This window comes from Paenibacillus gorillae (assembly GCF_000513275.1).
In the GTDB taxonomy this organism is placed as follows: domain Bacteria; phylum Bacillota; class Bacilli; order Paenibacillales; family Paenibacillaceae; genus Pristimantibacillus; species Pristimantibacillus gorillae.
Genome location: NZ_CBVJ010000118.1, coordinates 57672 through 105601, shown reverse-complemented (window position 1 = coordinate 105601; position 47930 = coordinate 57672). Strand labels below are relative to the sequence as shown.

Annotated in this window: 39 protein-coding genes, 1 pseudogene and 1 riboswitch (1 of these 41 only partly in view); of the genes and pseudogenes, 29 read left to right on the top strand and 11 right to left on the bottom strand. The window is 45.2% G+C overall.

Translation table 11 applies throughout. The features are described 5' to 3' along the window. Positions 1-59 precede the first annotated feature (59 nt). A complete protein-coding gene (locus TY10_RS31850) occupies positions 60-428 on the bottom strand; it encodes a collagen-like protein (protein WP_238327924.1) in 369 nt (122 codons plus the stop codon). A gap of 231 nt (positions 429-659) precedes the next feature. Here TY10_RS31850 and TY10_RS22790 point away from each other — a divergent pair, with 231 nt between their 5' ends. The 15 genes and pseudogenes from TY10_RS22790 (at position 660) to TY10_RS22725 (ending at position 16613) form a co-directional block, all read left to right on the top strand. Continuing rightward, on the top strand, positions 660-1022 hold the full coding sequence (locus TY10_RS22790) for a hypothetical protein (protein ID WP_042168696.1): 363 nt from the start codon (positions 660-662) through the stop codon (positions 1020-1022). Positions 1023-1253: 231 nt separating this feature from the next. Further along, positions 1254-2957: a molecular chaperone HscC gene (locus TY10_RS22785; RefSeq protein WP_042168693.1), complete on the top strand. Its 1704-nt coding sequence runs from the start codon at positions 1254-1256 to the stop codon at positions 2955-2957. Between the two features lie 26 nt (positions 2958-2983). Next, on the top strand, positions 2984-4078 hold the full coding sequence (locus TY10_RS22780; RefSeq protein WP_042168691.1) for a J domain-containing protein: 1095 nt from the start codon (positions 2984-2986) through the stop codon (positions 4076-4078). A gap of 645 nt (positions 4079-4723) precedes the next feature. Continuing rightward, entirely contained in the window at positions 4724-5317 is a 594-nt protein-coding gene (locus TY10_RS22775) for a TerD family protein (RefSeq protein ID WP_042168689.1), read from the top strand. A 26-nt stretch (positions 5318-5343) separates the two neighbouring features. Then, a complete protein-coding gene (locus TY10_RS22770) occupies positions 5344-5925 on the top strand; it encodes a TerD family protein (RefSeq protein WP_042168687.1) in 582 nt (193 codons plus the stop codon). Positions 5926-6079: 154 nt separating this feature from the next. Then, positions 6080-6658: a TerD family protein gene (locus TY10_RS22765; protein ID WP_042168684.1), complete on the top strand. Its 579-nt coding sequence runs from the start codon at positions 6080-6082 to the stop codon at positions 6656-6658. Between the two features lie 70 nt (positions 6659-6728). After that, complete coding sequence (locus TY10_RS22760; RefSeq protein WP_042168683.1) at positions 6729-7997, top strand: TerD family protein; 1269 nt, start codon at positions 6729-6731, stop codon at positions 7995-7997. A 24-nt stretch (positions 7998-8021) separates the two neighbouring features. Further along, positions 8022-8828, top strand: a complete 807-nt coding sequence (locus TY10_RS22755) for a TerC family protein (protein WP_042168682.1) — start codon at positions 8022-8024, stop codon at positions 8826-8828. 88 nt (positions 8829-8916) lie between these two features. Continuing rightward, positions 8917-10122, top strand: a complete 1206-nt coding sequence (locus TY10_RS22750; protein WP_238327921.1) for an HpcH/HpaI aldolase/citrate lyase family protein — start codon at positions 8917-8919, stop codon at positions 10120-10122. After that, positions 10064-11365: pseudogene (locus tag TY10_RS31845) on the top strand (phosphoribosyltransferase family protein); the annotation flags it as partial. The gene TY10_RS22750 and the pseudogene TY10_RS31845, both read left to right, overlap by 59 nt. A gap of 27 nt (positions 11366-11392) precedes the next feature. Next, the gene (locus tag TY10_RS31840; RefSeq protein WP_420329426.1) at positions 11393-12547 is read left to right on the top strand and encodes a cysteine protease StiP family protein; all 1155 of its coding nucleotides are present in this window, start codon (positions 11393-11395) and stop codon (positions 12545-12547) included. Continuing rightward, a complete protein-coding gene (locus TY10_RS22740; RefSeq protein ID WP_042168676.1) occupies positions 12544-13341 on the top strand; it encodes an HAD family hydrolase in 798 nt (265 codons plus the stop codon). The genes TY10_RS31840 and TY10_RS22740 overlap by 4 nt, the downstream gene beginning before the upstream one ends. A gap of 53 nt (positions 13342-13394) precedes the next feature. Next, positions 13395-14411 (top strand): ATP-grasp domain-containing protein, encoded by a 1017-nt coding sequence (locus tag TY10_RS22735; RefSeq protein ID WP_042168673.1) that lies wholly within the window; start codon positions 13395-13397, stop codon positions 14409-14411. A gap of 326 nt (positions 14412-14737) precedes the next feature. Further along, a complete protein-coding gene (locus tag TY10_RS22730) occupies positions 14738-15421 on the top strand; it encodes a hypothetical protein (protein WP_042168670.1) in 684 nt (227 codons plus the stop codon). Between the two features lie 97 nt (positions 15422-15518). Continuing rightward, positions 15519-16613: a toxic anion resistance protein gene (locus tag TY10_RS22725; protein ID WP_042168667.1), complete on the top strand. Its 1095-nt coding sequence runs from the start codon at positions 15519-15521 to the stop codon at positions 16611-16613. A gap of 433 nt (positions 16614-17046) precedes the next feature. Here the strand turns inward: TY10_RS22725 and TY10_RS22720 are convergent, their stop codons facing one another. Then, on the bottom strand, positions 17047-17901 hold the full coding sequence (locus TY10_RS22720) for a DNA-primase RepB domain-containing protein (RefSeq protein WP_042168664.1): 855 nt from the start codon (positions 17899-17901) through the stop codon (positions 17047-17049). A gap of 434 nt (positions 17902-18335) precedes the next feature. Continuing rightward, a riboswitch (cobalamin riboswitch) is annotated at positions 18336-18528 on the top strand. A 94-nt stretch (positions 18529-18622) separates the two neighbouring features. On the opposite strand from TY10_RS22720, the gene TY10_RS22715 reads away from it, so the two are divergent. The 9 genes from TY10_RS22715 to TY10_RS22670 all read left to right on the top strand — a co-directional run bounded on the left by TY10_RS22715 (position 18623) and on the right by TY10_RS22670 (position 35291). Continuing rightward, positions 18623-21451, top strand: coding sequence for a DUF4430 domain-containing protein (locus tag TY10_RS22715; RefSeq protein ID WP_155986025.1), 2829 nt, complete (start codon positions 18623-18625; stop codon positions 21449-21451). Next, positions 21432-24473: an S-layer homology domain-containing protein gene (locus TY10_RS29160; RefSeq protein ID WP_052350720.1), complete on the top strand. Its 3042-nt coding sequence runs from the start codon at positions 21432-21434 to the stop codon at positions 24471-24473. Before TY10_RS22715 ends, TY10_RS29160 begins: the two co-directional genes overlap by 20 nt. A gap of 233 nt (positions 24474-24706) precedes the next feature. Then, positions 24707-25360, top strand: coding sequence for a 2OG-Fe(II) oxygenase (locus tag TY10_RS22705; RefSeq protein WP_042168658.1), 654 nt, complete (start codon positions 24707-24709; stop codon positions 25358-25360). Positions 25361-25786: 426 nt separating this feature from the next. Beyond that, on the top strand, positions 25787-28924 hold the full coding sequence (locus TY10_RS22700) for a discoidin domain-containing protein (RefSeq protein WP_420329425.1): 3138 nt from the start codon (positions 25787-25789) through the stop codon (positions 28922-28924). A 162-nt stretch (positions 28925-29086) separates the two neighbouring features. Beyond that, a complete protein-coding gene (locus tag TY10_RS29155; protein ID WP_081735440.1) occupies positions 29087-30259 on the top strand; it encodes an S-layer homology domain-containing protein in 1173 nt (390 codons plus the stop codon). Positions 30260-30641: 382 nt separating this feature from the next. Next, positions 30642-31334, top strand: a complete 693-nt coding sequence (locus TY10_RS22685) for a response regulator transcription factor (protein WP_042168652.1) — start codon at positions 30642-30644, stop codon at positions 31332-31334. Next, positions 31312-33540, top strand: a complete 2229-nt coding sequence (locus tag TY10_RS22680; protein WP_042168649.1) for a sensor histidine kinase — start codon at positions 31312-31314, stop codon at positions 33538-33540. Before TY10_RS22685 ends, TY10_RS22680 begins: the two co-directional genes overlap by 23 nt. A 330-nt stretch (positions 33541-33870) precedes the next feature. Continuing rightward, positions 33871-34773: a glycine betaine ABC transporter substrate-binding protein gene (locus TY10_RS22675; RefSeq protein WP_042168646.1), complete on the top strand. Its 903-nt coding sequence runs from the start codon at positions 33871-33873 to the stop codon at positions 34771-34773. A 194-nt stretch (positions 34774-34967) separates the two neighbouring features. Next, complete coding sequence (locus TY10_RS22670; RefSeq protein WP_042168643.1) at positions 34968-35291, top strand: hypothetical protein; 324 nt, start codon at positions 34968-34970, stop codon at positions 35289-35291. Between the two features lie 71 nt (positions 35292-35362). Here the strand turns inward: TY10_RS22670 and TY10_RS22665 are convergent, their stop codons facing one another. Next, positions 35363-35980 (bottom strand): TetR/AcrR family transcriptional regulator, encoded by a 618-nt coding sequence (locus TY10_RS22665; RefSeq protein WP_042168641.1) that lies wholly within the window; start codon positions 35978-35980, stop codon positions 35363-35365. Between the two features lie 192 nt (positions 35981-36172). On the opposite strand from TY10_RS22665, the gene TY10_RS22660 reads away from it, so the two are divergent. Continuing rightward, positions 36173-37729, top strand: a complete 1557-nt coding sequence (locus tag TY10_RS22660) for an MDR family MFS transporter (protein WP_042168638.1) — start codon at positions 36173-36175, stop codon at positions 37727-37729. 19 nt (positions 37730-37748) lie between these two features. On the opposite strand, the gene TY10_RS22655 is transcribed toward TY10_RS22660, so the two are convergent. The 6 genes from TY10_RS22655 to TY10_RS22635 all read right to left on the bottom strand — a co-directional run bounded on the left by TY10_RS22655 (position 37749) and on the right by TY10_RS22635 (position 41217). Then, positions 37749-38516, bottom strand: coding sequence for an ABC transporter permease (locus TY10_RS22655; RefSeq protein ID WP_042168635.1), 768 nt, complete (start codon positions 38514-38516; stop codon positions 37749-37751). A 32-nt stretch (positions 38517-38548) separates the two neighbouring features. Continuing rightward, positions 38549-39250, bottom strand: a complete 702-nt coding sequence (locus tag TY10_RS22650) for an ABC transporter ATP-binding protein (RefSeq protein ID WP_042168632.1) — start codon at positions 39248-39250, stop codon at positions 38549-38551. An 83-nt stretch (positions 39251-39333) separates the two neighbouring features. Then, complete coding sequence (locus tag TY10_RS22645) at positions 39334-39861, bottom strand: PadR family transcriptional regulator (protein WP_042168629.1); 528 nt, start codon at positions 39859-39861, stop codon at positions 39334-39336. 219 nt (positions 39862-40080) lie between these two features. Continuing rightward, positions 40081-40524, bottom strand: a complete 444-nt coding sequence (locus tag TY10_RS22640) for a hypothetical protein (RefSeq protein WP_042168625.1) — start codon at positions 40522-40524, stop codon at positions 40081-40083. A gap of 15 nt (positions 40525-40539) precedes the next feature. Next, the gene (locus tag TY10_RS31110; protein WP_202903220.1) at positions 40540-40722 is read right to left on the bottom strand and encodes an SEC-C metal-binding domain-containing protein; all 183 of its coding nucleotides are present in this window, start codon (positions 40720-40722) and stop codon (positions 40540-40542) included. A 267-nt stretch (positions 40723-40989) separates the two neighbouring features. After that, on the bottom strand, positions 40990-41217 hold the full coding sequence (locus tag TY10_RS22635; RefSeq protein WP_042168622.1) for a glycine zipper domain-containing protein: 228 nt from the start codon (positions 41215-41217) through the stop codon (positions 40990-40992). A 223-nt stretch (positions 41218-41440) separates the two neighbouring features. Here TY10_RS22635 and TY10_RS22630 point away from each other — a divergent pair, with 223 nt between their 5' ends. From TY10_RS22630 to TY10_RS22615, 4 genes are all read left to right on the top strand, one after another. Then, a complete protein-coding gene (locus TY10_RS22630; RefSeq protein WP_238327918.1) occupies positions 41441-43456 on the top strand; it encodes an AraC family transcriptional regulator in 2016 nt (671 codons plus the stop codon). After that, positions 43443-44501, top strand: a complete 1059-nt coding sequence (locus TY10_RS22625) for a FecCD family ABC transporter permease (RefSeq protein ID WP_081735439.1) — start codon at positions 43443-43445, stop codon at positions 44499-44501. The genes TY10_RS22630 and TY10_RS22625 overlap by 14 nt, the downstream gene beginning before the upstream one ends. Next, positions 44498-45505 (top strand): FecCD family ABC transporter permease, encoded by a 1008-nt coding sequence (locus tag TY10_RS22620; protein ID WP_042168617.1) that lies wholly within the window; start codon positions 44498-44500, stop codon positions 45503-45505. Before TY10_RS22625 ends, TY10_RS22620 begins: the two co-directional genes overlap by 4 nt. 93 nt (positions 45506-45598) lie before the next feature. Further along, the gene (locus tag TY10_RS22615; RefSeq protein ID WP_042168614.1) at positions 45599-47116 is read left to right on the top strand and encodes an MDR family MFS transporter; all 1518 of its coding nucleotides are present in this window, start codon (positions 45599-45601) and stop codon (positions 47114-47116) included. A 108-nt stretch (positions 47117-47224) separates the two neighbouring features. Here TY10_RS22615 and TY10_RS22610 read toward each other — a convergent pair whose 3' ends face one another. Beyond that, entirely contained in the window at positions 47225-47632 is a 408-nt protein-coding gene (locus TY10_RS22610) for a DUF6855 family protein (RefSeq protein WP_042168612.1), read from the bottom strand. A gap of 249 nt (positions 47633-47881) precedes the next feature. After that, positions 47882-47930, bottom strand: the 3' portion of a protein-coding gene (locus TY10_RS22605) for a YfbR-like 5'-deoxynucleotidase (protein ID WP_042168609.1). The gene runs 581 nt beyond the window's last position; only the last 49 of its 630 coding nucleotides appear in the window; the start codon falls outside the window, past its right edge; it ends in the stop codon at positions 47882-47884.

Sequence of the window (47930 nt, the reverse complement as noted above, 5' to 3'; positions counted from 1 at the left end):
CCTATGAACACACGGAAAAAGCTCTGTTCCTGATGGAACGGAGCTTTTTTTGTGTTCATTTAGAAACATTGGAATTGTTGAATCGACTGCAGACTCAACCCGGTATAAATCCAAAACCTGCCGTTCCACTGGAACCCCGCAACCGAGGTGCGCCCTACGAAAATCGGGTAAAACCAGAATTGATTTCGATTCACGAGCCAAACGTACGTATTCCGAAATAAACAGCCAGCAATCGCTCTGGGGTCGACAGCAAATGGCGTAACCGCAGGCTGCTGAGGGGTGAAGGCCGGAGGCGGCGAGCTTGGTCCCATGGCGCCCGGCTGTCCTGGAGGCCCTGGAGGCCCTGATGGTCCAGGCTGTCCGGGTTGCCCTGGAAATCCGGGGAAGCCAGGGAATCCTGGGGGACCTGAAGGCGGAAAAAATGACATGATCTTGTCACTCCTTAATGGATGGGCTAAAGCATTGTATGTAGGAGCGGAGAAAAGGGAATGGGCGTTTATACCATAATGCGAATTGCGTACGAATATTCTGTTATGGGCTTTATTTTGTGCGCTCCCATTAACAGCAGAACCCCCAACCACATGAGGTTGGGGGTTTGTTATAATTAACCATATGATTGCTGGTGACTATATTAACTTTACATTGGATGGTGAATTCAAATGAGAGAAAAGTTTTGGTTAGTGGTCCAATATCCTTTGAAGAGTGCAAAAGGCAGCCAACGTGATCACTGGTTAAAAGATAAAGTAATGGAATATTTGGATCTGTCTCTAGCAGATGCTAACTTAGGCAGAGTTGATGGCTTTGACATGGGGAAATGTATTTCCGACGCCAATAAATATGCACTTAATATATTTTGTATCGTTTCTGAAGAAGAACCGGCTATAACCTTAGTAAAAAGAGTTTTAAGAGAAAGCAGGCTTGACTATACTCGCATTAAAATTGCTACAATGCCCTATGGAGAAGAAGGAGCATATACGCTGAAATATTCTTATAAGAAGGGCGTTAGTGATTTTTCGTTATAGCATGAGTTATCTTTTCGGATAGGGGTTTGACTCCCCTCGCCTCCAGGAACTCAAACTTAACAACCTATAAGGTCAGTTTTTGGTTTGTATAGGCAATTATCGTCCAATCGACATGAACTTTTATTTTCCGACATTATTGAACAATATTTCCAATCTGTTTATATTAGTATAAAGATCGCTTAATTTTCCTATAAAGTTCAATTCAAATATTTAGTAGAGAGAAGGAGTTTTGTGGCACTAGTCGGTATTGATTTAGGTACTTCGAACAGTTTGATCGCTTATTGGACCGAGGATGGTCCGAAGCTCATTCCGAATGCGTTGGGAGACACATTGACTCCCTCCGTCGTTAGCTTAGATGATAATGGTGAGATCATCGTCGGGCAAATTGCCAAGGAGCGTCTCATAACGCATCCTCAAGTGACGGTAGCTTCGTTCAAAAGATTCATGGGCACGGAGAAGCAATATCATCTCAAGAACTATGTCTTTTCAGCTGCAGAACTTTCGTCATTTGTATTGCGGTCGCTGAAGGCAGATGCGGAAGCCTTTCTTGGGGAGGCAGTGACCGAAGCAGTCATAAGCGTTCCCGCTTATTTTAACGACGTGCAGCGTAAAGCGACGAAATATGCTGCTGAGATTGCTGGCTTCAAAGTAGAGCGGCTCATTAGCGAACCTACGGCGGCAGCTCTTTCCTATGGATTGCACGAAAAAAAGGACAATACGCAGTTTTTGATTTTCGACCTTGGCGGAGGAACGTTTGACGTATCGATTCTTGAATATTTTGAAGGCATCATGGAAGTCAAATCGGTCGCAGGCGATAACTTTCTGGGCGGCGAGGATTTCACCGAACTGCTTGCCAGCTACTTTATCGAGAATAGTGGAATCGAATTTGACAGCTTGGATAGCAAAGCCAAGTCGGTTATTTTTAGTCAAGCCGAGCTTTGCAAGAGGCAGCTTGGCGCAGGTACGACAGGGAAGATGCGGTATGAAACGCCAGAGCAAACCTATGAAGTGGATATCAGCTACCCGCTGTTTGAGAAAATCGCCGCTTCATTAATCATACGGCTAAGGAATCCGATTGAAAGAGCGCTAAGCGATGCCTCAATGACAACCAAAGATTTGGATACAGTTATTCTAATTGGCGGTGCTACCCGGATGCAGCTGATCAAGTCGGTGGTAGGCAAAATGTTTGGGCTCTTCCCATTCTCAAACATTCACCCTGACGAAGCTGTTGCGCTGGGTGCTGCGATTCAAGCGGCGCTGAAAAAACGAGATCATGCGCTAAAAGAGATGATTTTAACGGATGTATGCCCCTATACGCTGGGTATCGAAATCATCAAAAGAATTGGACACCCGGAGCGTTATGAAGCGGGGTACTTCTCTCCGATTATTGAACGAAATAACCCAATTCCAATCAGCAGAGTCGAACGATTTAACACTGTAAGTGATTATCAAGAAACGATTCTTGTAGAAATATACCAGGGAGAGAGTATGCGTGTAGCCAACAACTTGTTATTAGGCGAAATGAAAATAGCGGTCCCGCCTCTGAAAAAAGGGGTGGCTTATATTGATGTGCGGTTCACCTATGATATTAACGGTATTTTGGAAGTAGAGGTCACTTCGGTATTATCCGGGGCAACTGAAACGCTTGTGATTGAAAAAAATGCGGAAAAGATGTCACCAGAAGCGATAGCCGCACGGCTCAGTGCATTGAAGGACATTAAAATTCACCCTCGCGATCGGTCTGAAAACAGGCTGCTTCTAGCGAGAGCTGAACGGTTGTACGAGGAATCCATCGGCGTCAAGCGAGAGATCATTGCGGAACATTTGGCGAAGTTCGATGGCGTTCTTGCAGAGCAAAATCCGCGAGAAATTACTCGGGCAGTGAAGGAATTCAATGCATTTTTGGATGATATTGAACAATTCCGCGGTTACTAAGCAGCTAAGATAAGGGTGAGAGAAGAATGGAATGCTGGGCAGTACTGGGAATTAATCAAACGGCAGATACAGCAGTAATTAGAAAAGCTTACAAGCAGCAGCTGCTCATCTGCCATCCTGAGGATGATCCTGCAGGCTATCAGAGGGTTCGAAAAGCGTATACAGCAGCAATGAATGCAGCGAAACTCCTAACTAAGGCAGGCGGTGATGAAATAGAGACTGAAGTGAATACGCAAGCTGAAGCAAGTACAGCTGAAGCTGCTGCGGACGCGGATATTCGAGAATTCCGTCGACTGTTCGCGGCCGAAAGCGTGGACTTTCAAGAAGATGATTCATCGCATGATGGAGGACATAGATTCGAGAAACACCTCTCCGTAAAACACAATTTTTTTGCCGAGCAAGAGCAAGTTCTGGATAAGAAGAAAGCGGAAAATGATTTTATGGCTCGTTTGGAGCATCTGATTAACAACCAAGGGAAAAGAAATGACCCAGAGGCATGGAAGACGTTGCTCAGTGACGATGTGTTATGGGATATCCCTTCGAAGTCGAGAATCGACGACCGTATGTTGCGATTGTTCTCGAAACAGTACAGTGGACTGAGCGATAATATTTGGGTAATCATCGAGTCTCACACAGGGCTGTTTGATAAAATCAATAGAAAAATCGATGACTACCCCGCGAGTTTTGTGGACACATACGCATTAGCGACTCAAAACGTAGCTCCGCCCCGCAGTCTGAAAAAAGCAAAAATATCAGCAGAGCAAATCGTAAAGAAGCCGGACATCAGTGGGTGGAGATATTGTTTTAGAATTCCGGTTGCTTGGATTGTACTGATGGTCATTGGGAATGTTTTCGTGATCCCCGTGTATATTCTCTCGGTATTAGTACGGTTCGTCCTATTTGTGTTCAGACGGAACTGGAAAATTATTATGTGGGAATATACATTTACCTATATCAATCGTTGGGGCAAATGTTATGATTTCAAATATATTGATATTATTAAAGTCGCACAACATTCAGATGATGTAGTGATCGTGTATCTCAAGGGAAAGCGAATTATAGTCAAGACTAACAAGAATGTAAATGCCCCTTATCTGCTCGCTAGATTAAGCCGATATTGAAGATACAATTAATATGTGACAAGACTAGTATGCGCCAATAGTCTCCATCATGAGAAGCCCGACCTCACGCGGTCGGGCTTTGTTATGTATTGAGAAAGTAGACATTTACTAGACATTGGTTTTACAAGCTATCGGTTTCATTGGATATAAGCAGACAAAATCTCTGCTAACGGGGTAAGGGGCTTCGTCTGCATTTTTTAATTTTTGTCGAGGTACAGTGACAGAAAAAACAAACCATTTATGAGGAGTAAAATAGCGAAGATTAGACCGGTTTTATTTCTTTTTATAAAGTCCATGCGAACACCTCGGGAGTGTGTATTTACTATATTATAATTATCTCGCTTATGAACAGATTTTTCCACCTTTTTTTTGGAAAAAAGAATCAGTCTGCTCATTTTTTATGTAGAAATTTGTAATTTAACCGGCAATCTAGAAGAGACGGCTGTCCCGATTTCGCCTTACGTACTGGGCTGCTGTACCTATATTGTTTTTGAGTAAAGAAGAGGATATTTTCAGATTTTGTAGAATTATAGTAGAGAATTCATTTTTTTGGAACCTGCGTGTCGAATGAGCGTATTGTTGGTTAGATCGTGCATCATCATAATGAAATATTTGCAACGATTATGGAAAGGGGGTGCAAATCGAATGACTATTTCTCTCGTCAAAGGTCAGAAGGTAGACCTTACTAAGGGGAATGCTGGTCTAAGTAAGGTGATTGTCGGCTTAGGTTGGGACCCTGTAGCAGTAAAGAGCGGATTTTTCGGAATGAAGAAAGCAGCGAATATTGACTGTGACGCTTCGGCATTGCTGCTCGATGCAAATGGCAGACTAGGCGGGGAAAAAAGTCTCGTTTGTTTCTATAATAAGCAGAGCGGCGACGGATCGGTCTATCATACGGGTGACAACATTACGGGTGAAGGCGATGGCGATGATGAACAAATTATCGTACAGCTTGACCGTGTTCCGGCTTCTATACATAGAATTCTTGTCGTAGTCAACATTTATGAATGTGAGTCCAGACGTCAGGATTTCGGAATGATTCAATCTGCATTTATCCGCATCGTTAACCCTATTAACAACCAAGAACTGATTCGGTTTAATTTAACGGATAGTTACGCGGGCAAGACGGCGCTAATTGTCGGCGAGCTTTACAGGAACAATGGGGAATGGAAGTTTAACGCAATCGGAGAAGGCGCTCATGCTGCCCATATCGATGTTCTAGCACGTCAATACCAATAATTCTATTGAGAAAAGAGGGCATTCAAATGGCAATTAACTTATCTAAAGGTCAAAAAGTCGATCTTACGAAATCAAACCCGGGTCTAACAAAAATCACAGTAGGTCTAGGCTGGGATACGAATAAATACGACGGCGGAAACGACTTTGACCTTGATGCTTCTGTATTTTGCTTGAACGCTCAAGGTAAAGTAGGCTCCGATTCTGACTTTATCTTCTACAATAATCCAAAGAACAGTAACGGTTCCGTAGTTCATACGGGCGACAATCGCACGGGTGATGGCGATGGGGATGATGAGCAAGTACAAGTTGACCTTTCGGCAGTTCCTGCAGATACGGATAAAATTGCATTCAGCATTACGATCCATGAAGCGCAAGCACGCAGCCAAAATTTCGGACAAGTTTCCAATGCCTTCGTTCGCATTGTTGACGAGCAAAGCGGCACAGAGCTTATCCGTTACGATCTGGGTGAAGACTTCTCAATTGAAACTGCAGTTGTTGTAGGCGAGCTTTACCGTCATTCCGGCGAGTGGAAATTCAGCGCAATCGGCAGCGGCTTCCAAGATGGTCTTGGCGGATTGGCGCGCAACTACGGCCTTTCTACAAATTAATAATTGACAATTACCCGTAAAGGGTCGCCGACGGCGGCCCTTTTTTTTGAAAAAATCATCACGATTCGACGCCGCGGAAAGCAGCGTTTAAAAAGGCTAGCCGGGCTCTGCGATTACCGTCCAAACCTGGCAGGTGCTAAGGAGGAGTAACACGATGTCTATTAATCTCTCAAAGGGACAACGGATTGATCTAACCAAAACCAACCCCGGACTTACAAAGATTGTGCTAGGTCTTGGTTGGGATACAAACAAATATTCCGGCGGAGGTGAAATCGATCTCGATGCCAGCGCATTTCTGCTGCATCAGGATGGCAAAGCCAAAGACGAGAAAGATTTTGTTTTCTACAATGCTTTGATCGCTTATAACGGAGCGGTTGAGCATACGGGCGATAACCGCACGGGAGAAGGTGACGGGGACGACGAACAAATTAAAATCGATTTTTCGAAAGTTCCTGCTCACATTCAGCGGGTCGGGATTACGGTTACAATTCATGACTCGGAATCTAAGCACCAGAATTTCGGACAAGTATCCAATGCTTTTGTCCGCCTAGTAGACGAGATTACAGGCAGAGAAGTGCTCCGTTATGATCTTGGGGAAGAATTTTCTATTGAGACAGCGATTGTTTTTTGCGAGCTTTACCGTCAGGGATCGGACTGGAAGTTCCAGGCTGTAGGTTCGGGCTTCTCAGGCGGGCTTGCCGCGCTTTGCCGAAATTACGGATTAACCGTGTAATACAGCAGAAGATTAGGGTGTAGCTGGCTTCCAGCCGCCCTAGTCTAATTTATAGAAAGGCGGTTTACACATGGTGCTTGCATTAATGAAAGGCCAGAAGGCGGATATTACCAAAAACAATCCATCCTTCAATAATCTTATTATCGGCATGGGATGGAGCAGTGGAGCAGGCATTGATGTTGATTTTTCGGCCTTTTTATTACGTTCAAACGGCAAAGTTTCCGGGGACTCGGATTTGATTTTTTATAGCAATCCAAGTGATGCTAGCGGGGCGATTACGTTAGTAGGAGAGAATAAACGAAATTTGGCAGGAAGATTAGACCAAGAACAAGTGGCAATTCGTATTGACAAGGTGCCTCAAGCGATTGATCGTATCTCTTTTACGTTAACTATTTATGACGGCGAAGCGAAGAGACAAAGTTTTTCTAGCGTGAATGACGCGTATATTCGTGTTGTTGACGAAAACACAGGCCGTGAGATATTACGGTATGACATCGAAAAAAACTTCTCTATCGAAACAGCGATTGTCGTAGGAGATTTATATAGATATAATGGCGAATGGAAATTTAGCGCTATTGGATCAGGCTATTCTGGCGGGCTAGCCGCGCTGTGTGGTAGCTTTGGCATCGAGGTTAAGGCCGATGCGCCTACCCCGCCGCCTACACCTGTAAATACCCCGATTATTCCGCCTAAGCCGCCCGAGCCTATTAAAACTGAGCCCAAAGCAGCACCTGTAAACCTCAGTAAAATTTCCCTTAGTAAGCGGGGAGACGTCATCAACTTAGAGAAGAGGACTGGAGCACTCGGTGAAATTGTAGTGAACTTGAACTGGAGCCAAAAGAAAGGCTCTCCTGGATTTTTTGGCATTTCAAGTGCCGGTGTTGATCTCGATGTTGGCTGTCTCTACGAATTGAAGAATGGGATGAAGGGTACAGTACAGCCCCTTGGCAATAGCTTCGGAGACTTCTTGCGAGAGCCGTACATTTCCCTGGATGGAGATGATCGCACGGGTTCGGTGAAAACAGGCGAGAATCTGCGAATAAACGGCAACAAAGTATCGGAAATTAAGAGAATTGTCATTTACGCGTATATTTATAAAGGAGCAACAAATTGGGCGGATGCAGCAGGCGTCGTGACGATTAAGCAAACTGGCGGCCCGGACATTGAAGTCTGCATGGACGAGCATAACAATCGTAAAAGAATGTGCGCGATTGCCATGATTGAGAATGTAAGCGATCAAACCTTCAGTATTCAGCGCCTTGTACAATATTTCTCAGGGCATGAAGATCTCGATAAGGCTTATCGCTGGGGTCTAAGCTGGAGGGCAGGAAGCAAATGATGCTTATTGCGGAGGTTATCATAGATGGTTGATTTTATTCACAACGTCATATCCAATTTCGGTAGCTTTTTTCACTGGGACAACTTGTCAGAAGTGTTTACGAACCCAACTAACTGGGGTATCATTGCAACGCTCGTGCTGTTAGAAGGCTTGCTGTCAGCCGATAACGCGCTCGTTTTAGCGGTAATGGTTAAACATTTGCCGAAGGAGCAGCAGAAGCGCGCGTTGTTCTACGGGATTATTGGAGCCTATATTTTCCGGTTTATTGCCATTGGTGTGGGTGTTTATCTTGTTCAGATTACGTGGATAAAAGTCGCCGGCGGTTTATATCTGTTGTGGATTGCTTTAAGTCATCTCTTCCATCTTGAATTCAAACTTGCGCGTGTTGGAAATGTTCCTTTGATTCCTTACATTGGCAGGAAGGGCAACGACGATGATAAAGAAGTCCAAAACAAGGGTTATGGCTTCTGGCGCACGGTGCTCGCTGTTGAAATTATGGATATTGCATTCAGTATCGATAGTGTACTAGCTGCATTTGGCGTGAGCGAAGAGGTATGGGTATTGTTCCTTGGCGGTATTCTTGGCGTTCTTATGATGCGCGGCATTGCCCAAGTATTCCTTAAGCTGATCGATAAATTTCCAGAGCTTGAGAAAGCAGCTTTTATTCTCATCATTATCATCGGTTTAAAAATGATCGGTGGTGCGTACGGCTTGGAAGTTCCCCACAGCTTGTTCTTCGGTTTAATTATCGTTGTGTTTGGAGGCACGCTCATTTATAGCGCTGTGCGCAATAAAAAAGAGAGGCTCCAAAGCCGCGTGATTGACAAATAAGATTTCGATTTGAAATATCCCTCAATGAGTCACGAGGGATATTTTTTCACTCTCAGCTTGGGTTTCACCATTTTTAGGAGGGATGACTTTGAGGTATTTCAACTATCTTACCAATGAAGAAGAGCAGAATTTCTTTTATTCCCTTCCGACTCAGTTCAGTAATTATGCTGACAAAGAAATTATTGCTCACGCGGTTGGTGCTGCGCTTTATATGCCGGCAACCAAGGAAAGCATAGCAGATGATTTGGTAGCCGTAAAACACGAAGGACTCGTGTCTATGGTGATAGACCTTGAAGATGCTGTAGGCGATAACCAGCTGGAGTATGCAGAAGCAACATTGAAAGCAACACTCTTGAAGATTGGTCGCTACACTGCGACAGGATTACTACGTTCGGATGATGTTCCGCTTATTTTTATCAGAGTTCGCTCCTCCGAGCAATTACAGCGGCTGCTCTTTTTTTTCGGAGAAGAAATCGGTTTTGTAACAGGCTTTGTGTTTCCCAAATTCAATGTGGAAACGGGCAGAGAGTATTTGAGACTGCTAGCGGACTACAACAAAGGCAAATCGCAGAGCGGCTCAACACTGTATGGCATGCCTATTTTGGAGAGCGCAGATATTATTTACCGCGAGAAGAGACTGGAGACGCTGCTAGGTATTTCCGCGCTGCTGAACGAATATAAGGAATACGTGCTGAATGTACGAATTGGAGCTACGGACTTTTCAAGTTTATTTGGGCTTCGCAGAAGTCCTGATCTTACCATCTATGATATAGGCGTCATTCGAGATTGTATTGCGGATATTGTTAATGTATTTGGCCGGATGGACAATCAATATGTGATATCGGGCCCGGTTTGGGAATATTTCAAAAGTGATCGGGTCTTTAAGCCACAGCTTCGGCAAACGCCTTTCGAGGAAAGCATGGGGCGGCATGGCAGAATTCTAAGGATGGATTATATCAATAAGTATGTAGACGGACTTATTCGAGAGGTTGCCATGGATAAAGAAAATGGCCTTCTCGGAAAAACGATTATTCACCCTACCCATATCAAGCCGGTGCAGTCGATGTTTGTTGTCACGCATGAGGAGTATATGGATGCTCTGCACATTATTGAGAACGGACAAGGTGATTTGGGCGTGATGAAGAGCCGCTATTCCAACAAAATGAATGAATTCAAGCCGCATATGACTTGGGCCAGAAAAATAATGATCAGATCTAACATATATGGGGTGCTAAATGAAAACCAGAACTTTACCTGCCTTCTTGCAGCAGAACGAGAATCAGCAATCGTTTAACATTATTGGAGATTTAGAGGTTACGATAAAAGTGACAGGGAATGTATACAATCTTCCGTTGGAGCGGCTGTTTCAGATGGCGGCGAGGATCAATAAGAAACGGGGCTTCTTATTCGTTAGCAAGGTGCTGGGCAAGCATATTCCGGTAAGGCCTCATATTTCTTTATTATCAGGTGCGGCGCTTGGTTTATTGTATCAGCAGTTCAGAGAGGAACAGCTTCTCGTTCCGCTTGAGCAACTGCTGCAGGCATTTGAGGAGCCGGATTCCGGAGCTGCCATCTATAAACAAATGAAGAGCAGCAAAATGAGATTGGATGACAAAACGCTCTTTATCGGATTTGCGGAAACAGCGACGGCTCTTGGTCACAGCATGTTTGATATGTTCGAGGGACAAGCATCCTACTTGCATACGACGCGGGAGAGTATTGCGTATATGACCTCCTGTATCGATTTTGAAGAAGAGCATTCGCATGCGACGACACATCGCTGCTATGCCGCAGACTCCTCTTTATTTGAACAAGCGGATACGATTGTTTTGGTAGATGACGAGATGACTACCGGAAAAACAACCATTAATATTATTCGTGATCTGAATGCCAAATATGGCAGGAAGAGCTATGTGGTTGCGAGTCTATTGGACTGGAGGTCAGCCGAGCACATTCAGCGCTTCGCCGACTTGGAGCAGGAGCTCGGTGTAACTATTAACTGTTTGTCGCTTATATCCGGGCAAATCGAAGTGAAAGGCACCCCGGTGGAAAATTCGGATGAATGGATTGAACAGCGCAAGTTGGAGAATGAGACTACGATTGACTTCCTTTATGCCAATCACTGCTTCGAAGGCATGAAGGCTACAGGGGACGAAATTTCTTATTTGCTGAACACCGGCCGATTCGGTCTAACGTCAGAGGGCAGTTTGGCATTGGATGCAGAAATAGATCGCGCTGCAGCTTTTTTGAAGCGTCATAGAACGGGAATAAATGCGCTTTGCATGGGTACAGGCGAGTTTATGTACATTCCGATGCGGGTAGCAGCGAAGCTTGGCTCGGATACCTGGTACCAGTCCAGTACACGCAGCCCAATCCATCCGCATATTCATTCGGATTATGCTGTTCATTCCGCATTCCGTTTTGCCTCTCCTGAGCATGCTGATGTGACGAATTTCATGTATAACATTCCGAGCGGCTATTATGATGAAATGTTTATTTTCTTCGAACGTGAGATTGCAGCGAGCCAATTAGAGGAGCTTAGAGACATACTCAATGGTTTAGGCATACCTCATATCCATATTGTCTACTTCAGTCGTAAGCGGCTGAAAGCTCCTGCACCGATCGGTAGCTATGATTCGGAGGACGTGACTTTTCTGCTCAAGGATTTGAGCCATGTTTCACTGGAGCAGCGCACGGAGGATAGAGAGGCGGCGATGCAAAACGGAGGCCATTACTCTGAAAGCTTGCCATTGGAGTACCAGCCAACGGATGAATATATCCGGCTTTTTGAATTAACATTGAAGGATTCGGCGGCCCGAATAGCTAGAGCTGTTGGTACAGTGTCAGAGATGATCATCAAGAAACATGGATTTGATGTTGTACTGGCATCGCTAGCCCGAGGCGGTACGCCTATAGGGGTTCTGATCAAGCGTTATGTTAAGCAAATGTACGGTGTCGATCTTCCCCATTACAGCCTCTCGATTATAAGAGGCAAAGGGATCGACGAGAATGCTTTGCTTTATATTAATCAGGAACATCCTGCTAAGGCGGTACAGTTCGTGGACGGCTGGACAGGCAAGGGAGCAATTCGCAAGGTTCTGATTGCTGCATGTGAGCGCATGAACGAAAAATATGGTATCCAGTTGAACGACGAGCTGGCTGTGCTTGCGGACCCGGGCCACTGCGCGGGCACATACGGCACAAGAGAAGATTTTCTTATTGCAAGTGCCTGCCTGAACTCTACCGTTTCAGGTCTAATCAGCCGCACCGTTTTGCGAGAAGATCTTATTGGCCAAGATGATTTTCATGGCGCCAAATACTATAAGGAATGGGAGTCGTCCGATTTATCCCGTGTCTTTGTAGACAATATATCTGCTTATTTCGATCAAACGGCGGTTGAAGCAAAGGAAGAAGCATTTCAAATGCAAGCGAACCCTGATCAAATGGAAGTCACTTGGCAGGGCATGCGGGATATCGCTCGTATTCAAAGCGAGTTTGGCATAACCGATGTTAACTTGGTAAAGCCGGGCGTGGGGGAGACGACCAGAGTCCTGCTGCGCAGAGTGCCTTGGAAAATTCTCGTAGATCGCTTGGATAATCCTAATCTGAAGCATATTCTTCTTCTAGCGCAGGAACGCGGTGTGCCAGTTGAAGAATTTCCGGATATGACCTATTCGTGTTGCGGAATTATTAAAGCATTGAAGGGGGAAGCGGAATGATTTTTGCAAGCGATCTGGATCAAACGCTTATTTATTCTGCCAGATCCAAGGGCGAGGCCGTTATAGAGGATATGGTTCCGGTTGAGCTTTATGAGGGCAGGCATATTTCTTATATGACCAAGCCTGCCGTCGAGAAGCTGAAGGAGCTGGCGGGTGTTGCTCGTTTTGTTCCTGTAACGACCCGGATTCCTGAGCAGTTCAACCGGATATTCGGGATCAGGGAGCTGTTCCAGCCCGAGTATGTAATTGTGAGCAACGGCGGAACGATTCTGGTAAACGGGCAAGTTGATCACGAGTGGAACAGCTATGTGCGCGATGCGGTCAAGCGGGATTGTGCCGCGAATACGGAAATTGCCAGCCTATTTGCCAAAATTTCAAGCGACCATTGGGTGAAATCAAACGATCTTTGCGACGACCTGTTTTATTCTATTAAGGTGGAGCGGGAGCATTTGCCGCTTGAAGCGCTTGAGGTGCTGCGCATGGAGCTGGCCGCACACGGGTGGAGCTACTCACTGCAAGGCCGAAAAATCTATTTGGTGCCGGAGAAAGTAAGTAAAGGGGCGGCTATTCAATATGTGAAAGAGAAGCTAGGCGCAAGCTTTATTTATGCCGCTGGTGACAGCTTACTGGACGAAAGCCTGCTGCTGGCTGCTAATTTTGCGCTATCGCCTGCTCATGGTGAATTAGGCCGAACCTATGATACACATCCTCATATTCAATTTACAAAAGCTAGAGGCGCGTATGCATCAGATGAACTGTTAGACACCATTCTGGAGCATACTCGCAGAGCATAAGTGAAAGCACCAAGTACTGCATTATTCTGAATGTTAGGGAGAGGGTAACTGACATGACACGCGTATATATGAATCGTTGGTTTTCGGTAGCTTATCATTACATTAATATGATCCGGAACAACCCGGATGGTGAAACGTTTGAATTTTTCGGTACACATCCTGATATCAATCACATGTCCTTGCTGGCGTCCGATCATATTGGAACGGAGCCAGCCGTATTTGGGCGGGAATATGTCGATTTCTGCGTTGAGTTTTGCAAGAAGAATCGAATCGACATTTTTATCCCGCGCCTGCATATGGAAGAAATATCCCGGTACGTACATCTATTTGACGAGATTGGTACGAAGGTGATGGTCTGCCGTGATATCGAGCTGCTCGATGCGATGATTGAGAAGGATAAGTTCTACGAGGCGGTACGGGATAAGGAGCTTGTTGCGATTCCTGATTACCGGGTGGTCCATACGGCTGAACAATTCAAAGAAGCGTATGAAGAGCTTGTGGCAGCTGGACATAAGGTTTGCTTTAAACCAACAAAGTCGGAGGGAGGCATGGGTTTCCGAATTATAGAAAATGATCGTGATCCGCTTCGGGATCTTTACGGCTATGTGACGCTGAGCACGACGTTTGAGCAGGTTTATCAGACTTTGTCTCTGACCGGGCAATTTGAGACGCTGATGGTTATGGAACTTCTGGAGGGTACAGAATATAGTATCGATTGTGTAGCTACTGCTGAGGGTGAGTTGCTCACTGCGATTCCCCGCCGCAAATCAACAGGGCGCACCTATCTGCTAGAGGAATCTCCGGAGTTGCTGGATATAGCATCAAAAATTGCTGTAGCACTTCGTATTCCCTATGCCTTCAATATTCAAGTCCGTTACTCGAATGGTATCCCAAAACTGCTGGAAATTAATCCGCGCATGTCCGGTGGTCTCTATATTACCTGCCTATCTGGTGTGAATATGCCTTATTTGGCTGTTCAAGCGCTTCAGGGTAAGCAGATTACTCCACCTGTTCCTCAGTTCGGTATTCAAGCGGGTTATGTGGAACAGCCCCTTATTATGAAGCAATAGCTGATTAACGCATGATTTCAGGGAATATTAGCAACGCACAGACTATAACGGATGATGTAGAGGAAGAGGGCGACGCGAGTCCCTTCTTTTTCTTTTTTTAAGAAGCTTGTAGTTTCGTTAACTGTGGATAATCTGCAAGTGATAAGAGAAGCGTTCTAACTGGACTTACACGGGGGAGTTTAAGTAGAGTTGTCTAATGATAGTGAGATTGGTGTGTTTGTATTTTATTGTTTTAAAAATTGACTTAAGTATACTAAAAACGAGATAATTGGATTGTGAGATTAGCATAGACATCGGAATCAGCAAGCTTAAACGGAGGTGCAGCAATGAATAATATGAAAAAAAACTTAGGCATAGCGATTGTCAGTTATATGGCAGCTCTGGTCGTTTATTGGGTTTCTTCTCCCTATATTGCGATCGCCATACCTGCGGCTGGCTTGCTTATAGCACTCTCAATCAAGCAGCGCGGCAGACAGCAGATTCATCCTGATGTCATAGAGCCTCAGCAGCAGCGAGCAGATGTGTCCATGCAATCGTCAACAGGACAGCCTTCGGTATCCAGCTCAGCGGCGCAAGGTGAAGCTCCAACTGCGTCGCCTTCGACGATTCAGGATCCCGAGCTTGCATCTGCGTTAGAGTATATTGGAATTATTGAGGATATGATTTTACTAGAGGGTGAGAAGAACAATCTGGACGATGAAATCGTTCAAAAAGTGCTGGCCCTGCTTGCCCGCCTTAACCGGCTCATTCCGGATTTAGTGGCATTGGGCGATGCAAGCATCAATCATAATATCGTACGTTTGGTTAGAAAAGATTTAAATTCGACCATTAATCCTTTTATTAGACTTAGCGGCGAGGCGAAGAGCAAAAACAGGCGACTTTTGCTTGATGGTATTAAGGATATTAATTCCAAGCTTACTTTCTACACGAAGACCATTGAGCAGAAGGACCTTATGGAACTCCACACGAAAGCAGAATTAATACAACAACGTTACCGTTTGACAGATTAAGATGCCGTCAGGCAAATGACAATTACATAATTCATCTGACTAAGTTATCACCAAAACTTATATACGTGTTACCAACCATCGAAAGGGGAAATGAACCATGTCACAACAGCTAGTACAGATTAGAAACGAAGATCTCCAGAAGCTGGAGCATGAAGTGCAAAGCACGATGCAGAAGGTAGCGGCTACAGATGCGATGAATCTGGACATTCTGATGGATGAGATTACGAAAAAAGGACAAAAGACGCTGGAACGCTCGGGGCAGACGCTTACAATGCTGGAGAGGCCTCTGTCGGATTTAATGTCCGGTAAACGTTCCGAAGTGGCAACTAATATGCTTAAACTGCGCAACGAGGTTGAGGATTTGAGCAGAAGCAAACAATTGACGCTCGTCCAGAAGCTGATGCGAAAAGCGCCTATGAAAAACTACATCTACAAATATCAATCGGCGAAAACGAATGTACAGGTTATTGTGAAGTCGCTGCGCGACGGACGTGACAATCTGGAAGAGAATGTTGTACACATGCGAAACTTAAAGCGTAGCAGCTTGGATAATGTTTATGATTTGCAATTGCTCGTTGAATACGGCAACCGTCTCAAAAAACTGTTCGAGGACGAGATTGTAAAGCCTGAGAACGAGCACCGGAAAACGTATTTAGAGCGCGGTCTCCGGAAAGTCGTAACCAAGCTTCAAACCAATACTGAGATGATTATGCTCTATCAGCAGGCGATTGCAGCAACCGATATTATTAATGACACCAATGATAAACTGATGGATGCGCTGGACAGCTCTATTGACAAGACACAGCATCTGATGTCGGTTTCCGTCTTGATTGCGAGCGCCATAGATGATCAGATGAAAGCGATTGAAGCCGTTAATTCAACGAATGAAATGCTGGGCAATCAATTTGCCGAAAATGCGCGTTTACTGAATGAAACGAGTGATAAGGCAAATCAAGCCTTGACCAAGCCGGCGATGAGTATGGAACTGGTTGAAAGGGCAATGTCGGATTTGTTCTCGGCAATGGATAAATACGAGAACTCGAACCGTCAAATTATTCAAACCGTTTCGCAACAGACGGAGAAAATGACGCAGATCAATCAGCAGGTTGGTCAGCGTCTGGGCATTCAAGCGGGCTCTGGAACAGCTAAGGCTGAGCTTCCGAGCACGGCAATCAAAGGATTTTTAGAGTAATTATATCAATTTTTATGAAATGGACGAGCCCTGAGAGGCTCGTTTTTTTTGTGCGCTGGATGTGTCTAAACATGAAAGAAAGGGAGAATACTGCTCATAAAAGCAGCTAAGGCGGCATAGTTTTTTTGAAAAAAGAGGTGATTATGCTATGATAAGCGGGATGGTCCTTGCAGCCCTGCTCGTGGTTTTAATTGTCGTTGCTAGTTCCGAAAGAGCAGAAGCTATCCTGGAGCAACAGGACGTTTTTTGAAGAGATCGTATTCTTTGTATACAATGATTTTACGCGGCATAGCATTGTGATCTGTAAACCAGGCTTGGAGCAGCACTATTATCCTTGACTGTGGAAAAAGATAAACTTGGTTGAGAGGCGAAGATTCTCGCCCCCACCAATAAATTTAACCCCAACCCCATAAGGTTGGGGTTTTGGCTAATTTTAATTAATAGGTTCTAGTGCTAATGAGCGAATAATTTCCTCTTGGGAAAAAGGTTTCTTTCTGCCCAGCTGCCGAATCCTCACTATAAAGGGGCTCTGGGGATTTTTCATATGAAAAAAGCCAGGTACACGCATGACTCTTGATAGATTGGTTATCATGGGATCGGAACTGAATTTTCTGGCTAAAGCTTTTTGAATAGGCACAAATTTCTGCACGGATCCGCCTTGCAGCACCCAATAGATGTGGTATCCGTTTTTCGTTTCAACAATCATCGTATCTTTAATTTGAGTCTTAAATTTTTTTATAAAAGCATGCTTTAATTTTTTCACCCTCTGTATTTTTCGCAAAGCTAAAAGGTGGTACTTGCCTTGTTTATTTTTTTTAACGGTAATGGATTGAAGCTGTTCCGCAGGATCGGATTGAATGGATTCAATCATCTGTTTGACTTGTTTCTTGGTGTCTAAATGGACTGAAATCTTGTTCAGGTCGACATCGATGAACTGTGCCCTAACTTTTTTGAAATCACTGGACTTTGTTTCCCGATAATTGATTTCCATAAATACGGCATAGCCTCGTTTGTTTTGGGTAAGAACGTGTATCCGTTTATTTCGTTTGGAAAAGAGCGTGAATTGAGGAGCGCGCCTTTCTAGCAGATTTAAAGGTTTATGCAGTGTCATCGCAGGGTGATTAGAAGAAGAACTGAATCTTTTGGTTTTGTTTTTAGGGTCATGAACTAAAATGAAATGCAGCTGTTCAGTTTGTTTGCAGCGTAGTTTTTTTATGAAATGGTATGCGTGACTGGAAAACCTTCGCAAAGTTCTGGAATATCTGATTGAACTTAAATGTTGCGTCATTAACCACATCTCCTATATAGCATGGCATGTATCATACCTTCGGTTCTTTTCTAAACAATCATATTCCGTTAAGCGGATACAAGTGTAAGTGCTAGTACCCATTTTTTTAACATTGAATATGTGATTTGAATATTCAAGGGCGGTTTGTTTGGTTGATATCAAGCTTCCATCAATAATCTCGTAAATCTTCGTCATTAAAGGGACAAGAATTGCATATGTATGGTAGAACATGTGAATGGCCAGCCTTACCGAGTATTCCTATAAAAAATCCTCTATTTTTTTCCTCCTAACGATTGCACTCCATTCTGAAATGGGGTAATCTTCAATGAGCGACTCAGAAGTCTATGGGCATTCACGAGAAGAAGTAGATCAGCAAACACAATTCGTTTTCGCAGGAGTGTTTCGCTGGTAATTGAGGTCTGCAGTATACAACTTCATATACTTAGGTACATGGTGCTGTGTTTACACAGCTGAAAATGGAAGATCAGTGCAAAGCTGACGCGGTCCCGCCACTGTAATGCTGAGTATGCTAACGTGTTTCCACTGTATTTGATACATTTGATACGGGAAGGAGTTAGTCATACGATGAAGCAAAGCCAGGATACATGCCATTTGCTTTTTCTACGATTTCACGAGGATGAAAGGAGAGATGTTTAACTGTATTTATTGGGCCCTTCGTATGTCTTTACGCCCGTTTGTCAAACACCTTTCACGTTGATTAGTGAGAGGTGTTTTTTGTTCTGTCCAAAATAAATCAAATTTAAGGAGATTGATCATGTTACTGCAAAAAGTATGGAAAAAGAGTATGGCATTAGGTTTGACCCTACTAATGATGTTCTCGCTATTCAGCCCGATAGCTGCAATGGCAGCAGGGGGCATTTCAGATGCAGGGGGTACTGGGGGTTATGTAACGGTATCGGTTGAGAAATTCACATTGGGACAAGGTTACTTGATCGAACCCGTCCGTGTTCCATTGCATGAAGGAGACAATGCGGCAGCTGTTATATCAGAGCTCTTGGGGGAAAATCGCTATAAACATGGGGGCAGTATAGAGAGCAGCTTTTATTTGTCTAGCATTTACGACCCGGACGCCGGAGCGGCCGATATCCCTTCCTATATTCTGCAAGCTCTTGGAGGAGCGGGCAATGTTGGGGAGCGAACGGATGAGGATTGGTTAGGCGAATTTGATTATTTTTACCAATCCGGCTGGATGTTCGCTGTTAACCACTCCTTCCCAAATGTTGGATCATCGGATGTTTTGCTTGAAAACGGCGATGTCGTTCGTTGGCAATATACCGTTTACGGACTGGGAAAGGATTTGGGTGGTAATGGCAATCTAATTAATCCTGCTCGAAAAGATGCATTGACTGACAAAGTAGCAGAGATTAACAGCAGCACAGATAAAACAGAAATTCTTGCTGATGAAGATGTTCGCTCAGCGTATGACAACGCTTATAATGCGCTTACAAATATAGAGAGCAGTCAGTCTACTGTAGACTCTGCATTAGAAAATTTGGTTGAAGCGCTGGGCGAGACCCCTGAGCTGAATACAGCTGAATTGGAAGCTTCCATACAAGCAGCTGAATTAAATAAAGCTTCTGTCAAGGTAAGTACTGATGGAACTGATGTTAGCCCAACAGATTATTGGGTTGTTGAAGCGGACCTTAACGCATTGGTACAAGTTATTGTATCAGCTCAGCAGTTAATCGCGGATTCCAATGCTGAGCAAGAAGACGTGGACGCAAAGGTATTGGCACTCAATCAAGCTCAAACTGCCTTTAATGAAGCCAAGAAACAAGGCACATCGGATGAGGAAAATAAGCCTAAGTTTAATATTACATTCACCGTAGCGCCTAAGGCTGCCAAATTAGAGCTCTATAATTCTAAAGATAAGCTCGTGGTTATTGGCGATGGAGAAGAAGGCACCTATAAAGTATATAAGGCTTCTTTGCCTGCTGGCGACTATCGCTATAGGGGGATAGACGCTAGCGGAAACTCTATTGGCGGAGGCAAATTAACGGTAACGACGGAGCCGGATCAAGCATTCTCATTCCGTCAATTAAATCTTAAAGCCAGCAATGCTGGATGGAACGCAGATACCGATTATACGGTAAGAATTGGTCAAGACAGCCCCGGCGATCAGTCTCTTACTTTGGGAAGCAAGACGGCTGCGGGCCAATATCCTGCACTTGTTCTTGCGGGGAAAACATATTTCTATTCATTTGTGCCAAGTGAATCGCGTGAAGCAGAAGGTTATATTACGCTCAGCAACAGTGTGACGGTCACGATTGCAGCTCAAGCACAGGCTGTTACTGGGGCTATTCCATTATCACGAATGATTACGTTTACCGTACCAGAGGAAGCTTCATTATTTGTAGGCCGAAAAATCAAGCATTTTGTTTCATTTGAAAAAGCGGAACCTTTGGAAACGACGATTCTGGACGGTAAGCGGGTATACCGATACAAGCTGGTAGATAACCAGGATTATAACTATCGTGTAAGTCAGACAGGCAAACTGACGAACACGGGGACATTCAGAGCGAATGCTGCAAATGCGGCGATGGCGATTACAGACCAACAACTAAATGTTTTATCACCAAATTCGATTTTGAACCGGGGAACTTATCTAGAAGGAAATATTTATCTCAATATTAATGAACAAAATCACCTGAAGCTGGCAGCACCGGGTGCTGAGTTTAAATTGTTAAGCCTGCGCAGCTGGCAAGCATTAATTGAAGGTATTAATAACTATTTCTTTGAACCTGATTTTCATTACGAGATTATCTCCGGACAAGACGTTATTGAAATTGCTCAAGGCGCACCGGGGAGCTATTCAACAATCCGTGCGAAAGAGAACGGAACCGCGATTGTTAAAGTGACTTATGATGCTCTCAAGGTAAACGGCTCCTCGTACATTACAGGTGCAAATGATGCCTTTAGTGCAATATGGCCGGAAAATGTTGGTCTGTTCGTTGTTACGGTAGGTCAAGGCCAGACAGGTATTGTAACTGGCATCGAGAGCAATAAGGCTCGCAATCAGAAGGCTAATGAAGGCAAAACGGGCAATCAAGTCATGAACCTTCAAAATGGAGCCTTCGATGCAGATATTGATAGCGTATATTTCTTGGATACGAAACCTGGGGCGACTTATACGTTCACCCCTTCAGCAGGCAGTCAAGTTAGTGTTCTGCGTCCTGAAATCAATCATTCGACTGAAAGCGTATCTTATGGGGACGGCACATTCTCTACAGAAAATGTGACGGCACATACTAATGGATCGTTTAGTGTGCTGCTGACGGAAGGCCGCAATATTGTTAAGGTTGAGAGAGCTGGCCTCGCCGAATACCAGGTTATGACGGCAAGACCGCTGAATGTGACCATCGATAATTTGACGCATCCGGGAGAAGAGGCTGGTCCGGGCGATCAAGTCAAAGTTGTATTTAAGGGGATGTCATTCCCGGCCAATAAGCTATCAGGCATTTATAATTTTAATGCGCAGCTCAAGTTTTTTTGGAGGACCGAATCGGACTTTGATTACCGGTCAGACTAAGCAATACAATATTACGAATCAGGGCAATAGCGTGGAGTTCAAGGTGCCGCAAGATTTGGAGGGCGGTTATAGTCTTCATGATGGACATCTTAAATTAGGCTTCTTCGGCAGTCCTATTGGGGATCATCGTAATATTGATCCGGTAGTAGGAGCAAATCCTAACTTTACGGCATCAGCTAGAGAAGGATACTACAGCATTTTTCCCAAGATCTTGATTGTTAAGGGAGCAGATAAGGCTGCTCTGCAGCTTGCCATTAATGATGCCAATAAACAATTAGAATCGGTCACAGTAAGCACAGATGGAAACGATGTTTTTCAGAACGAATATTGGGTAACGGAAGAAGTATACAGCCAATTCGTACAACTTATTGAGTCTGCCCAAGCTTTAATAGCGGATGATACGGCCAGTCAAGATAAAGTCGACGCTAAAGTATTAGCGCTAGACCAAGAACAAGTAGCCTTCAACAATGCTAAGCAACCAGGATTGAAAAAACTAGCTATTAATGTTAACGAACATTTGAATAAGCATTTAGCTTATTTGGTCAGCACGGTAAACAACCCTACATTCGGTACGAGTGATGGGGAATGGAGTATTCTTACTCTTGCCCGCGCGGGTTATGAAGTTCCTGAAGGCTATTACGCCACTTATTACAGAAATGTAGTTCGTGAAGTTGGAAAATTAATGTCTGCTGGAAAGCTGCATCCTGCCAAGGGTACGGAGCATTCCAGACTGATCTTAGGTCTTACAGCAATCGGCAAAGACATTCATGATGTGGCCGGTTACGATATTAGCGCAGCATTAGCCGATTTCAATTACGTTATCAAGCAAGGGGTTAACGGTCCAATCTTCGCGTTGATTGCGTTAGACAGCCATCAATATGATATCCCCGTACAAAATGGGACAGCCAATCCCACAACGCGTGATAAACTGATTGAATATATTATCAGTAAAGAAGTTACTGGCGGAGGCTGGTCATTATCCGGCGCAGCTGATCCGGACATAACGGCAATGGCGCTTCAAGCTTTAGCTCCTTATTACGCGGAGAAGGAACAGGTTAAAGAGGCTGTAGATCGTGCAGTTGTTTGGCTTTCTTCTGTTCAGAACGGGGCTGGCGGTTATTCGAGCGGTGGAGAGGAAAACGTTCAAAGCGTCTCCCAAGTAGTTGTTGCCTTAACCACTCTGGGAATTGATCCGCATACAGACAAGAGGTTTAACAAAAACGGACATTCCGCAGTCGAAAATTTACTGACTTATGCGGTGCCAACTGGCGGATTCGTTCATCCTAAAGGCGGTAGTGTCAATGATATGGCAACCGACCAAGGCACGTATGCCCTAGTCGCCTATGCCCGTTATTTGAATGGAGAGTCCAGTCTCTATGATATGACGGAAGTTGCTATTGAAGTCCCAGAGCCGGACGGTACGATAAACCTTCCGGATGACGGTCAATCTATCGTTATTCCTAACGATGGCAAGGACTACACGATACGCGTAAAAGAATCAGATCGTGATAAGCAGGTTTCCGTTAAGCTGGATGATTCTGCGCAATCGAAAACATCTATTAATTTACCGGCAGATGTAGCGCTGCCAAATCTGACAGTCTCTAAAGGAGGCATCGTAGCCGAATTCCCTAAAGGAATCACAATGGCTGGCGGGGCGGATCAGACACTTGAACTGATGACGTTCAATAATAAAGATGACGCTGCACTTAAGTCGAGCTTGAGCGGTGTAATCGATTCGAAGCAGCAATTAAATGCTGTTCATGAGTTTTTCACCATCGGTGGCAACCAATCGGTTCACTTTACGAATGGACTTGTTACGTTTACCTTTGAAGGTATGAAGGGCAAGGAAGCTGCATTTATTCAAAATGGGCAGCTTACTCCGATTCAAAAGTTTGCTAACGATCAAGAAGGGTTAGCAAGTGGAAAACATGAGTATGCTTATGAAATTGGTAATGATCTCATTGTTAAAACCGATCATTTTACAGATTATGTCGTCTACTCGGTTAAGGAAAAAGTCGATGGCGGCGGCAATGGCGGTACAGAGCCTGAAAAAGCAACGATTAAATTATCGATTGATAAGCTGACAATAAATAAAGGATACGTAGTATCGCCAGCAACGGTTGAATTTGTGGCAGGCGAATCTGTATGGGATGTTTTGAAAAGAGAACTGGATAAACGCGGTATTGTTTATGAATATTCATTCTCGAGTAAATACAATAGCGTTTATGTGGAGTCAATCGCAGGCGATGGGGAATTTGATCATGGCAGCGGCAGCGGTTGGATGTACAGTGTCAACGGTGTTTTCCCGAATTACGGTGCGAGTCTTTATAAATTGCAGCAGGGAGATAAAGTAGAGTGGCGCTACACGACCGATTATGGTAAAGATGTGGGCGGCTTTGTTCCGGGAGAGGAAGAAAAGCCGGGCACGAACAAACCAGACCCGAACAAACCTGAGAATGAGAAAAAGGTTTTGGCAGACTTCTATAAGGATAGCGCCAAAGTATCCTCATGGGCTAAAGATCTCATCTTGGAGGCAACACTAAAAGGGTTTATTCAAGGGTTTAACGGCAAGCTGAATCCACAAGACGAGATTACCAGAGCTGAATTTGCTAAGTTAATCGTTGAAGTCTTCAACATTCAAATAGTTGGAGAGAATGCTATTCCTTTCACTGACGTCAAGGCAACGAATTGGTTCTATCCGTTCATTACCGCAGCATACGAAGCCGGAATTGTGACAGGCTTTAAGGATCAATTCCTGCCGAATGCAACGATTACAAGAGAAGAAATGGCGGTTATGGTTGCGAGAGCGTTGAAGCGGGAGCCGGTTCAATCCAATGTCGTCTATCAAGACCGTAACCAAATTGCATCATGGGCTCAAAATCAAGTTGCGGATATCTCTGCGTTAAACATTATGAGGGGCAGCTCGGATAAATTTGAGCCTAAGGGCGTCGCAACTAGAGAGATGGCCTTTGTTGTTGCAATGAGAGCTTATCAATATAACGAGAATCAGAAAGTGAAATAGGTACGGAAATCCATACGATAAAGTTACTTTGAAAAATGATAATCGTGGATTTAGCTTTCCATGGATCACCTTCGCTAGCTACCCCAATCTTAAAGATTGGGGTAGCTTTTGTGTTCTCCTGCTAATTATGTAATCAGATGGTTTGATAATTTTGATATTTCTGAATTTTCCAAGCATAAAATACCATTTCATGGTACATTACATAGTAGATGTCTTAAAATAGGGGCTGAGGAATGACAGAGTATACGACAGAGAAAGAACGGACGATATTTGATCATGCTGGAAATACGATTAAGACAGATGATCGAGAGATTCGAATTCTTGCCAAGTATGAGGCACCATTGGTTGTCGTATTAGGAAATGTGCTTAGTCATGAGGAATGTGACGAGCTCATTTATAATTCCAGAGAACAATTGCAGCACTCCAAGATCGTCGGAGATCATGTCGGTAATCCGATTCGAACAAGCAGCGGGGTGTTCTGTGAGCAGAATGAGACGATTAGAAGAATTGAGAAGCGATTCTCTCAAATTATGAATATTCCTATTGAGCATGGCGATGGCTTGCAAGTTCTCCTGTATACCCCTGGCCAAGAGTATCAGCCTCATTATGATTTCTTCTCAGAAAGTAGTCGAGCAAGTGCCAACAATCGGATTAGTACGCTCGTCATGTATTTGAATGATGTGGAGGAAGGCGGAGAGACAGCGTTCCCCATGCTTAATATTTCTATTTTTCCTAACAAAGGTATGGCGGTCTACTTCGAGTATTTTTATAACGATCATGAATTAAATGATTATACCTTGCATGCGGGTACACCAGTAATCAAAGGGGAAAAATGGGTTGCAACAATGTGGATGAGAAGACAGGCCCTTCGCCTTCGCTCCTCCTAGATTGGTCAGAATTAATCCTCATTTATATAAATACAGCCGTAATAGCCTGAACTGTATGGCATTATAAACAACGAAACCGAAAAGACTTAGCCGCTCCTCTCCCTTAGGGGAAAACGGCATAAGTCTTTTTTTACTATAAAAAACAAACCAAAATTCCTAAATTAACCCATAACGGGAATAACGGGAAATAGACTATAATCTCCGTGAAAGCGATTACAATACAACTTGCATATACACATTGGAGATCAGCCTAACCGAACAAACGGAAGGAGGAGATCGACGAGAAACGATAATTGACCGGTTTAGCGGGCAGAATTACGAAGTTGCTCTAACTGTAACACGGTTTTGCAAATTATCAGAATTCATAAGGAGGTAAGTTGTTTGAATATTAAAAAAATGAAAAAAATAACCGCTTTGCTTTCCGTTATGGCCATCGTAGCTGGATTGATCGCTGTTCCGGCTCCAAAGGCGGAGGCTGCACTGCCGCCTTCCTCGGCTAATAATACGATCTTTGGCCCGAATGTGTATGTGTTTGATCCGTCTACGCCAGCTGCCGACATTCAGAATGTTACCGGAGCGGCATTCACCTCATTGGAGTCGAATGAATTTTCCAGTGACCGCTATGCGTTTCTATTTAAGCCTGGTTCTTATAATGTAAATTTTAATGTAGGCTTTTACACGCATGTGGCGGGTCTGGGCCAAAATCCGGGTGACGTCAACATTAACGGCGGCGTTAATGTGAACGCGGATTGGGATAATGGCAATGCGACCCGGAATTTTTGGCGGAGTATGGAGAACTTGACGATCACGCCGTCCAGCGGCACGACGCAGATTGCGGTTTCGCAAGCCGCACCTTTGCGCCGTCTGCATATTAAAGGGGAGCTGCACCTGTTCGACTTTGATAACAACTGGAACGCAGGCTGGGCAAGCGGCGGCTTCCTTGCCGACTCTATCGTTGACGGGGCTGTAGTTCCGGCATCGCAACAACAATGGTTTTCCCGCAACAGCCAATGGGGAAATTGGACAAACGGCGTCTGGAACATGGTGTTTGTAGGCAATAACAATGCGCCAACTGGCAACTTCCCTGATCCTCCGTATACAGTAGTGGAAAAAACACCAATTATGCGGGAGAAGCCTTATCTTTATGTAGATAACGCCGGCGGTTACCGCGTGTTCGTGCCATCGCTGACGACGAATACGCAAGGCGTCAGCTGGGCGAATGGCTCGACACCAGGCCAATCGCTTTCAATCGATCAGTTCTACATCGCCCGCTCAGATCAATCTACTGCTGCGACGATTAACGCAGCTCTGGCACAAGGCAAGCATGTGCTGTTCACACCTGGCATCTATCATTTAAGCCAGGCGATTCAGGTTAACAACCCGAATACGGTTATTCTTGGAATTGGCATGCCGACGCTTATTCCGGATCAAGGAACATCGGCAATCAATGTTGCCGATGTTGACGGGGTAAAGCTTGCTGGTCTGATGATTGACGCCGGCCCAGTCAATTCTGCAACGCTGGTCAAAATCGGCACAGCAGGCAGCGCTATATCTCACGCGGCTAATCCAGTCTCGCTGCATGACATTACGGTAAGAACAGGAGGCGCAACTGCCGGGCGAAACGATGTTGGTATCGAGATTAACAGCAATGATGTGATCGGCGATCATTTCTGGCTGTGGCGAGCTGATCATGGAGCGGGAGCTGCATGGACGACGAATGTGTCCAAAAACGGCCTCATCGTTAACGGCAACAACGTCACCTTGTATGGCTTGTTTAACGAGCATCATAACGAATATCAGACGATATGGAACGGGAATAACGGCCGTTTATACTTCTATCAATCCGAAATTCCTTATGATGTGCCGAACCAGTCGGACTGGATGAGTAACGGAGGAACGGTTAACGGCTATGCTTCCTATAAGGTTGCGGATACGGTTACGAATCATGAGGCATGGGGCCTTGGTGTCTACTCATTTTTCCGCGATGCGGCAGTTAAGCTGAACAGTGCAATCGAGGTGCCTAACTCCCCAGGTATCAAGATCCACCATGCAACGACGATCTGGCTGTCAGGCACAAGCGGCAGCGAAATTACGCATATCATCAATAACCTCGGCGGAAAAGTATATGCGAATTCGCCTGCGGAAGCGATGCGTCAGACGTTGTCCGAATTTACAGGCAACGGATCTGTCGATACGCAGCCGCCAAGTGTACCGCAGAATCTGACGGCAACCGCAGTATCGTCAAGCCAAATCAATCTGAGCTGGACAGCTTCGACGGATAATATCGGTGTAACCGGCTATAACGTCTACCGTAACGGTACTTTGATTGGAGCGGCGGCGCAGCCTTCTTTTAACGATAACGGACTGACAGCTTCAACGGCCTATACGTACACAGTTGCGGCAAAAGATGCTGCAGGCAATGTATCTGCTGTCAGCGCTGCTGCGACGGCAACGACTCTGCAAGGCGGAGGAACCGGAACTGCTCTTAACCGCTCCGGCTGGACGGGTGTCTCTTCGCCATCTAGCGGCGATGCGGCTGCTAATCTGTTCGACGGCAGTATGGCTACCCGCTGGAGTACCGGTTCTGCCATGCAGCCGGGACAATCATTGACAGTGGATATGAAAGCGGTCAATCAGATCTCGAAGGTTGTATTGGATTCTACCGGCAGCAATGACGATTATGCCCGCGGCTATGAGCTTTACGTCTCCACAGACGGTTCCAATTGGGGAAGTGCTGTTGCAACAGGCGCTGGAACAAGTCCGGTCTTGACGATAAGCTTTACCGAACAAAACGCCCGTTATATTCGTATCGTGCAGACGGGTACCGTGTCCAATTGGTGGTCTGCTCGTGAGTTAAACGTATACGGTACGGCTGGTGCAGGTGTTGATACGCAGCCGCCAAGCGCGCCGCAAGGTTTGACGGCAGCAGCTGTATCAGCCGGTCAGGTTAATTTAAGCTGGACGGCCTCGACAGATAATGTAGGCGTAACAGGTTACGATGTTTACCGCAACGGTGCGGTCGTAGGCGCAACAACTCAAACGACATACAGCGATACTGGATTAGCGGCTTCTACTCCGTATACCTATACGGTAAAAGCAAAGGATGCGGCTGGAAACGTATCTGCAAACAGCAACACGGCATCGGCAACGACACCATCGGCAGGCGGTACTACCGTGCTCGACCGTACAGGCTGGACGGCGTCCTCGACACCTTCTAGTGGTGATGCTGCGGCCAATCTGCTGGATGGCAGCATGGCGACAAGATGGAGTACAGGCGCGGCAATGGCGCCCGGTCAGGCCATTATCGTCGATATGGCTGCGGTTCGAAGCTTCAATAAAATTGTGATGGATTCAACCGGGAGTGATAACGATTACGCTCGTGGATACGAAGTATACGTTTCGAATGATGGTGTGAATTGGTCTGGAGTTATTGCAAGCGGCAATGGCTCAGGGCCGATTGTAACTGCGCAGTTTGCCGGGCAAAACGCTCGTTACTTGAAGCTCGTGCAGACTGGGACGGCTACAAGCTGGTGGTCGATTCGTGAATTGAACGTTTACGTGTAAATGAGATCTAAGAGGAGGGGATGGAGCTGGCTTGTGCCGGTTCCGTCCTCTCTTTTTATGCTGCTTCATGCTCTAGCCTATATTTAAGTAGCGTCCGTATGAGGGTTCCATTAGAATAGGAAAGGAAACATTTGTATTTTAATGCTAGACAGATTTAGTTGAATGGAAGAGAGAGAAGCAAGATTGAAAGGAAGGGTTATTTTGAAGTTCACAAGATTTGTAATGAGTGCCGTACTGCTTACTGTTTTATTCGGAGCGGCCAGTGCTAATGCGCAATCAAAAACATTTAAGGATGTCGATGCCACGTTCTGGGGATATGAGGCGATTCAATGGGGTGTCGAACAAAATATTGTCAAAGGATATGAAGATGATACGTTTAGGCCGGATCGGATCGTGACGGAAGAGGAGTTCATTGTATTATTAGTACGAGCATTTGGTATTACGGTAAGTCCGCTTGAAAATCAACGGTGGTCAGCTCCCTATTACATAGTCGCACATCAGCATAATCTGCCTGTTTTATCTACCTATGTTGCTCCGATTAGCCGTCAGACTGTGGCAGAGATAATCGTGGGTACCCGTGGTGTGAATTTTATGGGTAACGATGCGATTTCTTATCTGCTGAATAAAGGGCTGTCGAAGGGTAAATCCTCCGCAACCCTTGAAGGCTATGAAGGAAAAGGCTTGCTAACTAGAGCGGAGGCAATCGCTTTTATAAAAAATGTAATGGACAAGACTGGCAGCAAAGTGATGGGAACAAGACCGCAAGAAAAGTCCCCCACTTTCCTTCTGGCGCAATCCGAGGAATTACAGCTAACGAATCCGAAAGCGATAGAAGCACTTCAGCAGACCATCCGTTATTTTAACGATGGATTGAAACAGACTGGGCTCGATTCCTCTTATTATGTGGGTTTTGAAACTTTGACATTTACGGAGAATCTATATAATAAAGACTCTAATTCTAAAGTGTATAATACCTCAAAGTCTGTTAAGGATTCTTCGTCTGTTAAGTTTGTCTACAGCTTGACCATAGCAACGAACGCTCGAACAGGAGAAATTGATAGAATTAGCGTGTGGGTTCAAGAGGAAGAAAAGGTGAAAGACATTGTATTAAGTACAATCTATGCACTTATGCAAGACGCAGAGAAAAGCAAACAGTTCTATGAAAAAAATCAGTTCTCCAGTTCAATTGATGCTGAGCTTAAGGCCAGTAAGAATAAGTCGATTTCAGCAACAGAAGGACCGTACAAGGGCACTTATTATTTGATGAAACTCCGAGAAGTTGGTAAAGAGGGTCCGTTCACTAGCGTTCATACGTTTGAAATGATAAAGGTATGAGCATAAACGATGGACTGTTTACAAAATAGTGAGCTTATCATCTATTTACATTGGAAACTCAGGTAACCTAAGCTCTATGAAAGGATTTTCAATTCATATACTCAAAACGATTTGTATAATTACACTCCAGAATAATAGGAGTATAACTCTATTAATAAGCATTGTTATTCCGCTCTCAGTTCCAAATTTAAGAATGAAATCCTGAAAGTAGTTATCCTGTTCGTTAGCTAACCGCCTTTTCACAAGGCGGTTTTTTTTATTGTATTTAAGTGCAACCGACGTAAATATTAAGAAGTCCTTCATAATTATCATCAATATATGTTAATATCTTCCGGTTACGATTAAGATAGTGAAAGATGACTTCTGGAAAGAGGAGTGAACGATGGACAACTTTTTTGTACTCGTTGTGGATGATGATAAAGAAATACGGGATGTAATCGAAATTTATTTGAAAAACGAAGGTGTTACGGTGCTGAAAGCAAAGGATGGGATGGAGGCATTAGAGATCATTAACGAACATCCCATTCATCTCATTATTATGGATTTAATGATGCCTAGATTGGACGGGATTGCCGCTACATACAAAATTCGTGAGAAGAAAAACATACCGATCCTTATACTTAGCGCAAAAAGCGAAGATAGTGACAAAATATTAGGCCTCCATATGGGGGCGGACGACTATGTAACCAAACCTTTTAATCCGATGGAGCTCGTTGCCCGTGTGAAGTCCCAGTTGAGAAGATATGTGACTCTGGGTACGTATGAAGGCATTAAGAAGGTGATTGATTTGAGAGGACTTATTTTAGACAAAGCGGGGAAAGAAGTAGCCGTCCATGGAGAGCCGGTCAAACTTACCCCCATTGAATATAAAATCGTTGAATTATTAATGACCAATGCCGGCCGGGTATTCTCGATTAATGAAATCTATGAGCGGGTATGGAAAGAGCCTGGCTACAACGCAGAAAATACGGTGGCCGTTCACATCCGCAAAATCCGGGAAAAAATCGAAATTGATCCGAAAAATCCAACTTATTTAAAGGTGGTGTGGGGGATTGGTTACAAAATGGAAAAATAAATTAAGCATTGGAGTATGGGCAGTTCTGTTTACTTTTGGAGTCAGCGGGCTCTTAATCGTATCCGGCTTCGGCTCTAATTATGTTCAACGCGATTATTTTCACACGGTGCAATTCCGAAATGAACTGGATCGATTCGCTCAGTATTTAAACATGTTTGAGCTCAATCTTATTCCATTGGTGGAAGTGAAAAAGTCGATAACGGTGTCCGAGGATGAAGTTAATGATTACCGGTATAGATCAGGAGATGATGTGACGCAATCAATTACCTCTGTTAATGATGAATATCAGATACGGATTAAAGAGGCACTATCAGAAAATAACCAAGAGGCATCGGATATTCTCGTGTCCGAAAGAGATAAAAAGATTGCCGACATTAAGAAAGTATTTACAGAAGACGAGTATGTTCGGGTAAAGGTGAGGAATGAAAAAGAAAAGGAGCTTGAAGCTTTTTACAAGGAAAGGGAAGAATATTATCCGGAATATTTAAGACTGAAGGGGCAATTTCAATATTATTTTAAAAGCAGCGGATCGGATCAAGTCTATTCAAATTTGAATACGGCTGGGATTGAATCGGCGATAGAACAAATGAACGCCAACAATATGAAATTCAAAATAAGCTATTCCATTCCTATGGAGCTTTCTGGAGCTTACTATATTCCAAGAAATACTCAATTAGAGAATAAAAACGTTTCGTTTCAAGGAGAGATTGGGGTAGGATTGTCTCCATCCAGCCTCATTACATTTCAATACAATAAGTATCAAAGGGAGCAAATCACGTTATGGGCGTATACTCTCTTAAGTCTATTCGCTCTTGTTTTATGTTTCATCTGTATAAGGAAAGCGAAAGAAATTCCTGCAAGGATTGGACGACTGGCCCCCTATTACAATAAGCTGCCAATTGACGTGCGAGTCATGTTTATCGTGCTGACAGGGTTAGGAGCTATGATGTTTCTGTTTATGATGAAGGATCAATTTCTTTACGTATTCAGTGATCCTTTTCTGTATGGCTGGAACATGTTTATCAACCTGGCATTGGCATCGGTTTGTGTAGTTGCTGCCCTCACCCAGGCGAATTTTACGGCGACACATTTAAAGGAATGGCCGTGTGCCAAGAAAGAATGGGAAAGAGGGCTTCTTAATAAAACAGGGCAGCGTATAAAGACAGGCTTACAGCAAATTAAGCGCAGCCTTAGTGATTCTTTTCTTAATAAAAGTATAGGTGTGCAGTTGTTTGCCATGTTGTTGCTTATATTCGGTCTAGGCTTTGCATCCATCATGCTGGCCATTGACTCTGATTTTACGCTCCTATATTTGCTGCTTCTTTTAATTGTAGGACTTCCAATTATGCTGCTTCTTATCAAACGAATCGGATATTTTAACCGTATTGCCTTCAAAGCGAATGAACTGGCTGTTGGAAATTTAGGACAGGAGCTGCCGGTATCGGGCAATTCGGTGCTAGCCATACTTGCCGGTAATATTAATGTGTTAAATGCTGGTGTAAGAACGCTGCAGAACGAGCAGGCGAAGAGCGAACGCCTCAAAACCGAGCTCATTACCAATGTAAGCCATGACCTTCGTACACCGTTAACCTCTATCATTACGTATACCGAGCTATTGAAAAGGGGAGAGTTATCGAATGAGGAGAGAATCACCTATATCGAGATCATTGACCAAAAATCACAACGGTTAAAGGTGCTGATTGATGATTTGTTTGAGGTTTCGAAAATGGCTAGCGGAAATGTAGAGTTAAACAAGGAAAAGGTTGATCTTATTCAGCTGCTGCAGCAGACATTAGCGGAATATGATGATACGATTAACGATTCCAGCCTTCAATTTCGGCTGCCTAACATGGAAGAGCCGGTGTATGCATTTGTTGACGGGCAGAAGCTATTTCGTGTATTCGATAATTTAATCGGCAATATCTTGAAGTATTCCTTGGAGAACTCGCGCGTTTATATAACGGCACAGACCGTCTCTAATCAAGTCATTGTATCGTTTAAAAATGTATCCAAATATGAGATCAGCGAAAATATCGATGAGCTGTTTGAACGGTTCAAGCGGGGCGATTCTTCGCGTCATACAGAAGGCTCCGGCCTTGGGCTGGCTATTGCCAAATCAATCGTCGATCTTCATGAGGGGCATCTCAATATTGAAGTCGATGGGGATTTATTTAAAGTGAGTATTTCTTTACGGATAGAGGGATAGGCGACCGTCCACAACTGCATCGGGTTGTGGATTTTTGTTTTGCCTGCATGTATTCCCTGACTGATGTCGCAGGGCGGAGCAAAATAAATTTAAAACCAAGTAACCTTATGCGATTGACATGATTTTGGCGGGGTGCTATATTAGAAGAAATTATTGTAATAAGGAATTATCATTAAATGATAATAAAGGGGAGATTGTTTTGCTGAATGGTGTTCCAGTTCAATACGTATTTACGTGTTGATCCTCTTCCTAGTTCTGACATCCATGGCTTTACTCATATAGCTTTGTTAATCGATTTATCATTTATCAAGCAAATACGGAGGGGTAACTATGAAAAAGAAAAAAACGAGCTTGCTAGTACTTGTATTAATCATCGCCTTAGCGACTGTTGCAGCTGGCTGCGGAGATGGGTCGTCCAAGAAAAAGGTCGTCGTTGGTTCCAAGAACTTTACAGAATCGCTTCTGCTAGGAGAGATCTTTGCGTTGGCACTGGAGGATGCGGGTATTAAAGTTGATCGTAAGCTTAACCTGGGGGGTACACTGATTGCTCATGAAGCGCTGAAAAAAGGTGAGATCGATGTTTATCCGGAGTACACAGGCACTGGCTTGCTGAATATTCTGAATGAGAAGCCGCTTCCAGACCCGAAGCAAGTATATGACCGGGTTTCAGATTATTACAAAAAAGAGTTCAATCTCGTCTGGCTGGATCCTTCCCAGGCAAATAACACGCAAGCGATAGCGATTTCGCGCTCAGCTTCTGAAAAGTACGGTATCACTACGCTGTCTGATCTGCAAGCCAAAGCTGGCGAAATCAACTTCGCGGCTGTTCCGGAATTTGAAGAACGCGAGGACGGACTGCTCGGTATGAATCGCGTATATGGCGACTTTAAGTTCAAGAGCCTCAAGCTGTTTGACTATGGTGTTAAGTATCGTGTGGTACTGAATGACGAAGCTCAAGCTACCATTGCTTTCGGAACAGACGGTGATCTGCTAAATCCGGATCTAGTCGTACTCAAGGACGACAAACAGCTGTGGCCGCCATATAATGTAGCGCCGGTTATCCGTCAGGAAACGTTGGATAAGGATGAGAATATCGCTACGATTTTGAATAATATTACGGCAAAGCTGGATGATAAAACCTTGCAAAAGCTGAATGCTGAAGTCGATATCAACAAGAAAGAATATACTGACGTTGCCAAGCAGTTCCTGAAAGATTCTGGCCTAACTAAATAATTGTTACAAGAGGAACACCATCCGATCGGGTGGTGTTTCTTTTCTTTATTAATACTGTCGCATTTTGTTTTATAAGCGGGAAGGAATTGATGGAAGTTTTGTCGTATTTTATATTGGTTGTGTAGAACTTGAGCAGCAATTTGTCGAATTTCACTGGTAGTTTACCTAAAGTCCTCAATTAAAGGAGAATACCTATGAGCAATCGTCTATCGGTAGAAAGATTAGAAGTACTTGAACAGAAATATGGTGTTGAAATTAATACGACTGCTTACCTCGAATACAATGAATTCGAAGAACAGGATGAAATTAAAGTAATCGGTGAGATTATGTCTGGGAATTTAAACACTGATCTCGATGTTGTAACTAGTGTGTATAATCCGCAGGGTGAAATCATTGGAACAGCGTCCTCTTATATTGACAGCGATACGTTTGAGGGCATTGAACCTTTTTCGGAGATTATAAGCATTCCTAAAGGCGAGCAGGTGGGTAAAGTAAGAATTTATCCAAAGCAGTGTTAGGACAAATAGAGACTTAGTATCGCAATAAAGACCCATAACCCTACGAGGTTATGGGTCTTTATTTATTTTCATCAAGCATTCCCTTTGAAAAAATGAGTCGAGCCGTGCTCATGCAAACGTATGAGCTGCGTTGCCATGTACTTGGGAGAATACTGCATGTCGTTTTCCAGCCAATACATAATAATTCCCAGATGAGCCGAAGTCACATAACGGACGATAATATCCCGCGGCATCGTAACCTGCTGGTCGTTGGGCTGTGCAATTACGGATCGCCGGTACAGGGATTCCCGGATGATGTCCTCCATTCGCAAGGAGAAGCCAGGCAAGCCATTCGGACCAAGCATCACCCGGTAAGATGCAGCATGCTCCGCTATATGCTGGAACTGGCGAATGAAGGATTCAGGAGGCGTATTCGCATCCTGAACAAAATCAGCAGCTTCAAAGTCGGGCGGCAGCTGGAACGCAGCAGCAAATTCATCCAGCATGCCATTTACAATTTTTTTCAATAAATCGTATTTGTCCTCATAATGCAGATAAAACGTGGCCCGATTGATCTCAGCATGCTGCGTAATATTCCGAACCGTGACGTGATCGAAGCCTTTCGAATCCATCAACGACAGCAGGGCATCTCGAATGAGATGATGGGTTCGTTTAACGCGCGGATCAAGCTGCATAGGGTTAATAGACATTTCTAGCTCCTTTGTGTCATGTTTCGGTTTTGTGCAACAGCTTTGCTTCCGGTGTCGATAATGCGACACTAGCTCTTTCTATTGTTGGTTGCCGCTTTCTTTTCTTTATTTTAATATAGCTACACGTCGACGTTAATGCAACACTGTGTTGATTTTTGGTTATTCAAAATTGATAAAGGAGAGTATGAACAAATGCCATACGATCAACGGAAAACAGCGTACATTACAATCGCACTGTTACTCGGTCTATTCCTATCCTCATTAGATCAGACCATCGTATCGACTGCTATGCCGACGGTAATCAGCCGGTTAGGCGGCTTTTCGTACTACAGCTGGGTGTTCACCGTCTACATGCTGGCTTCGACCACGATGATGCCGATTTACGGTAAGTTGGCAGATTTAATAGGGCGCAAGAAAATTATTTTGGCCGGACTGTCCTTATTTCTTATAGGCTCTGCTTTATGCGGGCTTGCGAAAAGTATGCCTGAGCTTATTCTCTTCCGGGGTATTCAAGGTTTGGGGGCAGGTGCTCTTATGCCGATAGCGATGACTATCGTGGCGGATATTTATCCTCCTGATAAACGAGGGAAGTTTATGGGCTTGCTGAGTGCAGTCGTTGCGATATCCAGCGTTTTTGGACCGACTCTGGGCGGCGTTATTGTCGAGTATTGGAACTGGGGGTGGATTTTCTTTGTGAATCTGCCAATTGGTCTTGTCGTGTTTCTGCTGTTGGCTGTGACAATGAAAGAAAGCAAGAACGCAGAGAAACGGTCAATCGACTGGTGGGGAGCCGTTACGCTGAGCCTTGCCATTGTATCGCTTTTGCTAGCCTTGGTGCTTAGCGGCGGCGGTGAGAGTACGGGAACCGGGACCCGGTATGCGTGGAATTCTCCCGGAATATTGGTTTTTTTAGCCGGTGGCGCTGCGCTGCTTGCTCTATTCTTGTGGATAGAGACGAAGGTGAAGGAGCCGATTATTCCGCTGCATCTCTTCAAAATCCGGGCCATTGCTTTTGGTAATATTACTGGGTTTTTCATGAGTGCTGGCTTGTTTGGCGCCATTGTGTTCATTCCGCTGTTCGTTCAAGGTGTCATTGGCGTAAAATCGTCTATTGCCGGATATATTTTAACGCCGCTTATGCTTGCCGTAACGGTCACTTCTATTGTTGGCGGGCGTCTGATGAGCAGACTTTCTTACCGGGCGATTCTGATCCCAAGCATGATGCTTATGACGGTTGGATTTTTTCTGCTTAGCCAGATAACGACAGACACGACGCAGACACAGATCATCATCTATATGATTGTAGCAGGACTTGGAATGGGAGCGGTCTATCCAACTGTTGGCACCGCTGCGCAGAGTGCGGTCGACAGCTCCTCAAGAGGAGCCGCCACCTCATCCTCACAGTTTTTTCGTTCGATTGGAGGGACCATTGGAGTCAGTGTGTTAGGCAGTCTGCAGGCTAAACAAATGTCTTCGGGAGTGAAGGAGCTTCAGGGGGAGCTCGACATCTTTCCTTCGGGCCAAGTACAGCATGTTAAGCAGGCACTCCTTGATCCCGCCGTCAGAGCCTCTTTATCCCCTGAAGGGCTAATCGGTCTTCAGCGTGTATTTAGCGATGCTCTAGCTCATGTATTCCTAATCGGTATGGTGTTAGTTGGACTTGGCTTTATTGCATGTTTCTTTATGGGAGATGCTCGATTGGTAGCGAAATCTGCGAAGGTTCATAACCGTCATGGAATGAAGCGCTAGTGGAGGTTGGTTGCGACATTTAGTAGGACGAAGTCTGTTTCTGCCGAAATCTTCTGCCTGCTGCTCGTTCTGAATCCCATCTGAACGTAAGGATGGCAACGGCCAAGCAGAGGATGCAAAATCCGATTAGAATGAGGAGCGGCATTACGATGTCTGCGAATGCTCCTTCAGGACTAATCGCTATAGACATAGCCTCTACGAAATAAGAGAAAGGCTGGAGTTTTCCGAGCAATTGAACCCACCCCGGAGCGTTCTGTAAGCTATAGAATGCTTCGCTGGTGAACAGCATGGGGAAGCTTATCAGGTTGGAGATCATGTTGACGTTGCTCTCGTCCCGGGAGAGATTGGCAGCTATAAATCCAATGGCAGTAAAGCAGACCGTTCCCGCAAGCAGTACGATAAGCATCATCAACAGACTGAGTGCATGAAGGGAAACTCCGAGTATAATCACGCCCATTAGAATTACGCAGCCGCTTACGATGAGTGTCAGTGCCGTTCTTGCTCCTGTCATTGCTGTAATGAAAGCAGAAGTCTTGAATGGAGTGGCGCGGAGCAGCTTGTAAACGCCCCTATTGCGTTGTGCCATTACGTTAAATGCCGTGACCATTGCAGAGCCAAACAGAACATTGGTCGTTAACACTCCCCCTAGCAGCCTTTCGGAATAAGCTTGATTGTCAAAATATAATCCTAATCCGGCAAGCATGGCTAATGGAAAGAGGATCGTCCAGAATAGTGTATGGCCATCACGGAAAATACCGGCTAACATCGTTTTGAATATCGTGAACATTGTCATTCCTCCTAAGTTTAAATATGAATGGATTAAACTTCAGTTAACTTGATATATAACTCTTCCAGGCTGCAGACTTGATGCTGGGACAACAATTCATCAGCTGTACCTGAAGCTTGAATAGCTCCGGCTTGAATCATCACAATTCGCGTGGCCAGCTTCTGCACCTCCTCCATATCATGAGATGTGAACACGACCGTCGTACCGGAGCTGGCCAGCATTCCGATTAAATCTCGAATCTCTCGACGGGCTCTTGGATCAAGTGCTGCCGTAGGTTCATCTAGAAAGATTAGTTGCGGGTCATGTACAAGCGTCATGGCGATCGCCAACCGTTTCTGTTGACCGCCGGATAATCGGGAGGCATCCGTTTTGGCAGATTCGCCAAGTCCGCATTTGCCGAGAAGAGCCAGCAGTTGTCTGTCTTTCATCCTCATGCCATAGAAGGCTGCGAACATTCGTAAATTCTCCAATGCATTGAATCCGGGGAAAAATGGTGTCGACTGCAGCTGCAAGCCGATATGCCGGTGGGGATGGCGAGTCCAGTAGGTGACACGACCCGAATCTGGCTGGCGCAAACCCAATAACAGATCCAGTACAGTAGATTTTCCTGCGCCGTTTGGACCGATGATGGCAAGCACTTCGCCTTTCCCGATTGTCAGATCCAAACCTCCGACTATGGTTCGTTTTCCATAAGCTTTAACCAGACCGTGCGCCTCAATCAATGAATGTTCCATTTGTATTTCGCTCCTTTTGCCCAATGTTATTTATCCAATGTTGGATATAGGGGTAAAATGAAAGCCGCATTGAAGTAATGCGGCTACTGCTGCTGCAGCAGAGCAATAACAGTCTTTAAATAACGAATATCTTGTTCTAATAAACTCATAGCATTGTCGAAAGAGGCTTCGGCGATAGGAGAGAGGCCATACTGGCTCTTAATCTGTTTGCCGAAATGCCATTCCGCTAAGGTTTGCTCAACCTGCTTTACATTTTGCTCCAGCAGTCCAAGGGCTTCCTCCTTCGGAATGCTCTCGATCCAGGATAGTCCAAGCGAGAAGTCTGACTTAACGGAATGGGGAGGAATAGTTAACGTATCCCGAACCGTCTGTTGAAAGTGCATTTCACCTTTTTCAGTGATGGCATAAATTTTGCGCAGCCGTGCGCCTGTTCGTTCCTCGGCCTCCGTCAGAATTAGTCCGTCTTGCTCCATTTTGTTAAGTGCGTAATAGATGGAGCCCGAAAGCAAATTGGTCCATGTATCCATCCGGTTAGTCTGGACAAGCTGCTGAATTTCATAGCCATGCATGGGACGCATCCGAAGCAGGGACAGGACGATGAGATTAGTCATGGTGATGCCTCCAATTGTTTAAACAACAGTGAATAACCAACGTTGGATATTAATTGATTTTATTATACAAAGCCATCCTTTATTTGTCAATTGGCTATTTGGACTTTTTTTGACTTTGGCCTTTTGAAGCAAAGCACGAGAAAAACACCTTCAAATACCAACTCCCTGTCATACAATGGGCTAGTTTTGAAGGTGTTATTGCGTTTTAGCCGTATACAATTACGATTTTTCCAGCAGGTCAACTTCCTTTGCCGCTTTTGAAGCTTTTTTACCGATTTTATACGATTTAACCAGCTTCATGCCTTTGGTGAATTTAAACAATTTGAATGATTTAAAGGATTTTACTCCCTTGAAGGCTTTTAGTCCGGTTAATGAACCGATACCAACGACACCTTCCAGAAGCTGTGTGGCGGAGATCGAGGTTCCAACAGCCAATAAACTGAGCCACTGCTCTTTGAAAAATGTCCGGGCGTCTTTAGCGAGCAAGAACAGCGCTGCTAACTCAATAACATAGAACCATAAAATGTAGTGAGCGATAGCGTCAAGCGGTGCTTTAACATCCTTGGAAACCGAAGTAAAGCTTAGGATAGTTACGAAGACAATAAATATAGATAGAATAAACGAAAAAATGAGATACCACTTTTTAAATTGTTTGAGACCCATCCCAGTTCCTCTCGGTTACACAGATTCAATTGGTTCTATTTCTTTCCGGCCGGAAGAAGCTGCAGCAGCTTTAGGTACTGCTGGCTGCGCGGAAGTTAGAGGGATTACATTCCCGGCCTCGTCTTTATCAATACAACACTTTTTGTATTTCAAGCCGCTTCCGCAATGACAGGGATCATTTCGTCCTAGCTTTTTCATGGTCTGATGATTCCATTATAAAACAATATGAGTAATGGTACCACTGGGTTCAACTGCTATTTCTTTCTAACCTCTATAGCAAAAAGAAGGCCCCCTGTCACTTCAACTCATGCTGTTCCTCTAGCAGAAGCATCATCCAGTTTTGGCAGAGGCCCAAAAACAGCACCCCCGAACATCATATTCGGGGGTGCTGCTTTTGGGAGTTATACCAGCCGATAGTTAAATCTGTCTGCCTGTTTCCCTCGCTAATCGATGTCGGATGTTCCTTTAATCTCTACGGTGGTCGTTATCGTCATCATCATTAGCATCATCTACATTTTCGCCAGCCTTGTTGCCAAGCGCTGCGCCTACGATGCCGCCTACAACGGTGCCGACAGGACCTAGAGCGGAACCTACGACAGCTCCAACAGCGCCGCCGCCTACCGTTCCAACGGCTTCTCCAGTACTTGTATCGTTGTCATTATCGATTCGATCCCGGTCATCATGTTGAGTCATCGATGTACACTCCCTCTCTTATTGTGGAAGCCTGCTGCATTGCAGCGCAGTTTCGAAATATATATTGCCCGAATCCGTTATGGGAAATTCGTCATTGGAGTAAATAAATGAAAAGTGATGCTGATTCCTGTATTGTGCCGGTCGATGAAACGTTGACAAAAAGGGGCAACTGCTTAATACTATAAAGTGTAATTGATAATCATTATCAATTATGAAGGAAGTAGTGACTCCAGAACCGATTGTGGAGTCGATTGGAGTGGAATGCCTGATGAAGCTGGAAGAACATATGACTCTATGGAATTATGCTGCTGTTAAAGTGTTGGATATTCGTCATTCCGTAATGAATCCGGGAGACAAGCTTCAAGCTTACATACTGCCCGCAAGCGGGTTTATCTATAGCGTGCGTGGTTCAGCTATGCTTAGTCTGGATGGCATGGATTATGCAGCGAACCGTCATTTTATGTGGCATGGCGGTAAAGGCATGCGCCTAGACATCGAGGCCAAGGAAATGTTTGAATATTTTCTGTTGTTTTATAGAGCCGCTCTGCCAGGAAGGAAGGATATAGCGAGGCTTACGGAGCGCAGCAATCCGTTTCAGATGCAATATGGCTTTGAGCCTCTCGAGCCTTTGCCGCTTCACTACCATCTGATTGCCATGGAGCAAGTCTGGACGCAGGCGAGTCCGCTAGAGCGCATTCAAATCAAAGGGTTATTTTATCAATTCATATATGAAATGTTGAAGCAATTGAGAGTGCAAGGAGTTACTGCTCGCGAACCCGATCTCATTGGACAAGTAGTTCACTATATAGAAGATCATTACCGGCAAAATTTATCGCTCGAGTCGATCGCAGAGCAATTTAATTATAGTCCCCGCCACCTGTCGATGCGGTTCAAGGGGCAGACGGGATCAAGTATGATCGAATACTTAATCCGTTTCCGGCTCCGTCATGCGGAAGAGCTGCTGCGGGGTACCGATGCTTCACTCCGTGATATCGCTGTCGAAGTAGGTTATCCGGATGTCTATTACTTCAGCCGCTTGTTCCGCAAGTTCACTGGACAATCGCCAATTCGATACCGAAAGGCAGCCAGACAGCAGGGCAGGTCGGATGATCGTCCATTTAGCATCTCCGGATTTTCCATTGGCAGAAGCTCACTTCAACGTTATAATGTTGATGATTATGATAATCATTATCAACATAAAACAGTTGGAGGGTCTTCACACATGCAAAGAACTACGAAATCAAGTTTAATATTGGCGCTTATGCTCAGCATAACCTTGCTGCTAAGTGCTTGCGGAGCAGCGAATAGCGGCTCTAACTTAACGGGCTCTAATCCGCCAGCAGCTTCTGCAACAGCGGCTCCAGCGGATACTGGATCAGCAGAGGCCAATGTGAATAAAGAAGCGCAGACGAGAACCATAACTACCATCGTAGGAGATGTGGTCGTCCCGGCTAATCCGAAGCGGGTTGTCGTGCTCTATCTGCAAGGAGACCTTGTCGCGTTTGGCATTAAGCCTGTAGGAACTTCGGATGTCTATGACGGGGCAGCCTTCGCTGGCGATCTGGAAGGTATAGAAGCATTGGGGCAATGGTTTGAACCGAATCCGGAGGCAATTATGGCATTAAAGCCAGATTTGATTCTTGTTCCTTCTACGGATACGTATGACAAGCTTAAAGATATTGCGCCAACCGTAGTTGTTCCCTTTGACCGTATGACGACGGATGAACGTGTGGCGATGATCGGTAAAGTATTCGGCAAGGAGCAAGAAGCAAAGACGCTGCTGGATAATTTCCATAGTAAAGTAGAAGAAGGGAAGAAGAAGCTCGCAGCTGCGGGTATTTTGGATCGGACTGTATCCATTATTGAAGGCGGCAAGAAGGATATGGCAGTCGTGGAGAGCAAGCTCTACGGGCGGGGCTCCCAGATTGTGTATGAATATTTGGAAATGAAGGCGCCGGAAATCGTTCAGAAGAAAATAGACGTAGCCAACGAAGGAAGCGGCGGATCGGTATCTATGGAAGTGCTGCCTAAATATTTGGGTGATTATGTCATCCGTTCCGTGTGGGACGGGGCAGATGATCTGTCGGATAATGCGATTTGGCAAAGTGTTCCGGCGGTTAAACAAGGAAGAGTCATCGAGATTGAATTTGGCTTCTGTTATTACTCTGATATTTATTCCCTCGACAAGCAGCTTGATTTTATCGTCGAGAAGTTGCTGGCGGCAGATGGGAAAAACTAAGGAGAAGACGAGTAATGCGGACCAAACAGCTGTCCTCCCTCATCTGGGCGGCAGGCCGTTCTTTGGCCTATATATGATCATCGGGGTGCTGTTGCTGCTATTAGCGGCAGCAGCTTCTCTCTCTTTCGGAGCTGCAAGCATGAACTTGTCTACGGCATGGACGGCAGTGTTCTACTTTGACCCTAGCCTGACCGAGCATCAGATCATTCACTCGCTTCGCATTCCTCGCACGCTAGCCGATATTGTTGCTGGTATGAGTCTGTCTTTGGCAGGGGCCGTGATGCAAGGCAGCACTCGCAACCCGTTAGCCGATTCAGGATTAATGGGGGTGAACGCAGGCGCGGCGTTCGCAATGGCCATATCCTTGGCTTTTATCCCGAACCAGTTATATACAGGCTCTCTGTTCATTAGCTTCGCCGGAGCAGCTATGGGAGCAGGCTTAACCTACCTGGCTGCATCATTGAACCGTCGAGGGATGACGCCCCAGCGACTTGTATTGGCTGGGATGTCCATTACCCTGTTGTTTGGAGCAATGGGTTCATTCGTTTCATTGAATTATGGTGTTGGAAAAGCGCTAGCTTATTGGACATCGGGCAGTGTAGCGGGTGCGACATTGACCGAACTTAAGCTCACCGCCCCCTGGTTTCTTGGCGGGTTGGCTTTGTCTCTTTTTATCGCGCGCTCCATCACGATTCTTAGCTTAGGTGAAGAGATTGCAAAAGGCTTTGGGCAGCGCACGGTTCTCGTAAAGCTGTTAGCTACACTTGCGGTGCTTCTGCTTGCGGGAGTGTCAGTTACGCTAGTAGGACCAATCGGATTCGTAGGTCTAATTGTACCGCATATTGTGCGTTTCTTTGTTGGTGTAGATTATCGTTATATTATTCCGGCAGCAGCCGTTTATGGCGGCGTACTCATGGTCGCGGCAGATCTGGCAGGCAGACTGATTAATCGTCCTGCTGAGACAGCACTTGGCATCATTTTTGCAATTATTGGTGTACCTTTCTTTTTATTAATTGCCAGAAGAGAAAGGAGAGCCTTCGAATGATTTTGCCTCGATTGTACAGGGCCAGACTATTCATTCTGCTGTTGTTTGTATTGCTGGCTGCGGGAGCCTTCCTCAGTCTGAACATGGGTAAAATGTCGCTGCGTCCGCTTGAAGTTGTTCAGGTGTTATTCGGACAGGGGCCAGCAGATCATCAGCTCATCGTCTTCAAATTCCGCCTTCCCCGTATTGTTCTGGCCGCAATTGTTGGTTTCGGCATGGCGATATCGGGAGCCGTAATGCAAGCCTTGCTTCGCAATGATCTGGCTGATCCCGGCATGCTTGGTGTCAGCGCGGGTTCAGGTCTTATGGTTTTGCTGTTCATTACAACAGTGGGCATTCAAGGGATGGCCTCAGCGGCACTCCTTCCTTTGCTGGCATTCGGTGGAGGCTTGCTGGCCGCATTCCTAATTTATTTACTGGCGTACAGAAGGAATCATGCGCCTTCTTCTACCCGGCTCGTGTTGACGGGCGTTGCCATGAATGTCGGATTAAGCGCGTTAACACTATTTCTTACGTTAAAGCTCGATGAAGACAAATATGAATTTGCCCAGCGATGGCAAGCGGGATACTTATGGGGCGATAAATGGTATTATATCGGTCTGCTGTTACCTTGGGTCATCTTTCTTTTCATCTATATAATCACGCATTCCCGGACCTTGAACACTTTAGAACTAGGCTACGAGATATCGACAGGGCTAGGGGTAGCCGTCAAGCGAAAATTTATTCTGCTCGCTGTTGCAGCTGTTGCCATTGCTTCTGGCTGTGTAGCACTTGGAGGGTCGATCTTCTTCATCGGCCTGATTAGTCCGCATGTGGCACGGAGGCTTGTTGGACCCGATTACAGGCTTCTGCTGCCAGCCTCGGGGCTAACAGGGGCATTGCTGTTGCTTGCAGCAGACACGATTGCCCGCACGGTCAGCTTCAAGGCAGATATTCCGGCAGGCATTATCGTGACAATGCTGAGTGTGCCCTATTTTTTATTTCTGCTGATGCGTGCGAAGTGAGTGCTGCCTGGAGCCAGTCTCGTTATTGAATGTGTCTACAGTAAAAGGGAATACTAAAAATCATATGACACATTAGGAAGAAGGCTTCAACACATGGATAGAGCGAGAACCAATACGACGTGGACCGTAGCTGGCTTGCTGCTTGGCTTGTTTATGGCGGCGCTGGACCAGACGATTGTGTCAACGGCCATGCCTACTATCGTAGGGGAATTTGGCGGCTACGAGCAGCTAGTATGGGTTTTTTCCGCCTATATGATTGCAAGCGTCGTAACTACTCCGATTTTCGGAAAGCTGTCGGATATGTATGGCCGGAAACGTTTTTTCTTGTTAGGGCTGGGCATATTTCTGCTTGGTTCTATACTGTGCGGGATAGCGAATGGCATGACAGAGCTTATTCTGTTCCGGGCGTTGCAAGGTATTGGCGGGGGAGCCATTATGCCGCTATGCTTTGCTGTCATTTTTGACATTTTCCCCATTGAGAAGCGGGGTAAAATGAATGGATTGTTCGGTGCCGTATTTGGTTTGTCGAGTGTGTTTGGTCCGCTCGCCGGGGCGTATTTCACCGATTATTGGCATTGGCGCTGGGTGTTTTATATTAACATCCCGTTCGGCATACTGGCTATTTTGTTTATCGTACTATTCTATAAAGAAGCTGGGGAGACGAAGAAGCAGGTAATCGACTGGGGCGGTGTATTGCTGCTCGCAGCTACGATTCTGAGTCTGATGTTTGCGCTTGAGCTTGGCGGAAAAACGTACGCATGGAATTCCGTACAGATTATCGGATTATTCATTGCTTTTGTCGTTCTGCTGATCATCTTCCTGATCGTCGAAAGCAGGGTATCGAATCCGGTTATATCGCTGCATTTGTTCAAAAATAAAGTGTTCACCGCCAGCCAAGTCTGCAGCTTCCTGTATGGCGCGATTCTGATTTCAGGTGCGACCTATATCCCTATCTTTGTACAGGGCGTATATGGAGGCTCGGCCAGCTCTGCTGGACAAACGTTGACTCCAATGATGCTGGGGGTCGTAGCAAGCTCTGTGCTTGGAGGCCGTTTCGTCACTAAATTCATGTTCCGCAGCATTATGCTGGTGTCCGCAGCGATTCTCATCATCGCGCTGTTCCTCTTGGGCACGATAGATGCCGATACGCATCGCTGGGTCGTTACGGTGTACATGATTTTTGTAGGATTCGGAATTGGCGTGTCGTTCGTTATCTTTAATATTGCGACGCTGCACGGAATTAGCCCGGAATACAAGGGCGCTGCTACCTCAATGGTCGTATTTTTCCGGACGATTGGTTCCGCGCTTGGCATTACGATATTTGGTGTCATTCAGACGAGCAGGCTGAAGACCAATATTACGGCGGTGCTTCCCGACCCTTCGATGGCCGAGAAATTCGGCGATCCCCAAGCACTGCTGAATCCTGCCGTCCGACAGATGTTCCCGCAGGATATCCTTCAGAAAATGATTGCAGGCTTGGCGGATTCGATCGCCTTTCTGTTCCAGTGGAGTATTGCGCTGCCGATCTTGGCTGTCGTTTTTATTCTTATGCTGGGCCGTGCCAGGGTGCCACAAGGCGGCCAGTCAGAGGCTCCGCGAAACTTTGAATAACTTGCAGTAACACGACGAAAAACCTTTGGGCTCTGCGCAAAGGTTTTTCGTTGCATAATGCACACTATATCCTATAACTTCTCTAGTCAGACAAGCAGTATATCTGACTTACAATGCCCGCATCCGGTTATTGCGGGGATTATGCTCAACCTCTGCAAGCCCTAATGCTTCCATCAGAGGAGGGACATACATCCCGAAGCGGCCGCGGAACCCTTTCTTCAGGCCATACCAGCCTGCAATCGGATTGTCAGAGGAGCGGCCCCAAGCTTCAACTGTACCTTCTTTAGCTGGCTTCTGCTCGTCCGCGCTGCCAAGCTCAATCCAGTCTCCATGCTGTTTGAGCATATCATGCAGATCAGCGATACAGCGATAGTCATAATGGAGAACGGTTTTGCCTACCGTGCACACGATAATTTCTTTTCCATCCTTTTCATCCTTGTACATTTCGTATTCAGAGGTTCCAGGAGGCGTTTTTAATTGCCATGGATGTTGTTTCGTACCTTGTTCTGCTGACATAGGACGCTCCTTTGTTTTTCTTAGTTTGTTTCCAATATAGAATAGCATACGGAGTCGAAGAAAAGACATGAGGAAAGAAGGGCGGCGGATAAGAAGAGCAGCAGAGGGAAGGTAAGATAGAATGGGAAGGACAGTTGGAGAGGAGGGGGAGTTAAGAAGGTTCGGGATGCTTGGAAGGATAGGAGAAACGCAAGAGATGGAAAATTCGGGTGAAGTCAGGAAGGCTGGTTCAGTCAGCGAGGGAGAAAATTATAGCTCCAAAGCTTCTCGTGTTATTTTCTGAATATCAACGGGGCAG

What these genes read in the sequence shown, in the direction of transcription:
- TY10_RS22615 (WP_042168614.1), top strand. Translation starts at nt 45,599, where the DNA reads ATGGATAGAGCGAGAACCAATACGACGTGGACCGTAGCTGGCTTGCTG.
- TY10_RS22660 (WP_042168638.1), top strand. Translation starts at nt 36,173, where the DNA reads ATGCCATACGATCAACGGAAAACAGCGTACATTACAATCGCACTGTTA.
- TY10_RS22655 (WP_042168635.1), bottom strand. Translation starts at nt 38,516, where the DNA reads ATGTTCACGATATTCAAAACGATGTTAGCCGGTATTTTCCGTGATGGC.
- TY10_RS22670 (WP_042168643.1), top strand. Translation starts at nt 34,968, where the DNA reads ATGAGCAATCGTCTATCGGTAGAAAGATTAGAAGTACTTGAACAGAAA.
- TY10_RS22770 (WP_042168687.1), top strand. Translation starts at nt 5,344, where the DNA reads ATGGCAATTAACTTATCTAAAGGTCAAAAAGTCGATCTTACGAAATCA.
- TY10_RS22625 (WP_081735439.1), top strand. Translation starts at nt 43,443, where the DNA reads ATGGGAAAAACTAAGGAGAAGACGAGTAATGCGGACCAAACAGCTGTC.
- TY10_RS22645 (WP_042168629.1), bottom strand. Translation starts at nt 39,861, where the DNA reads ATGACTAATCTCATCGTCCTGTCCCTGCTTCGGATGCGTCCCATGCAT.
- TY10_RS31850 (WP_238327924.1), bottom strand. Translation starts at nt 428, where the DNA reads ATGTCATTTTTTCCGCCTTCAGGTCCCCCAGGATTCCCTGGCTTCCCC.
- TY10_RS22635 (WP_042168622.1), bottom strand. Translation starts at nt 41,217, where the DNA reads ATGACTCAACATGATGACCGGGATCGAATCGATAATGACAACGATACA.
- TY10_RS22720 (WP_042168664.1), bottom strand. Translation starts at nt 17,901, where the DNA reads ATGACGCAACATTTAAGTTCAATCAGATATTCCAGAACTTTGCGAAGG.
- TY10_RS22730 (WP_042168670.1), top strand. Translation starts at nt 14,738, where the DNA reads ATGAATAATATGAAAAAAAACTTAGGCATAGCGATTGTCAGTTATATG.
- TY10_RS22765 (WP_042168684.1), top strand. Translation starts at nt 6,080, where the DNA reads ATGTCTATTAATCTCTCAAAGGGACAACGGATTGATCTAACCAAAACC.
- TY10_RS22775 (WP_042168689.1), top strand. Translation starts at nt 4,724, where the DNA reads ATGACTATTTCTCTCGTCAAAGGTCAGAAGGTAGACCTTACTAAGGGG.
- TY10_RS22790 (WP_042168696.1), top strand. Translation starts at nt 660, where the DNA reads ATGAGAGAAAAGTTTTGGTTAGTGGTCCAATATCCTTTGAAGAGTGCA.
- TY10_RS22780 (WP_042168691.1), top strand. Translation starts at nt 2,984, where the DNA reads ATGGAATGCTGGGCAGTACTGGGAATTAATCAAACGGCAGATACAGCA.
- TY10_RS22665 (WP_042168641.1), bottom strand. Translation starts at nt 35,980, where the DNA reads ATGTCTATTAACCCTATGCAGCTTGATCCGCGCGTTAAACGAACCCAT.
- TY10_RS22610 (WP_042168612.1), bottom strand. Translation starts at nt 47,632, where the DNA reads ATGTCAGCAGAACAAGGTACGAAACAACATCCATGGCAATTAAAAACG.
- TY10_RS22700 (WP_420329425.1), top strand. Translation starts at nt 25,787, where the DNA reads ATGGCCATCGTAGCTGGATTGATCGCTGTTCCGGCTCCAAAGGCGGAG.
- TY10_RS22755 (WP_042168682.1), top strand. Translation starts at nt 8,022, where the DNA reads ATGGTTGATTTTATTCACAACGTCATATCCAATTTCGGTAGCTTTTTT.
- TY10_RS22760 (WP_042168683.1), top strand. Translation starts at nt 6,729, where the DNA reads ATGGTGCTTGCATTAATGAAAGGCCAGAAGGCGGATATTACCAAAAAC.
- TY10_RS22620 (WP_042168617.1), top strand. Translation starts at nt 44,498, where the DNA reads ATGATTTTGCCTCGATTGTACAGGGCCAGACTATTCATTCTGCTGTTG.
- TY10_RS22650 (WP_042168632.1), bottom strand. Translation starts at nt 39,250, where the DNA reads ATGGAACATTCATTGATTGAGGCGCACGGTCTGGTTAAAGCTTATGGA.
- TY10_RS29155 (WP_081735440.1), top strand. Translation starts at nt 29,087, where the DNA reads ATGGAAGAGAGAGAAGCAAGATTGAAAGGAAGGGTTATTTTGAAGTTC.
- TY10_RS22640 (WP_042168625.1), bottom strand. Translation starts at nt 40,524, where the DNA reads ATGGGTCTCAAACAATTTAAAAAGTGGTATCTCATTTTTTCGTTTATT.
- TY10_RS22705 (WP_042168658.1), top strand. Translation starts at nt 24,707, where the DNA reads ATGACAGAGTATACGACAGAGAAAGAACGGACGATATTTGATCATGCT.
- TY10_RS22675 (WP_042168646.1), top strand. Translation starts at nt 33,871, where the DNA reads ATGAAAAAGAAAAAAACGAGCTTGCTAGTACTTGTATTAATCATCGCC.
- TY10_RS31110 (WP_202903220.1), bottom strand. Translation starts at nt 40,722, where the DNA reads ATGAAAAAGCTAGGACGAAATGATCCCTGTCATTGCGGAAGCGGCTTG.
- TY10_RS22725 (WP_042168667.1), top strand. Translation starts at nt 15,519, where the DNA reads ATGTCACAACAGCTAGTACAGATTAGAAACGAAGATCTCCAGAAGCTG.
- TY10_RS22735 (WP_042168673.1), top strand. Translation starts at nt 13,395, where the DNA reads ATGACACGCGTATATATGAATCGTTGGTTTTCGGTAGCTTATCATTAC.
- TY10_RS22740 (WP_042168676.1), top strand. Translation starts at nt 12,544, where the DNA reads ATGATTTTTGCAAGCGATCTGGATCAAACGCTTATTTATTCTGCCAGA.
- TY10_RS22685 (WP_042168652.1), top strand. Translation starts at nt 30,642, where the DNA reads ATGGACAACTTTTTTGTACTCGTTGTGGATGATGATAAAGAAATACGG.